The following is a 57,671-nucleotide window of genomic DNA, read 5'->3' on the forward strand; positions in this document are numbered from 1 at the left end:
TTATTTTGGTTCCCTCTAAAGGTCTCTCATAATTTGTTTTTGAATTTACATTCTTTCGTATCTTATCAACTAATATATTTGAATAAACATCTATGAAATAGATTGTTTCAACTAGCCCTTTAGTAGTACATTTCTTTTCTGCTAAGTTAGAACATTCAATTATGTTTTCAATATCTTCTTTTTCGCATCCACCTTCTTTAGTAAAAAACTTCAATCCATTATAGTAATACGGAAGATGACTTGCTGTTATCATTACAGCCCCATCGCATGAATAATTCTCTAATATAGTTGTCATAAACATTGCAGGAGTCGTACATATTCCACAATCATAAACATTGCAACCAGAATCAACTAAAGCTTCTATTAATGATTTTTTCAATTCTGGTCCAGATAACCTTGAATCCATGCCAACTGCTATTTTTATATTTTTATTACTGAATCCTTTAGTTTTTTTAAGCCACTCTACAAAACCAAATCCCACATTATTCACTAAATTAGGTGTAAGATTTTTAGCTCCTTCATATTCTATAGCTATTCCCCTTATATCAGTTCCACTTTGCAGTTTTTTAAGTTCTTGTAGCATAATAATAACTCCCCTCTAAAACAAAAATTCATGATAAGACACCTACTGCAATAAATTTAATATATTTAATAAACACTAATAAATACTTTTTCACTATTGAATGTTACTTACTTATTTTCAATTTCTTCCACTAAAGCAAGTCTTTCTGAATGACGTCCACCTTGAAATTTTGAATTTATCCAAGTGTCTACAATTGTAAGTGCTAATCCTTCTCCTGTTACTCTTTCACCTAAACATAAAACATTTGTATTATTATGCTCTCTTGTCATTTTAGCTGAGAAGCAATCTCCAACGACGGCTGCTCTTATTCCTTTATGTTTATTAGCTGCAATTGACATTCCAATTCCTGTCCCACAACATAATATTCCCAAATCGCATTCTTTAGATATCACTGCTTTAGAAACCTTAATTGCATATTCAGGATAATTTACACTTTCACTGCTATTAGTTCCAAAATCCTCAACCTCTATATTTTTAGATATAAGATGCTTTTTTATAGCTCCTTTTAAATTAATGCCACCATGATCGCAACCTAATGCAATTTTCATTCGCTTCATCTTCTTTCTATATTTATTAATTGAAACTTATGCTGACTAGTAGTATAATTGATGTTAAATTAACAGGAGAATACTCGCAATATTCTCCTGATATTTTAATTATTCTTAATGAGTTATGGGGTATTGTTGATGCCTATTATTTTTTGATTGAATGAATCAATATTGTCTGATAAGTTTTCTCTAAATAATGATGAACCTATAACAATATCTCTAGCTCCTGACTTAATCACATCTTCTATATTATCTAAATTTATTCCTCCATCTACCTGAATAGTAAATCCATAATTGTTCTCGCTTTTAATATCATTAAGTTTCCTTATCTTCTCCAAACTAAACGGAATGAACGTTTGTCCCCCAAATCCTGGTTCTACAGACATTACTAAAACTCTATCTAGAAGAGAATAAACGTGTTCTAAACAACTTATTGGTGTGGCTGGATTTAAAGCTACTCCCGCTTTTATCCCAAAACTTTTTAGATAATGTATACTTTTATACAAGTGAGTTGCAACTTCTGAATGTATAGTAATACTATTCGCACCTGCTTCCACTAAAGCTTCAACAAATTCATCTGGATTTGTGACCATTAAATGAACATCAAACTCAGCATCGGTTAACTTTCTTAAAGAAGCCACTTGATCTAATCCTATGGATATATTAGGAACATAATGCCCATCCATAATGTCAATATGGATGACTTGAATATTTTTTTCGTTGAATACTTTAAAATCATCTGAATAATTACATACATTTGCTGATAATAGTGATGGCGAAATTATTGTTTCCATCTACAATCCCCCATTCTTACTTCATTTATTACTTTATTTTGACTTATAATAATGACTTAACTGTTTCAACTATATGTGCTGCTGTTAAATTATATTTTTCTAATAAAACTTCAGCATTTCCTGATCTTCCAAATTCGTCATTTATTCCAATTCTTTTAATCTTTACTGGATGTTCTTCAATCAATAACTCTGCGACTGTTGAACCCAATCCACCTATTATGCTATGTTCTTCTACAGTTACAATCTTTCCTATTCTTTTCGCAATATCAACAATTAATTCATTATCAAAAGGTTTTATAGTTGATATATTTACAACTGTTGCGTTTATTCCTTGCTCACTCAACTTTTTAGCTGCTTCTAATGCCTTTGCTACCATCAATCCTGTTGCAACTACAGCTATATCTTCACCGTTTAATAAGACTTCTCCTTTTCCAATTTTGAACTCATAGTCTTCACTGTGTATATCTGGAGTTGCTGATCTTCCTAATCTTATATATACTGGTCCATAGTATTCCTTCGCAGCAAATATTGCTTTTTCTGCCTCAATAGCATCTGCTGGATTCAATACAACCATATTAGGTATACTTCTCATTAAAGAAATATCTTCAATAGCTTGATGACTTCCTCCATCTTCACCAACTGTTATTCCTGCATGAGTTGCTACTATCTTAACATTTAAATTTGGATATGCCACTGAGTTTCTTATTTGCTCAAATGCCCTTCCTGCAGCAAACATAGCAAATGTACTTGCAAATGGTATTTTTCCACATGTAGCAAGGCCTGCTGCAGTTCCAATCATATCCCCTTCAGCTATTCCCATATCGAAATATCTTTCTGGTGCATGTTTTTTAAATTCTATACTTTTAGTTGCCTTTCCTAAATCAGCTTCTAATACTACAACATTTCTGTCTTCTGATAATTTCTTTAGAGCTTTTCCATAAGCTTCTCTTGTTGCTATTCCCATTATCTTACGCCTCCTTCTAATTCAGCTAACGCTTTCATAGTTTGTTCTTCATTTGGCGCTGATCCGTGCCATGCAACGTTATTTTCCATAAATGAAACGCCTTTTCCTTTTACCGTATTACAAACTATCATTGTTGGCTTACCTTTTGTAGCTGCTGCTTCATCTATTGCCTTAACTATTTCTTCAAAACAATGCCCATTTATAGTTAAAACATTCCATCCAAATGATCTAAACTTTTCGTCAACATGACCTATACTCATTACTTCATCATTAGAGCCATCTATTTGCAATCCATTAAGATCAAGAAAAGTAGTTAAATTATCAAGCTTATAGTGAGCTGAACTCATTGCCGCTTCCCATATTTGACCTTCTTGTACTTCCCCATCTCCAAGTATTGCATAAACTCTGTAAGAACTTTCATCTAACTTTCCTGCTAAAGCCATTCCATTTGCTGCTGAGAGCCCTTGTCCTAGTGAACCTGTAGACATATCAACACCTATTATTTTTTTCATGTCTGGATGTCCTTGTAATTTAGATTCGTACTTTCTTAATCCTAAAAGTTCTTCCTTAGAAAAATATCCTCTTTCTGCTAAAGTAGCATATAGCGCTGGTGCTGAATGTCCCTTTGATAATACAAATCTATCTCTATTTGGATTCTTAGGATTTTGAGGATCTATATTCATCTTTTCAAAATATAATACAGTAAGAATATCTGTAATTGATAAGGAACCACCTGGATGCCCCGATTTTGCTGCTGATACACTTTTAATAATGCTTATTCTTATATTGTTCGCTATCTTTTTTAAATTTTCGTTCACAAATAACACTTCCTTCTAAGTAATTAAGATCTTATTACTACTTTTAATTCTGTACCTTCCATAGCTGCCTCTATTCCAGATCTCCAATCCTTAAGATCTACAATTTTTGTTATCAATGCTTCTGGGTCAACTTTTTTTGCTTCCATTAACTCTAGTGATTTTATCCAAGAACTTGGTTTTTGTGATCTAGATCCAACGTATTTAATCTCTCTTTGAATAATAGCTTCTTGGTCTAATGGATTTTTAATATTTGCAAATAATCCTACTTGAACAAATTCACCTTTTTTCTTTATAAGTCTTAGTCCCTGATTTACAGCTGGAACTGCTCCAGAGCAATCAAACGCTCTATTAACACCATATCCATTAGTCTTTTCCATTACTATTTTTTCTAAATCTTCTTGTAATGAATCAACAATCACATCAACACCTAATTTTTTACCAAACTCTAATCTTTCTTTGTCCTTTGTAACTCCACTTAAAATTACTTTAGCACCTTGTGACTTAACTACTTGAGCTAGAAGTAATCCTATTGGTCCTGGTCCTAATATTAAAACTACATCATCTTTATCTATAGTCGTTTTCTCTAAAGCAGCATGTACACAACATGCAAGTGGTTCAGTTAATGAGGCTGCCAAAAAACTAACATTATCAGGTAATACATGTACACTTTCTTCTCGTGATAGCACATATTCTGCAAAACTACCATTTACTTGAGTTCCAATACCCTTTCTTGAAGGACATAAATTATAATCTTTACTCTTACAGTAATCACATGTTCCACAAGTTTCAAATGTAGTCTCACTTGTTACTCTATCTCCTATTTTAATTTCCTTAACTTCTTCCCCTACTTCAACTACTGTTCCCGAAAACTCATGTCCCAAAACTACAGGTGTCTTTATATTTCCATATTCACCTTTAAATGAATGTAAATCTGATCCGCATATTCCACTATACTCTACTTTTATTTTCACAAAGTTTTTAGTAGCTTTTGGCTCCTGCATATCTAATAGTTCCATTTGATCATATCCTGGATTTGTTTTTGTTAATGCTTTCATTATTGCTAACCTCCTGCTTTAAATAAATCTACAATTATTTATTCTATTAAATTTTTTATTACTTCGTTGTTATCCAAATAAAGGTTGAACTAATTGTGATAATTTTAGTACTAACCAGTTAAGCAAATTACCACCTGTATCTATGTTAGATACTAATGCCACACCTTCTGGCATCTTAAATTGAGCTGAAGCCAACATTTGTGTAAATACTGGTGCAAAATCTGTAGCCATATATAATGAAATGGCCATTACTATTGTTCCTGTTATAACTGAGTGCACGATATTTCCTTTTCTTGATCCTACTATAAATGCTACACAGAAAGGAATTGTTGCTAAATCAGCAAATGGTAATACTTTATTTCCTGGCAATATTACAGCTAAAAAGATTGTAATTGGTACTAAAATTAGTGCTGTTGATATAACTGCTGGATGCCCAACTGCAACTGCAGCATCTAATCCAATATAAAGTTCTCTATCTCCGTATTTCTTTTGTAAAAACTCTCTTGCTGCTTCTGAAACTGGTATTAGACCTTCCATTATTATCTTAACCATTCTTGGCATTAGAAGCATAACTGCTCCCATTGTTATTCCCATATTAAATGTCTTACCAATGTCATATCCTGCTAAAATTCCTAGTACCCAACCTATAACTATTCCCATCATCATAGGTTCACCAAATATACCAAATTTCTTTTGAATAGTGTCAGGATCAGCTTTTATTTTGTTTAATCCCGGAATTTTTTCAACTAAGTAACCCACTAAAAATCCTAAAGGTGCGAAAGATGCTGTTGAGGCTGTAGGTAGTGATACACCTTCTAAGTCATAAAAATTTCCTATCATTGGGGCAGTTTTATCTGCTATAAATAAAGTTACTACTTCTAAGAGAACTGCACAGAAGATTGCGAAAAACCAATTGTTAGTTAATATATACCCTGTTGCTCCAGCTGCTATAAAGTGCCAATAATTCCAAATGTCTATATTCAAAGTCTTTGTTGTTTTAGTTAATATCATTAATATATTAACGCCCATGATTATAGGTATTAAAATTGCTGCTACTGGAGAAGCCCAAGCCCCTGCAGCTGCAGACGGCCATCCTGTATCTAGTACTGTTAATTTTAATCCAAATCTTTCAACCATTTGTTGTGCCGCTGGCCCTAGACTTCCAGTAAGTAAATTAATTACTAAATTTATGCCAACAAACCCAATTCCAATTGTAAAACCAGCTTTTAATGCTTTCTTCAATCCTATACCAAAAACTAATCCTATTATCAGAATAGCAATTGGTAAAATTACAGTTGGTCCAAGACCTAGGACATATTGTATAACTCCCATTAAATTATTCATGACATTTTTCCTCCCTTTATTTTATTTATTTAAATTACCTTCTTAACATCATTAAAAAGGTAATTTATAGCTTTGTTATCTTAAATAGCTTAATATTTTTTCGTCTAACTTATCAGTACCTATTCCACTAATATAAGCTGTAGCCTTTATAGCTGGAATTTTAAATTCTCTTGGCAAAATAGTTGTTGAAATTATTAAATCCGCATGATCTTCTAATGACCCCACTTCTGCAATCTTGCATTGAGTTACAGTTGCATCAATATTATTTTCCTTTACTAATCTTTCCACTCTGTCACAAACCACTGTTGATGTTGCTATTCCAGCCCCACATGCCACTAAAATACGTTTTTTCATAATTAATTCCTCCCTTATACACTTTGTAACTTATTCAAAATATTTTCAATGTCTTCTTGACTAGTTGCTCTTATAATTTGTTTTACTAGATCCTCTCTTTGTATAAGATCCATTAGCTCTCTTAACACTTCTAATTGACTATGAGGTTTGTTCAGTCCTAACATAAATACTAAATTTACTTTTTCCTCCTGTTTCTCATCTTCCATTAGTTTAAATTGTATTGGATTTTCTGGTACAACTATTGCAATAAATTCCTTTTTGACATGAACTGCATCAGTATGAGGTATTGCAACACTATAATTATTTAGTTTTATTCCTGTTGGAAAAATGCTTTCCCTTGATATTAAGCCATCTAAAAAACTTGATTCTACATATCCATATTTAAAGGCTTCATCATGCATCATCTTGAACAATTCATTTCTGTCTTTGCATGGTAAATTTACTTTTATTAATTTTTCATTAATAAACTTAACTAGTTCCATTATTACTTCTCCTTTCACTACACTATTTTTTACTTAACCTTTATGGCTATTTATATCGCAAGACTCATGCCAAACTTTTGGAATATTTTGATTTTATGAAAACAATTTCTTTACCTCTTTTTCAGATTGAGCTATACGCACGTTGTTTACTAAGTTTTTTTCTCTAACCATATAAAACAATTTTTTTATCTCTTCTCTATTGTCTTCTTTAAGTGCCAACATAAAAACTATATCTACCGCTGTTTCGTTATCCCATTGGATTGGTTTATTTAGTTTTGCTATAACTATAGCTGGTCTAATTATATTTTCAGGAAGTCCATGGGGAATAGCTACCTCTTTATTAAACACACTATTTCCCATTGCTTCTCTTTTATATAGATTTAACATAAACTTATTATTTACAAATCCCTTTTCTTCAAGTAACTCTGCCATTTTATCTATGACTTCTTCTTTAAATACACAGTCTAAGTTTAATAAAATAAATTCTTCATATATTAGCTTGTTTAGCCTCTCATAAACTAACATTTCCTTATTATCAAACTGTATCTCCATAAGCTTGATTAATCTATTAATTCCACTTCCATTTAATATACTGTCATAATCTATAAATGGTATGTTTGCAATATTTACTTTTATTGTTCCGCATACTGCCACAATATCGTATTCACTTGACATCTTAGTAATTTCAGCCTCCACATCTTTTTCACGAATAAGCCCCATTGCAAAAATTTCTATACTATGGTTAGCTGTTTTCAGATGGCTTTCAAGGTATTTCTTTATACTTAGCGAGTTTCCTTCCCCAGTCAAACAAACAGTTATTATTGCTTTTTTCTTATTCTTTTTACCTGCTATTTCTGACTTAAACGTACCATTATATTCTTTAACTTCCTTTAGCATTTCAACTATATCTTCCAAGCTTGCTCCCTCTATAGAGGCTTTTCTAACGGCTTCTAATGCCAATAACGTGTCAACTCTAGCTAGACTCATAGTTTTGATTCCAGTCCTCTCTTCCACTATTGTTGAGAACATTCCCAATGACCCCATATCTACAAGTAGTAAACATCCCCGTCCTTCATCTATTTCCTGAACTAACTCAATAGTTCTTTCTATACCGCTTTCTGGAGATTCATCTAAAGCTATTTCTATCCCAACTGTATCTTCCACCCCCAACAATTGATTAACAATGTCTGCAATTCCACAGGCTACATGTCCATGAGTTATTATGATTACTCTAACCTTTGGTTTTACATTAAACACATCTGAACAGAATTTCTTTATATAAATTGCTATATACGTTGTTTCTTCCTTTGGAATTTTTAACTTTGTGGATTTTTCTATCATTATTCTGATTTTCTCTGCAATTTTCATTTCTTGTACCATGGTTGCCTTTTCCATATGAATATTTGATTTTGTTATAACTTTTCCATTCATTACTCTTTCAATTGTAAAATTAATATGGATTGCTAAGGCAATAAAAAAACTATTATTTATAAATTTGTATTTTTCCCTCACTAATTCAAGAATTCCTTCTGTTATGTTTATAACTTCTGGTCTTACTATTGTTTTTAACTCATTAATATTTAAAAGTTTAGTTATCTTTTTATTATCAATAATTTTACCTAACTTATTCTCAACTTTTTCTAAAAGAATTTCATCCATCTCTTCATTTTTTACTCCTTCTAATTCAAGCTTCTTAAATTGTTCCTCTATATAGTGATATATCTCGTTTTCGTTTACATATTTGTATATTTCATCTTTATTTTTTTGTTCATTCTTTATATCTATATATAAGTCATCTATTCCAAGATTTTTAACTTGCTTCTTCTCTTTCTGGCCTTCTGAAAGTGCACTCTTGATTGAAAGACTCAAATCTTCTATATCTATAACAACTTCATCTGTATTCTTAAACATATATTTTACATAACTCTTCGCACATATAACTTGAATATCGCTCTTTAATTGACCTATATTAGCTTTACAGTTATACATCATCAAGCACGTTAATACATCCTTTTTAACCAAGAGATTTCTATTAATTCTTCTGGCCTCTCTTGTTAAAAACATTACTATGACCTCTAATCTTTCAGATAACGGTCTTTCCGTTAATTTAGGTAATTCAATAAGTACAGGTATTCTTCTTCTAAAAGTCAATAGTAGATTAGATTCTGGGTTTTCTGTAGTCGCCGCCAGTATAAGAACGTTTACTTTTCGTTCAACATTAGTTTCACCTAACCTTCTATACTTTCCTTTATCTATAAGATAAAACAATATCTCTTGCCCTTCCGATGGAAGTCTATGAATTTCATCTAAAAATAAAATTCCCCCATTTGCTTTTTCAACTAATCCTTCTTTATCTGAATTAGCCCCAGTATATGCGCCTTTAATTACTCCAAACAACTGGGCTATGAGCAAATTTGGATTTTCTGTATAGTCTGCGCAATTAAATACTATGAAAGGGGCATCTTTAGACTTTACTCCACTTAATACAGAAAACTCATACATACATTCCGCCAACTCACTTTTCCCAACTCCAGAGCCCCCATAAATTAAGGTGTGAAGTCCATTCGGTGGATATAATATAGCCGCTTTTGCTAGGTCTATCTTATTTCTAAGACTCCCTCTATATCCTATAAGTTTTTGAAAGCTTTCCTCATTTTTATTATTATCTTTTTCTTTAATCACTAGAGTTTCATTTGGAAGTGTAGACTCATTTCCCCCTTTGATCTCTTGAATAACGTCTTTAATATTTTTACTTATAATACTACGTGAAATATTATAGCCTCTCTCCATCATTAGTTCTGTTACTTTTCGTTCCGATAAATTTATATTTTTTTTCAATATTTCTCTTAGATCTGCTAATAGCAGTTCTTTTCTTCTATCCCTAGAATCTGGAATATTTAGTTCATTTCTTTTTTGTATTACTTTTAGCCTTGGTATAGATAAGAATTCTGCAAGTTCTTGATCGGTATAAGGATTCTTTTTATCCTCACTATTAATAAGTTCTATTAATCTTTGCATGTAATCCCTCCACGATATACTATAATTATTTTGCACCTTAGTGATTATGATGTGTTTATTTTCATACTTTTTATTCCATAATATCTTATAGTAGCAATATCTATGCCACGGTACAATTTGTGCCAAATAGAAATGTCCTTTTTTCTATTCTCCCCCTTTATAATTCAATTTCCTAAAAATACAAAAAATCGCGCAACCGAAAACATTGTAGACTACGCGATTTTTTATACTGATATGGTACACTATTTTACTTTTCTTGTATATCATTTTTACTTCATTTTTGGATGTAATATATTCTCATTTTTATTAATTCTATAGCATATAAGTTTATTGTATATACTTTTTAAACATTTAGTTGATCATAATACCACTTAAATTACTTTTCTCATATAAAATATTTCTGAGTTAATAACATGTTCTAATTCGTGGCCCCTGCATTTCTATTACTTTCAATAGTTATGCACAGATTCTGCTAAACTATAAATTCATAAAAAAAGAAAGTAGCAGATTTAAAATCTGCTACCCTAATACATATAATTAAATATTAGTCTACTTTAGCCGTATCAATCCAGCTCATCATTCCTCTTAATTCCTTACCAACTTTTTCAATTGGATGCTCTGCTTCCATTCTTCTTCTTGCATTAAATCCTGGTCTATTAGTTTGGTTTTCTAATAACCAATTCTTAGCAAATGTACCATCTTGAATTTCAGTAAGAACTTTCTTCATTTCTTTCTTAGTTTCATCTGTGATGATTCTTCTACCAATTTGGTAATCTCCATATTCAGCAGTATCTGAAATTGAATATCTCATCATGCTTAATCCACCTTGATATAATAAATCAACAATTAATTTCATTTCATGCATACATTCAAAGTAAGCATTTTCTGGAGCATAACCTGCTTCTACTAAAGTTTCAAAGCCAGCTTTGATAAGTTCTGAAACTCCGCCACAAAGAACTGCTTGTTCTCCGAATAAATCTGTTTCTGTTTCATCTTTAAATGTAGTTTCAAGAACTCCTGCTCTTGCTCCTCCAATTCCATTAGCATATGCTAATGCATATTGTTTAGCTTTTCCTGTTGCATCCTGATGTACAGCTATTAAACAAGGTACTCCAGCACCTTCAGTATATGTTCTTCTTACTAAATGCCCTGGACCTTTAGGCGCAACCATAAATACATCAACGTATGAAGGTGGAACCACTTGACCGAAGTGTATATTAAATCCATGAGCAAAAACTAATGCATTTCCTTCTTCTAAGTTTGGAGCAATTTCTTCATTATATATTTTTGCTTGCTTTTCATCTGGTAATAAAATCATGATTAAATCTGCTGCTTTTGCCGCATCTGCAACAGTTGCAACTTGCAATCCTGCTGCTTCTGCTTTAGCCCAAGATTTACTTCCGTTATACAATCCAACAACAACATCTACTCCACTTTCATGAAGATTTAACGCATGTGCATGCCCTTGGCTACCATATCCTATTATAGCAACTTTCTTTCCTCTTAATAAATTTAAATCTGTGTCTTTTTCATAATACATTTTTGGCATTTTAATGACCTCCTAGTTAATATTAATATCTTCTTCACTTATTATTTGGTTAATTGGCGCACCAGGTGCAACCATAGGAAAAACTTTTTTATCACTGTTTATTAGATAATCTATAAGAACTGGACCTTCTGAATCCAGAGCTTTTCTAAGTATATCGTCTATTTCATCTACTTGAGTTATTCTAAATGCTTTAGCTCCAAAAGCTTCAGCAAGCTTAACATAATCTGTAGGTCTATCTAAAGTTGTCTCAGAATATCTTCCTTCGTAGAAGAAGTCTTGCCATTGCCTTACCATTCCTAAACAATTGTTATTCATAATAACTTGAATTAATGGAAGATTGTTTTTAACAGCAGTAACTAATTCATTGCAGTTCATTCCAAAACTTCCATCTCCTGCAATATTAAATACTCTTTTATCAAATCTGCCTATCTGAGCTCCAATTGCTGCTCCAAGACCATATCCCATAGTTCCAAGTCCACCTGATGTTATAAATGTTCTTTCACTTTTAAAATTGAAATATTGAGCAGTCCACATTTGATGTTGCCCAACTTCAGTAGAAATTATAAAACTTCCGTCATTTAATTTATTCAACCTATCAAAGAACAATTCCGGAGTCAAGTCACAGTATGGCACTAATTTATTATTCTCTTTTAAATTATTTATAGTATCCAACCATTCGTCATTTTTCTTTTCATCAATTATTGGTATTAATTGATTCAGTGCCACCTTTAAATCTCCTACTATACATGTATCGACTTTTATATTTTTATTTATTTCTGCTGGATCAACATCTATTTGTAATATCTTTGCATTTTTTATATGATTTTGATTACTTATAACTCTATCACTAAATCTAGCTCCCAGAGTTATTAATAAATCACATTTAGTTGCAGCAATATTTGATGCTTTTGTTCCATGCATTCCTATCATACCAGTATATAATTCATGATCATTTGGAAACTCAGACATACACATAAGCGATGTTGATACAGGACAATTTATCTTTTCCGCAAATTTTATTAATTCAGATGTTGCTCCAGATATACCTATACCTCCGCCTGCATATATAAGAGGTCTCTTGCTTTGATTTATTAACCCAACAGCTTCCTGTAATGATTTTTCTGTAATATGCTCTGATTTTCTAATTACCTCTTTAGGAATTATTTTATTATATTGAGTTTTTTCAGCAGTAATATCTTTTGGAATATCTATTAATACCGGACCCGGTCTACCTTCCTGAGCTATATAAAAGGCTTCCCTTATTACGTCCTGAAGTTCATTAATATCCCTTACAATATAATTATGTTTTGTTATAGGCATTGTAATTCCAGTTATATCAACCTCTTGAAAACTATCCTTTCCAAGTAATGGCTTTGCCACATTTCCCGTAATAGCAACCATTGGAATTGAATCCATATATGCAGTAGCAATACCTGTTACTAAGTTGGTAGCTCCAGGTCCTGAAGTTGCAAGACAAACTCCAACTTTTCCAGTGGCCCTTGCATATCCATCAGCCGCATGTGATGCTCCCTGCTCATGACAAGTAAGAACATGACGAATTTTATCCTTATATTTGTATAACTCATCATATATATTTAATACCGCCCCACCTGGATATCCAAATATAGTCTCTACCCCTTCATCAAGCAATGACCTTATTAATATTTCAGCCCCCGTCAATAACATTTTATTCACTCCTTTGCTTATAAAATGATCTCTGTTTGATAACTAGCAATGTATAAATTGATTTAGATTCTATTTTGTTGCCTCTAATTTCTCGCGAACTAGATTTCCCATTTCAATTGTTCCAACTTTCTTCTTACCTTCAGTCATTATATCTCCAGTTCTATATCCATCTTCAAGAACTGCTAAAACTGCATTTTCAATAGATTTTGCTTCTTCCTCCAATGAAAAACTATACCTAAGCATCATTGCTGCTGAAAGAATAGTTGCTAACGGATTAGCAATTCCTTGTCCTGCGATATCAGGAGCACTTCCATGAATTGGTTCATACATTCCAAGAGTTCCTTCCCCAAGCGATGCTGAAGGTAACATACCTATTGAACCTGTAACCATACTTGCTTCATCTGATAATATATCTCCAAATATATTTGAAGTTACAATTACATCAAATTGATTTGGATCTTTTACTAACTGCATAGCAGTATTATCAACATACAAATGATTTACTTCAACTTCTGGATAATCCTTAGCCATCTCGTTAACTACACTTCTCCAAAGTCTAGAACTTTCTAATATGTTAGCTTTATCTACACTTGTAAGTTTCTTATTTCTTTTCATTGCTGTTTCAAATCCTATTTTAGCAATTCTAGTTATTTCATTTACATTATATCTTTCAGTGTCATAAGCACTCTTTACTCCATCTACTTCTTCCAATCCTCTTTCTCCAAAGTAAATTCCACCTGTTAATTCTCTAACTATGCAGATATCTATCCCATCTTTAACAATGCTATCTTTAAGTGGTGATTCATTTTTTAGTGGAGCATATAGTACTGCTGGTCTTAAATTACAATAAAGATTTAATGCACCCCTTAATCCTAGTAGCGCTTGCTCTGGTCTTATTTTAGCAGTAGGATCATCCCACTTAGGGCCTCCAACAGCTCCGAGTAGAACTGCATCACTTTTTTTACATGCTTCTAAAGTTGCTTCTGGAAGCGGAGTTCCTTCTTTATCAATAGCGCATCCACCTGCTAATACATATTCATATTCAAATCTATGCCCAAATTTATCTCCAATAACTTTTAAAACCTTTATTGTTTCATCTATCACTTCTGGGCCAATTCCATCCCCTGGTATTACAGCTATATTACATTTCATTATGATAATCCCCCTCTTATAATTGCCTATTTCTTATTGCTTTTTAATCAAAATTTAATTATTAATTCTAGTTATTAGTATCCTTCTCTTAAGAAAATATATTAGTTTAATTTGATTCTTCTTTTAATAATCAGTTTTTCTATCTATTTCTTATATATCCAATCAATCCATCATTATCGATGATTTTTTGCATAAATTCAGGGAATGCTTCCCCTTGATACTCTTGGCTCTTAGTTAAATTTTTAATAAGACCTGTTGAGAAATCAACTTCTAATTCATCTCCTGCATCAATATTTTTTACAGCTTCATCACATTCTAAAATTGGTAACCCAATATTGATTGCATTTCTATAAAATATTCTTGCGAAAGTTGATGCAATAACGCAGCTAACCCCTGCTGTTTTAATTGCTAAAGGTGCATGTTCTCTTGAAGAACCACATCCAAAATTCTTATTTGCAACAATTATATCTCCACTCTTTACATTTTTAACGAAATCCACATCTATATCTTCCATACAATGTGCAGCAAGTTCGTTAGCATCCGAAGTGTTTAAATATCTTGCTGGAATTATTACGTCTGTATCTACATTATCACCATATTTGAATACTTTACCTTTTACGCTCATTACTAAATACCTCCTACACTAATTCAGGATCAGTTATTTTTCCGGTTAAAGCAGACGCTGCTGCCACTGCTGGACTTGCTAGATATACTTCTGACTCAACATGCCCCATTCTTCCTACAAAATTTCTATTTGTTGTCGATACACATCTTTCACCTTTAGCTAAGATTCCCATATGTCCACCTAAACATGGTCCACAAGTCGGTGTTGAAAATGCAGTTCCAGCCTCTACCAAGTCAGTAACTATTCCTTCTTTTATTGCTTGTAAATAAATTTTTTGAGTTCCAGGGATAACTATACATCTGATGCCCTTTTTAACTTTCTTTCCTTTTAAGATATCTCTAGCTATTCTTAAATCTGAAATCCTACCATTTGTGCATGATCCAATTACAACCTGATCAATAGCTACATCCCCAGTATTATCAATTGTTCTTGTATTGTCTGGTAAGTGAGGAAATGAAACTGTTGGTCTTAATTCACTTAAATCAATTTCAAATACTTTATCATATTCTGCATCTTCGTCAGCTTCATAAACCTTCCATTCTCTAGAAGCATGATCTTTTAAATATTCTTCTGTTTTATCATCAACTGGGAAAATTCCATTCTTTCCACCAGCCTCTATTGCCATATTTGCCATTGTAAATCTATCATCCATTGAAAGATATTGTAAGCCATCACCTACAAATTCCATTGATTTATATAGAGCACCGTCAACACCAATCATTCCGATTATGTGTAAGATTATATCCTTACCACTTATCCATTTTGCTGGTTTATTCTTAAGTACGAATTTTAAAGCAGATGGAACCTTAAACCAACACTTTCCTGTAGCCATACCAGCTGCCATATCAGTTGATCCTATTCCTGTTGAAAAAGCCCCAAGTGCTCCATAAGTACATGTGTGTGAATCAGCTCCTATAACAACATCTCCAGCAACTACTAGACCTTTTTCAGGAAGTAAGCAATGTTCAATTCCCATTTCTCCTACTTCAAAGAAATTTTCTATCTCCATATTTTGAGCAAATTCTCTAATATATTTAACTTGTTCTGCTGCCTTTATGTCTTTGTTAGGGGTAAAGTGATCTGGTACTATAGCAATTTGGCTTTTGCTAAATACTTTATCTGTTCCAAACTTCTTAAATTCATTTACAGCAACTGGCGTTGTAATATCATTTCCTAATACTAAATCAAGATTTGCTTCAATTAATTGTCCAGCTTTTACAGCTTCCAATCCCGCATGAGCTGCTAAGATTTTTTGAGTCATTGTCATTCCCATGTTTTAATCCCCCTTAAAAATATGCTTTTACTTTTCTTTCAATATCTTTTATTAATTTATATTCTATTGAATCTACTAGAGCTATCCAACTAGCTTGAATTACATCCCGAGATACCCCAACAGTACTCCAACTTTCAATCCCATCTGTTGATTCAATTAATACTCTTACCTTTGCCTCAGTTGCACTTTCTGAATCCAAAACTCTAACTTTATAATCCACTAATCTTGCCTGTTTTAATTCTGGATAAAAAACTTCTAGTGCTTTCCTAATAGCCTTATCTAAAGCATTCACTGGTCCTTCGCCTTCTGCTGCTGTCATCTCATTTTGTCCATCAACTGTAATGTTTATTACTGCTGTTGATGAGAACTCCTCTGATCCATAGGGTTGTTCACCAATGATCTTAAAATGATTCAATTTAAAGAACGGTTTGTACTTTCCAATAATTTTTCTTATAACTAATTCAACTGTTCCTTCTGCTCCTTCAAACTGATACCCATCATATTCTAGTTCTTTCAATCTATCTGTAATCTTTTGAACTGATTTATCATCCTTAGATATATTAGGAAATATCTTTTGTATTTCCTGTAAAATTGTACTTTTGCCACTTACCTCAGATACTAAAAAGCGCCTCTTATTCCCTACCAATTCTGGCTCTATATGTTCATATGACTTTGGTGATTTAGTTACTGCATCTATATGCATTCCGCCTTTATGAGCAAACGCTGAATTTCCTACAAATGGATCTTCATCTGATAAAGTGATATTACAAATTTCAGCAATATACCTAGATGTTTTTGTTAGATTTACTAGCTCGTTATCATTTAAAACTTTATATCCAAGCTTTAGTTTTAATGTAGGTATTATTGTGCTTAAATTAGCATTCCCGCATCTTTCTCCTATTCCAATAAAAGTTCCTTGAATCTGACTCGCTCCTGCCTCCACTGCCATGATCGAATTTGCAACTGCCATCCCCATATCGTCATGACTATGAATTCCAAGCTCAACCTTCACTGTTTCTTTTATGGTTTTAGTTATGCTATATATCTCTTGAGGTAAAGCCCCTCCGTTAGTGTCACATAGTACAACTACTTTTGCCCCTGCTTCTTCTGCTGCCTTTAAAGTTGCCATCGCATACTCTTTGTTGGCTTTATATCCATCATAAAAATGTTCTGCATCAAATATTACTTCTTTCCCCTTAACACACAAATACTCAATTGTGTCTTTTATCATATTTACATTTTCACTTAAAGAAGTTTTTATAATATCTGTTACTTGAAAGTCCCATGACTTCCCAAATACCACAATTGTGTCTGCCCCTGATGACAGTAAGTCTTTTAGATTTTTATCATCTTCTACGTTAATTTTAGGTCTTCGTGTAGATCCAAATGCTACGACCTTTGCGTTCTTAAGTTCCACATCCTTAAGCCTTTTAAAGAATTCCATATCTTTTGGATTTGATCCTGGATTACCAGCTTCAATGTAATCAACTTTCATCTCATCCAAAACTTTTACTATTTTAATTTTATCTTCTAATGAAAATGAAATTCCTTGACCTTGGGCTCCATCTCTTAGAGTAGAATCAAATATTTTCACCTGATTCTGAGCCATATATGATTATCCCCCTTTTCATTTTATTGCCTTATTGCTTTTAGATTATCTTTATTTAATGTACATTAATAAGATTCAATGGAATTTCTTATAGTTTTTTCCCCTCTTTGTAGTGCTGTCACACCTGTTCTAACCAATTCTTCTATTCCATACTCCTCCATCAGGTTTATTAATGCTGATATTTTATTTTCATCCCCGGTTAATTCTATCGTTAAAGTGTCTGTAGACAGGTCAATTATCTTGCTTCTAAAAATATTTACAGTTTCATTTATTGCGGCTCTGTTTTCTGCACTTGCCTTTACCTTAATTAGCACCAATTCCCTATAAACAGAGTCATCAGCTTTAAAGTTTATAACCCTTATAACATCTTCTAATTTATTTAGCTGCTTCTTAACCTGTTCTAATACATTCTCGTCTCCCATAAGTGTAATTGTCATTCTCGAAATTGAAGGATCTTCAGTTCTACCAACAGTTAAACTATCGATATTGTATCCTCTTCTTGAAAACAATCCACTGACTCTACTCAAAACACCAGATGAATTCTTTACTAAGACAGATAATACATGCTTCTCCATTGCCTTCCCCCCTTAAAAATGGTTAAAAAAATCCACCCTTAATGATATAAATCATAAGAAGTGGGATAATATTCCGCCTTACATAATATCACTAGGTTCTAACAAACCCTTGCATATAACGGATGCACACCGGATATCTTTTACTCAAGAAACGTTGTTCCTCTTTCTGGATTCTGCTCAGGAGTGATAATTATAGAGCTAAAGTATCGATTCTCACCAGCCATCGACTCTCTGCAACTTATCTACTAAATAATTTTCTCCATCTCAGCATTTTATAGCTTAAGGACCTATTTGATTTTCCTGTTAGACTAAATTGTACTCTCGGTTTTTATTGTTGTCAACATTTTAATTATATATTTTTCATTATCATTTTTTTATATATTTACAATATATGAAAATTAACTATTTATCATTTTTTTATGCACTTTTTTAACTATATATCAATACACTAAGACTTAATTTAATTATATTAATCTTTATAGTAGCTTAAATTAACAATTTAAATAAGCTCACTTTTATTGTTTTTTTAATTTGGAGTACTACATCCTGCTAACATTTGTTCCATAATCATCCATATATTCAACTTCTTGAATGTTTGCTAAAACTGTATCTAAACTATAATCATATATGTTAAAATTTATTTTTGCTTCACATAACTTTGAAATTATCTCTTCCTTCTCATCTTCAAAAACTAACTCTTTATTAATTTCTTCAATGAATGACGCTGTTTTATATATTTCGCATTTCGCTCCCTCTTCGGCACCTAACTGTGTAAATACGTTGTACCTATATTCATCTCCACCTATTTCAGTAGCATCATTATAACCATCCTTATGAAAAACATCATCAAGACGCAATTCATAATACATATTAATATATGCTTTTACTCCTTCTATATCATTAAATCCCTTGCAATTACCGGTTGGCATCACTACTAGATATTCATTATAAGGTTCTTTGTCCATATAAATGCCTCCTTTATCAACGTATTATTATTTTATGTATTAATCTATTTATCCCCTTATTGTTCATTTGTTATTCATAAAAAATTATATGTAAAAAGACAAACTTTCAAGCAACTTTATAAACTTATAGCAATTTTAAATTAGTTTTATCTATTTTGGGTAAATAAATAAAAAAGGAACTCATTTAATAGAGTTCCTCTTAACAAAATTATATATACTTTATTTAATTAATTATATTTCTTCTCGATTAAGTTTGCTAAATTATGAGCCATTTCATCTATCTCAGCTTGATTTTCTCCTTCAAGCATTACTCTTACTAGCGGTTCAGTTCCAGATGGTCTTATAAGTACTCTTCCAACACCATTTAAAGCTTCTTCTATTTTTCTTATTTCGTTTTGTATTTCATCATCTGTCAAATATAAATCTTTTTTATCGTTTGGTATTGTTGCATTAGCTAAAACTTGTGGTAATTCCTTCATTATTGAACATAATTCAGATAATGCTTTTTCCTTTTTCTTAACTATCCCTGCAATTTGAAGCGCTGTTACTAATCCATCTCCAGTCGAATTATAATCTAAGAATATAACATGACCTGATTGTTCTCCACCTAAGACATATTTGTTTTTAACCATTTCTTCTAAAACATATCTATCTCCAACAGCAGTCTTAACAATGTTTATTTTTTCATTTTTGCATGCAATATCTAATCCAAGATTGCTCATTACAGTTACAACTAATGTATCATCTTTTAACTTACCAAGTTCCTTTAAATATTTTGCACATAACATTAGTATAAAATCACCATTTATTAAATTACCTTTTTCATCAACAGCTAAACATCTATCTGCATCTCCATCAAAGGCAAAACCTAAATCGCATTTCTTTTTAATTACATATTCCATTAATTCTTCTGGATGCGTAGATCCACAATTTTCATTTATGTTTGTTCCGTCTGGATTGTCATTAATTACAAATACATCAGCGCCTAGTTCTCTAAACGCTTTTACTGATGATTTATATGCAGCTCCATTGGCACAATCTAATGCTATCTTTAATCCCTTCAAGCTATAAGGTATAGTGTTTTTAGCAAATTCTATATAATCATCTAATGCTGACACTTCAATTGTCTCTCTGCCCAAATCTGTGCCTGTTGGACTTGGAACTCCTTCAAAATCACTTTCAATGACTCTTTGAATCTCATCTTCCAATTCATCCGAAAGCTTGTATCCTTTATCGTTAAAGAACTTAATCCCATTATATTCTACTGGATTATGTGATGCAGAAATCATAACACCCGCATCTGCTCCATATTTCCTTGTTAAGTATGCAACAGCTGGTGTAGGTACTACTCCAAGCACTATTGCTTCAGCTCCAACTGATAATATTCCTGCTATTAATGCTGATTCTAACATATCTCCTGATATTCTTGTATCTTTTGCCACTAATATTTTAGGCTTATGAGCTCCTTCTGTTAATACATATGCTCCTGCTCTTCCAAGATCATACGCAATTCTTGCTGTTAATTCTGTATTTGCAACTCCTCTAACTCCATCAGTTCCAAACATTCTACCCATAATTTTACCTCACTTTTTCATTCTGTTATAGTCACTCAATTACTATAATATACTTAATCACTTACAATGGATAATATTATTTGCAATTTCTTCAGTGCCTACCTTAAATAGTATAATATTTTTAACACGTATTTACAATCTTCTCTTTCTGTTATAATATTACTATTTTACAATCAATTACACATAAGAATAATATTTTTAGAATCAGCATCTATTTAGTCTATATTTTCATCTTTTAATCTTTCTAAAACTAAATTATATCCATCACTGCCATAATTCAAACATCTATTAACTCTACTAATTGTTGCAGTGCTAGCTCCAGTTATTTCAGCTATTTCTGAATAAGTCTTTTTACATTTAAGCAGCTTTGCTACATGTAATCTTTGTGCTAATGATTTAACTTCATTTATTGTCGCTACATCTTCAAAGAATTTATAACATTCATCTATATTTTTAAGTTCTAAAATTGATTTAAAAAATAAATCTAATTCTTTACTTTTTAGCTTTGACTCTAAAGAACCCACTTTATCACCTCTTGTAATACTTATTTTCTCTTTAATTATAACCATCTAAAGCTTACTTTACAACTTTAATATACGAAAGCATATATTAATATGAATTACATAAAATTCATAAAACAAAGAAGAAGCTTATTATAAAATAAAATTTATAATACACTTCTTCTTTAATTAAATTTATAATATTCTAATTATAGATCTTCAACATTACTTTCTGGATTTATGCCACTTATCGCGTCCAATCCCTTAATATTTAAATCCTTGTATATACTTTTTGTAGGTACTAGCCAAACTTCTCCAGTACCTCTATATACATTGACCATACCTTCTCCACTAACTGCAGTTCCTATAATTGATTTAGATGATTTCTCCACTGAGAATTCAATGTTTCCTGTCCTTAAGATAGCAAAGTTTCCATCTACCTTTAAAGTATCGTTAATTAATATACATTTAAATATTTCACTTTCTGGAACTGGAACCTTAAGAACAACTATTCCGCTACCTTCTATCCTAGTTTGATACAGTCCCTCATTCCCTAGAAAAGCTGACGATACATTTTTTTGCATTGTTGCATCAATTTCTATACCTTCTTCACATGCATAAAACATATTATCTCCCACAACTATTTCATCATCCTCTAGTTCTATTAATGCAAAATGACCAAAAGAAGGCTCTAAAAATATTTCTCCAGTCCCACTATAAGTAGGCCTAAATATACTTTCTCCTATTAATTTACTTGATATTATCTTTTTGCCAAGTCCCAACAACCCACCTGATTTATTTGTTATTTGAATCTTCCCTTTCATATAGCTCAAAGAACCTGGTTCAAGTGTTACCGAACTATCTTCTAGCAATATTCTCACTTGTTTTAATTTTATACCACTCTTTTTCATTATGTTAAGTCCAAAAGCAGTTTGAACATCAGTCGCTCCGTCTAAATTCTCATATTCCAATATTTGAAACTTTGATTCACATTCCATTTCAGATAACATATTTAATTTGTTAGTAAACTTTAGTGAACTTCTCATAAAATTACCCCTACCTTATAATAAGCTGTTTCATGTTTTTAATTGTCCTTTTTCTCTAACTCCTCTAAAAGAGTGAATACTCTCTTATTGAGCACAGGATGCATAAGATATGGTGCTATTTCACTTAATGGTTTTAATACAAATTCTCTCTCATGCATTCTTGGATGTGGAAGAATCACCTTTTCATTTGAAGAAACCACTGAATCATATATAATAATATCCAGATCAATAGTTCTAGGTCCCCATTTTATAGTCCTCTTTCTATCTAGATTTGCTTCGATTCCAAGTAGTACATCCATAAGTTCTTCTGCTTCTAATATAGTTTCTATTTCCACAACACCATTTAAAAAATCTTCCTGTTCTAAGTATCCCCATGGTTTTGTTTTAATAAACGATGACTTTCTTATTATTTCAATATTTTTTTCTGCAGATATTTTATTTATTGCGTCCTCTAAATATTGTTCTTTATTCCCAATATTAGATCCTAAACTTATATATGCTTTGTGCCTTCTTCTTTCAATCATTATTTCTACAGTATCTAAATGTTTTTTTATAGGGGCCCAAGGCTTTTTTAGGAACACCTTAACACCTTCTATTATCTTATATTCATTAAGAATAAAATCAGCTAAATTTAAAGTTGCTGTTTCTATAAGCTCATAGTTCTTTCTTTTAAATTCATCTTCTATTTTTTCACACAATTCACCATAATGAACTGTTTTAGTTAAATCTCCAGTTTTTCCTGCTAATTTTAGATCTATATCTAGCTCAAAAGATAAAATGAACTTTTGACCTAATCTTTTTTCCTCTTCGAAAACTCCATGAAAGCCAAATAACTCTAATTCTCTTATATACATCTTATCCAAAACTCATCCATCCTATCTTCTTACGATTATATCAGTCATCTTTGCTGCTCTTGAATTTTCAAGCACATCATGAACTCTTACAAAATCACAAGCATCTTTCATTATTCCAATAACCGTTGTTGCAACTGTCCCCTCTATTCTTTCCTCTACAGGCAAATTAAGAGCTAATCCTATCATAGACTTTCTGGAAGTGCCAAGCAATATCGGATATCCCAACTCTTTGATTCTTTCTAAGTTATTCATAGCTTCTAAATTTTCTTCATAGGTCTTTCCGAAACCTATACCTGGATCTAGTATTATATTTTCATCTTTTACTCCAGCATCCTTAGCAATATTAATACATTCTTTCAAATCATTTAATATATCTTCCATTAAATTTTTATACTCTGTATTATCTCTATTATGCATTAGACAACAAGGTACATTATATTTTGCCGCAACTTTTGCCATATCGTTATCTTTTTTAAATCCCCATATATCATTAATAAGGTTCGCACCAGCTTCTATTGCTTGCTCTGCAACTTTAGCTTTGTATGTATCTATTGATACTGGTATATCAAAATTTTCTTTTATAGCTTTTATTATAGGTACAACTCTTGAAATTTCTTCTTCTTCACTTACTATCTCATATCCCGGTCTTGTAGATTCCCCTCCTACATCTATTATGTCAGCTCCGTTATCTATCATTTCTTTCACATGTTTTACAGCAACATCAATGTCATTAAATTTTCCTCCATCTGAGAAAGAATCTGGCGTAAAATTTAATATTCCCATAATATATGTTCTTTCCCCTATATTAAATTCCTTACTTCCTATTTTCATTGATTTATAGCTCCTTTTAATAATATATTTTAAAATTTTTCTTTTCATCTCCCCAATTACATTCATCAATAGACTTACAGCTAATGCATAGCCGTGAGAGTTTATCTGCTCTATACATGAGCTGTGCAAAGTTTTCACTCTTTTTATCTCTGTGTCCTAGTATTCCTTGTTTTATAATTTCAATTTCTTCCTCATTATATCTGTAATTATGTAAAATTTCTTTTGAAATCTCCCATGATGATATTTCATGAGGTGTTCCATTTTCATACTGAAGCGACTTTCCTATATCATGGAGAATTGCAGTAGTATATATAATTTCTTTGTTAAATCCTAGACTTTCTTCGAGATTTATTAATTGTGCTATTCGTGCTACATCTAAAAAGTGTTTTAAATTATGCTTGCAAAATTTTCTATCTTTTTCAAACTTTTTATTTCTTTTTAAATAATATATATATTCTGTGTCATTCAAAATACAATTAAATCTATCCATATCATACCCCAATTAAACTTATTCTTTACTAAATATCATTACGATTATTTTATTATATCATTTGGCCACAGTTTAGCGATATATATATGCGAATTTTATGTAAAAAAATACACCTAGAAAATATCTCTAGGTGCATCTTTACGTCTAGTAAACCTTAGCTTGTTCTTCTCCATCAAGTACTCTTATAGCACCTTGAGCTAGAGCAAGTAATTCATCTTCTCCAGGATAAACTGTAACTGGGGCTATCCATTCAACTTTTGCTTTAAGGTCTGGAACAAGTGTTGGTGAGTATGCAATTCCTCCGGTAAAAATAATTTGATCAACTTTACCTTCTAATACAACTGACATTTCTCCGATTGCTTTTGAAATTTGATAAACAAATGCTTTGTATATTGATTCACATTCTTTATCTCCTTCTTCCATCTTATCAATAACACCTTTTACATCATTTGTGTTTAGATAACCAACAAATCCACCTTTTCCTACAGCCTTGCCATATACTTCTGCTTCACTATATTTTCCACTAAAACACATTTTAACTAAATCACCAATTGGAACTGATCCAGCTCTTTCTGGTGAGAATGGGCCATCTCCATCTAATGCATTATTTACATCGACAACTTTCCCATGATTGTGAGCACCAACTGAAACGCCTCCACCCATATGTACAACTACAAGATTTAGGTTTTCATATCCTTGTCCACTTTCTTTTCCATATCTTTTAGCTACCGCTTTTTGATTTAAAGCATGGAATTTACTTTTTCTTGGTAGTTCTGGTACTCCAGATAGTCTTGCTACATCTGCTAACTCATCTGTAACAACTGGATCTACTATAAATGATGGAATATTTAATTCATCTCCAATTGACTTGGCAATTATTCCGCCAAGGTTAGAAGCATGAGGTCCTTGAACTCCAACTTTTAAATCTTCAACCATTGCATCATTTACTGCATATGTTCCACCTTCAACTGGTCTAAGCATTCCACCTCTACCAACAATAGCACTTAGAGTCTTTATATCAGAATTCTTTTCTTTAAGAACATTTAATATAACTTCTTTTCTAAATTCAAATTGATCATATATTGTATCATATCTCTTTATTTCTTCATTTGTGTGTCTCAAAGTTTCTTCAAATAGTTCCTTTTCTCCTTCGTAAACACCAATCTTTGTTGATGTTGAACCTGGATTGATTATTAATAGCTTATATGACATTCTGAATCCCCCTTAAATTTAATGCATTCTATACAGTCATAATGCATAATTTTCAGAAGAAATTATTATAGAATCTAATAGTGCATTGCAAATTCCATATAAATCTCTCCATTAATTATGCATTAATTATTATGGATTGATTTATTACTTATTTCTTGCTGCAACTAATGCTGCAAGAGCAATTGAATTAACTTTAGTTTCGAATGAATCTGCTCTTGAAGTTAAAATTACTGGTGCTGATGTACCTACTAAAAGTCCACCATTTCTTGATTTAGAGAAATATGTTAATGTTTTATACATTACATTTGCTGCTTCTATATTTGGTAATAATAATATATCAGCTTTACCTGCTACTGATCCTGTAACACCTTTATGATGAGCTGCTTCTTCTGATATTGCATTATCTAAGGCAAAAGGTCCATCAATTACGCATCCTTTAATTTGCCCCCTGTCACTCATTTTAGCTAACAATGCTGCATCAACTGTTGATTGCATACTTGTATTTACAACTTCAACTGGGCATATAGGTGCTACTCTTGGAACATCTATTCCACATGCATGAGCAACTACAACTGCATTATTTATCATTCCAACTTTATCCTTAAATTCTGGATATGTATTAAATGCTGCATCAGTTAAAAATAATAGTCTATCCCAACCTTCCACATCAAACACAGCTACATGGGACATTAATTTTCCTGTTCTAAGACCAACCTCTTTGTTTAATACGCTTCTTAGGAATGTTGCAGTATCAACTAGACCTTTCATTAACATATCTGCATGACCACTAGAAACTAATTTTACTGCTTCTAATGTTGCTTTCTTTGGATCTTTAATATCCATTATTTCATAATCAGATAAGTCCAAGTTTATTTTCTTTGCGATTTCATGGATTTGTTGTTTATCACCAACCAATATTGCTTGTGCGATGTTATTTTCTGTAGCTTCTTTTATAGCCTCTAATACTGGTTCATCTTGTGCTACGGCTACAGCCACTTTTTTTGTTGGAACTTCCTTTAATCTTGATAATAACTCATCAAAGTTTTTACTCATTTTTTGCACCTCTACTTTAATAATTTTTAACTTTTATATATAATTAATTTAATTGTTTGTTAAATTTATATCAATCAATGCTATGAATATTTCTTTATACCTTATTGTAACAAAAAAATATTGGAAATGTTGAATTTTCAGAATATTATTTTTATTATATTATTAATTTTATATATTCATTTTTATAAGATTTCACAACATGAACGTAATATAATATATCTTCCTCATCTTCTGAAAAGATTATACTAATTCCATTCATGTTACTTATAATCTTATTTTGGTAAATCGAATTTTTCAATTATATGTTCGGCAACCTTTATCCCGTCAACAGCCGCTGATATTATACCACCTGCAAATCCTGCTCCTTCTCCAGTTGGATAAAGTCCGCATACATTTATACTTTCAAGTGAAGCATTTCTATTCAATCTAACTGGTGCTGATGTTCTTGTCTCTATTCCAGTTAAAATTGCATCTTCTCTTGCATACCCTTTTATCTTTTTATCAAAATTTATAATTCCTTCTTTAAGAGCCTCTACAACATAATCAGGTAGACATTCTTTTAATTCCCTGAATTCATACCCTGCAGTATAACTCGGGATGACCTCACCCAACTTAGTTGACACTCTATCTTTCATGAAGTCTCCTACTAATTGAACAGGTGCTTTATAATTTCCACCACCTAGCTTAAATGCTAAACTTTCATAATGCCTTTGAAATTCCATTCCTCTAAGGGGTGAACTTCCTTTAAAATCTTCTGGAGAGACAGTCACCACTAGTGCTGAATTCGCATTATCTAAATCCCTTGCGTGATAACTCATACCATTAGACACAAGTCTTCCTTCTTCTGATGCTGCCGCAACCACTACTCCACCAGGGCACATGCAAAATGAATATACACCTCTTTTTAGCTTTTCACTTTGATATGTAAGTCTATAATCTGCCGCATGTAATTTAGGATGATTATGATTGTTGCCATATTGGTTAACATTTATTAATTCTTGTGGATGTTCAATCCTTACCCCTATTGCAAATGCCTTTGCATCCATTGATACATTTTCTCTATATAACATTTCATATGTATCTCTTGAACTATGTCCGATAGCTAGCACTAAAGCCTCACATGTAATATTCTTTCCATTGACAACTATGCTCTCTAACTTTCCATCTTTATATGTTATTTTCTCTAACTTAGAATTAAAGTTAACCTCTCCTCCAAGTCTCTTTATTTCTTCTCTGATATTCTTAACCACACCTTTTAAAAGATCTGTTCCAACATGAGCTTTGCTCTCATATTTAATTTCTGCTGGCGCCCCCGCCTTTATTAGTTCATCAAGAACAAATGAACACCTGTGATCTTTAATTCTTGTAGTTAATTTTCCATCAGAAAATGCACCTGCTCCTCCTTCTCCAAATTGAACATTTGATTCTAAATTAAGACGTCCATCCTTCCAAAACTTTTCCACAGTTTCAGTTCTTTTATCTACATCTTCCCCACGTTCATACACAATTGGTTTATATCCATACCTTGCTAATGTTAATGCTGCAAAAATTCCTGCTGGCCCAAATCCTACAACTACTGGTCTTGCTTTAATTTCTTCGGTACCACTTTTTATTGACTCAATTTCTCTAATTTCTTCAAAACTTATATCCTTATCATGTATTCTTGATAGTAACATTTTCTCCTTTTTACAAAATACATTAACGCTAAAGCTTACTTTTATATCATTCTTTTTTCTTGCATCTATACTTCTCTTGATTATATCTAATCTGCTAATATCTTCTTTTGACATATTAAGCTTTTTACATATTTTTTTCTCTAAAACATTTAAATCATCGTCTAAACTCAGATTTATATTATTTATTCTTATAGCCACAGACTTATCACCATATCCTTTCAACAAACAATCTATAATTATATATCTATTCAATCAAACTTCATATTTTATTTATTATTTCCCATCCTACCTTACTGCAAACTAATTCAAAGAAATTATATCATAAAAAATCACAGTATTAACAAATTAATTAATACTGTGATTTTATTATTATCCTTTTTTCTTTATTGTTACACTAACAGTTCCAACATCTGATACTGTTACATTATTAGCATTAACAAGTGTTGCCTGAGGTGTGTAATCAAAAGTACCTTCTTCTTTTACATTAGCTAAATCTAGTATTACACTTATATTTTGTGAACTTATCTTATCTAATGCTTCTTGTGTACCTGATAATTTTACATTGGATACTAAACTTTGATTTGTAACCAAAAATATATCACTTAAATTCTTGTACTGAACATTACATTCTATATTTTTAGTTGTATTCTCTTCCTTCTTTAATTTAAATTTAGCCTTAATTGATGCTTCTCCATCACTTATCGAAATACCTTCTGGCAAGTTAAGTTTGACATCGACTTCACTATCAGGCTGCAATGACGACATGTCCACGGCCTCTGTATCTATTGACTCCAACTTATTTAAAACCTGACTATCGCCTAATACAGTTACATTATTTTTACTTAATTCATACCCATCTAAAACAAATCCTTGAGGTACATTTCCCGTAGTCTTTACATTAACTGGCACTGTCTTCCCATTCGTAACCGTAATTGATAGCTTTGCAGTTTTTATATTAGATTCAATATTGCTAACTGCATTTCCAAATGAGTCTATAAATTGTATATTATAATCACCTTGCTTATTTTTATCTACATCTTTTTCTTCGCCAGTCAGAATAGCTTCAGTAACCTTATCTACGGAACTTTTCCCCCCTGTTATTGTTACGGTCTTAGGATTTATATTTTGCTCTTTTTCATAAATATTCTCTTTATAAGTTACTTTTACTTTTGAGCTTATCGTAAGTTCCTTTTGAGTCAATTCCTCTAGGTTAACTTTTATACCTAACATCCCATTATTCTTTATAGTTATATTTTCAGGATAACTCGTTATTTGGACTGGTATTGTATTTTCCCCTACTTTAAGTGCATAAGCCGACATATCAGCTACAATCTTAAAATCTTCTTTCTTCACCTTTAATATTTCACTTGATGGCCCCTCTAATTTTAAATCCACCGTAAATGGCTGTTTATTTACAATTGCGAATTTTGAATCTACTAAGGAATCCTCATTAGTTAATTCTACTGGTATTCCTTTTAATTCATAAGTCCTAAGTGGGTTCTCAACATTCGAGATATATAGCCACAGAACCACTGATAACAGTAAACAAATAATTTTAACAATTAACGTTCCGTTTTCACTTTTATCCATGACCTCACCTTCTCTCCCGCCGTTTTAACTCTTTTCTGGTTTCTATTTTCTACTACCTTCGTTAGTATAAGCTTTAATCTATCTTTATCATAACCTCTTGTAATTTTTCCATTGATCGCTAGCGATACTACACCAGTTTCTTCAGATACGATTATAACTAGCGCATCTGATACTTCTGATAAACCTATCGCTGCCCTATGCCTTGTTCCTAATTTCTTATTTATAGAATTATTACTAGTAAGCGGTAAAACGCATCCAGATGCCAAAATTCTATTATTTCTTATTATTGTTGCTCCATCATGTAGAGGAGTATTAACAACAAATATATTTTCCAAAAGATTCGAGGTGATTTTGGCATCTAATACTGTTCCTGCACCAATTAATTCATTTAAACCTGTACTTTGCTCCATTACAATTAGAGCTCCTGTTTTGCTTTCCGCTAAGTTTTGTACAGCAATTGTAATTTCATTAATCATAGTATTAAAATCTTCTCTATTATTAAGATAATGATCATCGAAAGCACTTCTTCCCAAATGTTCTAAAGCCCTTCTAATCTCCGGTTGAAAAATTATAACTACAGATAATACCCCGATGGTTAATGTCTTATTTAATATAAAATATAACATATCTAACTTTAATAAATAACTGATTGGAATAAGTGCTATAATTAATACTATTCCCTTTAATAATTGTTCTGCCCTTGTTTCCTTTATTAACATATATCCTTTATAAAATATATAGGACACTACTAGTATATCTAATATGGACCATATCGATATATTAGAAAAGCTTTTTATTAACATTGTTAAAAGTTCTTGCAAATTTCTTCTCACCTCTTTTTCTCTCACAATAAAATTATACAACAAATACTATGATATTAGATATAAAGAGAATTATTATTTTCTTACTTTTTAATTATTTTTATAGTAATTTTTTATTACTATTAATTAATTATAGTTTATATCGTTATAAAATCCTATAAATGATTATACGAATAAATAGTGTATATAATTACTTTCTTTGGCAATAATATTATTTGTTGCATTATACCGAAGGAGGTTTTTTATGAAAAAGACATATAGTATTTTTGTAACTGCGTTAATACTATATCTTTCCGTTATTAATATGAATCCAGCATTCGCATCTAATTTAGCTGGATCTCATGGTGAAATTAAGACTACTTATGAAAATCCAAAAATGAAAGTAAACTACTTAAGTGCTAATATAAACAATTCTCAGTCTGATGAGAAAAACAACGAAGTTTTAGAAGTTTTCAAACATGATACTCAACAATTATATATAACGGGTGAAGATATAGATCTAATGGCAAAACTTGTATCTGCTGAAAGTGGTGGTGAACCATATGCTGGAAAGGTTGCTGTAGCTTCTGTAGTATTAAATCGTACTATTGATCCTCATTTTCCAAATACTATTAGAGAAGTTATATTCCAAAAAAATGCCTTTTCATGCGTTAAGAATGGTAAAATAACTGCTAATCCAGATCAAGATTGCTATAATGCAGTATACGATGCGATTAGGGGCGCTGATCCAACAAATGATGCCTTATTTTTCTATAATCCGGCTACCGCAACATGTCATTGGATGAAAGAAACACAAAAAGTAAACGAAAAAATTATAGGGCATCACACTTTTTTCAAAGTAAAAGTGTAGCCTCTATATATTGATTTAAAAATAATGGGTTATATCAAATAAAAATGATATAACCCATCTCTTATTGCAATTACTTTTCAAAAAATCCTTTTACAATCACTTCTCCATTCTCCATCATTTTCTTTCCATTTGCAAAAACCATTTCTATATCTAAAGATTTTTCGTCCACTATCAATAAATCCGCATCTTTTCCTGACTCAATTGCGCCCTTATTAGCTAATTTCATGATTGCTGCAACGTTCGATGTTACTACTTTAATAGCGTCTTCAATTGGCACATTTTGTTCAGTAATTGCATATTTAATTTCCCTATATAATGTTGAAACTGAGCAAATTTCATATCCTTCTAACTTTCCGTCCTTATCAAATTTCTCCATGCTTCCATTTCCATCTGAAGTGAAAGTTATATGATCTATAGGTAATTTTTCATCTAAGTATTTTTTTAATCCTTCACCAGCTCTAAGTTCACCTTCTCCTAAATTCTCTAGGTCACAGCTAGTTGTTAAATCAATGAAACCACCTCTTTTAACATACTCTAAACCTTCCTTAAATAGCTTACCGTTTCTATTGATATGAGTCGGCAATAACTGAGTCTCAGGAATTTCTGTCTTATCTAGCAATTCAAATAAATAATTTAATTTCCTGTTTCCTTCACCTAAATGTATATTAACAATTCCACATTTATTTGATAGAAGACCTCCAACTCTACTTTCTGCTACTGCATTTGCAAATACTTCAAAGGTTTGCTGAGAACTTCTATGATCTGAAATAGCTATTTCCCCTATTCCGATTATTTCTTCAATCAACATTAAATCGCTCTTAATTGAGTCTGTTACAGTCTTAACAGGCAGCTCATATGAACCAGTAAAACAGTATGCAGACATGCCATCTTGTTTTAGTGCTTTCACCTTTGCTATCAATGATTTCATGCTTCTGCATGTTCCATCTGTTCCTATACATCCTACAACCGTGGTTATTCCTGCCTTAACCAAGCTAGATAATGACATTTCAGGAGTTCTTGTGTTATATCCACCTTCGCCTCCAGCACCTATAATGTGAACATGACCGTCTATAAACCCTGGAAAAAGTAATTTATTTCTTCCATCAATAACCTCAACATCTATCGGAGCAATTTTAATATTAAGATTTTCATATATCCCTTCTATTTTGCCCCCGACTATCACAACATCTTTTATTCCAAGGTGTTTAGGTGCATACACGTTACATCCTTTAATTATTGAAATCATATTCTCACCTATCCTTTATTTTAAATAAATACTCTAAATCATCACATCTAATAATAAAATGCCGATTATGTGATTATCTTTTCCTAATAGATATATTAATATGACAGTAATTTGCTTTTAAATTAAGAAGAATAAGTAATTTTAAATTTGAAACTTATTTCTTATTCCTTAATTATATTTTTCATATTATTATTAGCATACATTGAATCTGGATAATTATTTATTAGTATACTTGCATACTGCTTACTCTTATCCTTATTTATAGAACTGTTTAATAATGCCAGATCATAGAGTGCTTCTTCTACATATACACCATTAGGATACTGACTATAATATTCCTCATATTGCTTTACAGCTGCAGAGTTGTCAGATAGCTTTGAAGAGCTGCTGGCTCTATAAAATAATATATGTTCTTTTAAACTATTCCCTTCGCAGTATGCATACGCTTTATCTAAAAAAACTTTAGCATCTGAATATTTATTTTCATTAAAACTCTTTAATCCATTTTCATAAAATCTTGAAACTCCTTGATCTTTTATTAAATCAATAGCTTGCTTATATACTCCTTGATCATCACTACTTATAGATTCCTGTTTAATATCCTTTATTTGTTCATATATACCATCTAAATCATTATTATTTATTAATGCTATCATCTTATCCTTATTAAATTTAATATTATCATGTTCCTCTTTTACTTCTTCCTTTAATGTCTCTGGAGTGGATTCTTTATTATCCTTTTCCTCATATGTATCAGCTTCTTTATTAATATCGCTTTTATCTTTCGTTGTTTCTTCAACAGTATTATTTAAACTCTTATATTTTGATACAGCTGTATATCCACCCACTACAATAGCGGCCACTATAACCATAATTATTATTCCAAATAACCCCTTTGAGGAGTTTCTTTCCTCTATAAATGTTCCACTGCCTTTCAATTCTTTCTCGATTTTTTTTGCTGTAATTGCATTCTTATCGATATTTAGTACTTTCTCTGCATATTCTCTTGCTCTGTAGAAATCACCTTTCCTTTGATAGCACATAGCAATTCCAGTATTCACCTTAATAGCATTAAAATCACTCTCCGCACATCTCATAAATATATTTAATGCTTTATCAACCTTTAACTGCTTTAATGCTTGTTCTCCCTGCCTATATAACTCTAATCTCTTTCTATCTAAAATAGAATCATTTATGTAACTTTTTGCAATATCATCATTATTTAAATCACTATTCATCTTCCATACTGTAACTGCTTCTTCTAAATTACCCTTTTGATATAATAAGAGCCCTTTAAAGTTCAATACATTTGGGTTATCCAAACCTTCTAGTAATATATCTTCACATATTTCTAAAGCTTTATCTATTTGTCCCATCTCATAGTAACTCATAGCTTTATCATGAGCCCTTTTAACCTTTTTATTCATAAAATTCCCCTTTGTAATTTTTAATGCAATATGTTTTACCGATTCATAATATATATTATATCGCACTCAATTATAATAATTAAATATAAAAATTAAAGCTACCTCAATTAATTTTGAGATAGCCTTAATTATATAAACGATATATTATTCTTGTTCTAACATTATCTTTTTAGCATTTAAGATTGATGTAGCACTCATTGAGAATTCATCTAATCCATATTCAACTAATGTTGGGATAGCTGCTTCATCTCCAGCCATTTCTCCACACATTCCAACCCATTTACCATGTTTATGAGCTCCATCAATAGTCATCTTTATTAATCTTAATACTGCTGGATGCATTGGATTATAAAGATATGAAACTTTTTCGCTCATTCTATCAGCTGCTAATGTGTATTGAATTAAGTCATTAGTTCCTATTGAGAAGAAATCAACATGTTTAGCTAATTCATCTGCATAAACTGCTGCTGCTGGAATTTCAACCATTATACCCCATTGGATCTTTTCTGAGTATTCTTTTCCTTCAGCTTTTAATTCTGCCTTACATTCTTCAACAACTTCTCTTGCTTGCTCAAATTCTTCTAATCCAGAAATCATTGGGAACATAACTGCAAGATTTCCATATATAGAAGCTCTAAGCAATGCTCTTAACTGAACTTTAAATATATCTTTTCTATCTAAACAAAGTCTTATTGCTCTATATCCTAAGAATGGATTCATTTCTTCTGGTAATGGTAAATATGGAAGCGTTTTATCTCCTCCGATATCTAAAGTTCTTATAACAACTTGCTTACCTTCCATTTTTTCAAGAACAAATTTATATGATTCATATTGTTCGTCTTCTGTTGGAGCACTATCTCTATCCATGTATAAAAACTCTGTTCTGAATAATCCAACACCGTCTCCACCATTTGCTAAAACACCTAGTACATCTTCTGGTTTACCAATGTTTCCGCAAACTTCTATTCTTCTACCTGATTTAGTAGTTGTTTTAACATCTATTAATTTCTTTAATTCTTCTTGTTCTGCTTGGAATCTTGCTTTTTTCTCTCTATATTCTGCTAAAACTTCTTCTGATGGATTTATAATAACATCTCCTGTTATTCCATCAACTATAACTGCATCTCCTGTTTTAACAGCTGTAGTTATATCACCTAATCCAAGTACTGCTGGAATTTCTAAAGTTCTAGCCATTATAGCTGCATGTGAAGTTCTTCCACCTATATTAGTTATAAATCCAACAACCTTAGTTCTATCTAATCCTGCTGTATCAGATGGAGTTAAATCATGAGCTACAACTACTGTATTTTCTTCAGTAATTGCAAAAGAATCTCCGCCCTTACCTGCAAAATTTGATAATATTCTCTTAGATACATCTTTAATATCAGCAGCTCTTTCTCTCATATATTCATTATCCATAGATTCAAATATAGCAACAAAAGTATTTGCAACACTCTCAATAGCCTTTAATCCATTTATACTATTATTTTCAATTTCCATCATCATTGCTCCAGTAAATTCTGGGTCATCTAATAATGTAATGTGTGCTTCAAATACAGCTGCCTTCTCTGCACCCATTTCTTTTTCTGCCTTATCTTTAATAGCTTCTAATTGTACTTTAGAATCATCTAATGCTTTTTGCATTTTTGCTTTTTCTGCATCTATATCTGCAATTTTACTGTCATTTATAATGATTTCCTCATGCTCTTGTAAAAATACTTTTCCTATTGCATATCCTTTAGAAGCAGCAATACCTTTTTTCATAATATGGAACTCCTCCTTGATTGTAAATTTCATTTATTAAGTAAGTATTTCTTACATTAATTCGTGTATTTGCAAGTTTTATTTTAAGTATAAACCTTTTCTATTATAACATAATTCACAAAAAAATTAACTTAAATTTAATCGTTTTTTATGATTTTTACTAAAAAAAGTATCTCTCCATTTATCTATTACCATCTATTCCCTATTATTTTTATATTTTATAAATCTATTTATAAATCATCAATCAAAGTTGTCACTTTTGCATACGCAGTAGATCTTGCTTCGAAGAAATCAGTTTTAACAGAATTTGCATTTGATAGAGTATCTACCCATGAAGCTGGGTTCTTATCTTGCTCTTTGAATAATGGAGATAAATTTATTTCTCTCAATCTTTTATTTCCTAAATATTTTATATAATCTTCAATTAATTGCTTATTTATTCCTTGTATCTTATCTCCTATAACATAATGCCCCCATAAAATTTCTTGTTCTACACCAATCTTCATCATATTTCTTAATTCATTTTTTACTTCTTCAGTAAATAGCTCCGGATTTTCATTTTGTAGCTCTTTTATAATATTTCTAAAAAGCCACAGATGAGTATTTTCATCCCTATTTATATACCTAATTTCTTGTGCTGATCCTGGCATCTTACCATTTCTCTCCAGGTTATAGAAGAACATAAATCCAGAATAAAAATATATACCTTCTAATATGTAATTAGCCATAAGTGTTCTTAATAAATTGTATTCCGTTGGATTCTCTATAAATTCATTGTATAAGTCTCCTATGAATTTATTTCTTTTCAAGAGTATATCATCATCTTTCCATTGATATAATATTTCATTCCTTTTTTCAGGAGAACATATGCTATCAAGCATGTAGCTATAGCTTTGCGAATGTACTGCTTCTTGAAAACTTTGAATTGTTAAACACAGATTTATCTCACTTGCTGTAATATAATTATTTATATTACTTAAGTTTGCTGTTTGTATAGAATCTAGAAATATTAAGAATGACAATATCTTATCATATGCAATTCTTTCTTCTTCTAATAGGTTTTGATAATCCTTTAAATCTTGTGAAAGATTTACTTCCTCCGGTATCCAGAAATTATTCATTCCTTGCCTATACCAGTCTGAAACCCAGCTATATTTCATATTATTAAAATCATTTAAATTTGTAGTATTACCGTTTATAATTCTCTTTTTACTGATTTCTCTATCTCCCAACTCATTAAAAAGAGGTTTTTTATTTATAGTCATATCTGCACTCCTATTCTCTAAGCATTATATAGCTAACATGTGTTAGTTATATAGCAATTAATTCTAAAAATTTTATATCTAAATATATCATAATTATTCATATATTTTATTTTTCATAAGTTCAAATAACCAAGTAGTATCAAAGAACTAAATTAATTTGAGTTCTCGTTTATCAATCTCACTATGTATAACCCCTAATACTAAGTATTGATACATAGATTATAAAGTACACTTACGCTGAACAAGTTTCACATTCTGTCACTTCTAATGATTTTGATCTGACATAATATATAGATTTAACACCACATTTACATGCCTCTATATATAAGTTCATTATTTGCCTCATTGTATAGCTACTCGTTATATAAAGATTAAAGGATTGACCTTGATCTATATGCCTTTGACGTATTCCATTCATTTTAACACACCACATTTGTTCTATATTATAAGCCGAATTATAATACCAATAATTATCTTCTGAAAGATTTGGTGCAGTCTTAGGAATTATACTTCCCTTTTTTTCTTCTAAATAGAATCTTGCCATAATAGGATCAATTCCTTCTGTTGTTCCTGCAATTGTTGCCGTCGAGCCATTTGGTGCTACTGCAATTAAATATCCATTTCTAGTTCCAAATTCATGAACTAGCTCCTTTAGTTCATTCCATTTAGCGCTATTGTAGTTTCTTAATCTGAAATACTCTCCAGTATCCCAATCAGATCCCTTAAACAATTCATAGAATCCCTTTTCTTTTGATATGTTCATACTGGCTTTTATAGCATAGTAGTTTATCTTCTCATAAATTTTATCCACAAAACTTTTATGTTCTTCTTCCGTCCAATGTATCTTATTGTTAACAAGCATATGATGATATCCACTAGTTCCAAGACCTATTGCCCTATACTTTTTGTTCGTAATCTCAGCAAAAGGAACTGAATAATAGTTTAAGTCAATTACATTATCCATTGCTCTAATCTGAGTTTCAACAACATATTCTACTTCTTCATCATTACATACATCTATATTTCCAAGTACTACTGATGAAAGATTACATACAACAAAATCTCCTGGTATTATTTTTTCAACCACAGCATATTCATCTTTATCACTAAGAATTTGACTTTTTTGTATCTTCATCGGACTCATATTCTGCATAATTTCAGTACATAAATTTGATGAATATATCATTCCGTTATGCTTATTAGGATTCATTTTATTTGTCATATCTCTATAAAATGCGAATGGTGCTCCTGTTTCAACTGCACTCTTTATGATTAATCTCACTAAATCTTTTACTGACATTACTCTTTTCTCTATTCGCTCATCGCTTACACATTCATAATACTTTTCTTCCCATTGCTCTCCATAAAAGTCTTCTAATGCATATCCTTTAATGTTCTTAATCTCATGTGGACACATCATATACCAATTGGCATCTATATCATTTTCAGCAAGCCTCCAAAATAGATCTGGATAGCATATACCTGGAAATACGTCATGTGCCTTTTTCCTATCATCCCCATTATTAGTCCTTATTTGAAGAAACTCAGGAATATCCTTATGCCATGCATCTAACCATATTGCCACCGAGCCATTTCTCACACCTAACTGATCTACAGCTATTGCTGTATCATTAAATAATTTAACCCACGGTATTACCCCTCCAGATGCTCCTTTAAATCCTCTGATTGGTGAACCTAATGCTCTAATTTTTCCCATATATATACCCATTCCACCACCAAATTTAGATACTTTAGCGAAATTATCAAGGGATTTATAGATTCCCTCTAAACTATCTTCCACTGAATCTATAAAGCATGAACTTAATTGATAAAATGGCTTTCGTGCATTAGACATTGTTGGAGTTGCCATAGTGGCTTTTAACGAACTAAGTACATCATAGAATCTCTTTGCCCAATATACTCTATTTTCCTCTTTCTCTGGAATTGCAAGATGCATAGCTATTCCCATAAACATTTGCTGAGGAAGCTCTATAGGGCTTCTATTATAATCTTGAACTAAATATCTACTTGCTAAAAGATTGATTCCACTATAATTAAATAGAAAATCCCTTTCCGGCTTTATATCCTTCTCCAGTTCTAAAATATCTTCTCTTGAGTAATTCTTTAAAATATATTCTCCATAAAGACCTCTTTCAGTTAGAGATTCAATAAATTCGTAATAATCCTGGTATAAATTCTTATCATCCTCTAAATTTCTAGAACTTCTAACTCTATTATAAAGTTCATATGTATACGCCCTAGCTGCTACATATTGCCAATTAGGCTCCATATCTGTAGTTAATTCCAGCGCTACTTGTATCAATGAATTTCTTATTTCTCTTTTATTCATATCTTTTCTTACAATTGGATTTAAAGCATCTAATAATTTATCTTCTGTATAAAGTCCCTCATTATCTTTAATTGTATTAATAGCATCTTTGCATAATTCACTCAAAAGCGACATTCAATTATCTCTCCCTACTACATATTGTGTTTTTTGTATGTAATTTAATTCTTCTATACAACATATCGTATATTATAATTGTTAGCATCATAATTGTAAAACCTTAAAATTTATAGATATATATGAAAAAAGTAGCTAATCTTTAGTTTTCTATAGATTAACTACCTAATTGATAAAATTTATTTATTAATATTTTTTATCCCTTATTTATTGGAAGCATAAGATAAATTTTAAACATATCTCCTTCTTTTTTTATTTTAACTTCTCCACCATGAAGTTCAACTATACTCTTTGTGATTGCTAGACCTAATCCCGAACCTTCTACTTTAGAATTTCTAGACTTATCTCCTCTTGCAAATCTTTCAAACATTTCGTCTTCATTAAAATCCATTTCGTAATTAGCAATATTTTTCACGCCGACATTAACATAATCACCATCTATTTTTACATTAATATAAACCCTAGTATTACTCATTGAATACTTTAGTGCATTAATTATTATATTTTCTAAGGCTCTTGACATCATCTTTCCATCAAGTTCCATATATACAGCATCTTCTTCACTTGTTACTTTAAAGGAAATATTTTTTTCCTCATATAAAGTACTGTATTCACCTATACCTTGATGTATTAATGATAGTATGTCTATTAACTCTCTATTTAACTTAATTTTCCCACTATTGATTTTTGACATTTCAAATAAATCTTCAATTAATACTTTTAATTTTAGCGACTTTCTCTCTAATATTAATAAGTATTCTTCTCTTTCTTCCTCCGTTATATCACTATTCTTTAGTATGTTAACATAATTTATAATTGATGTTAAAGGCGTCTTTAAGTCATGCGATACATTCGATATTAATTCTGTTTTCAGTTTCTCATTGTGGACACCATCTTCTAATATTTCCTTATATCCCGCTTTTATTAAGTTAATATTTTTTGCAAGCTCTTTTATCGCAGGCGATCCATCCAATTTAATATCATCTTGCAAATTTCCTTCACTAACTCTTCTGAGTGCATCATTTACGACTATTATGTCTAGAGTCTTCTTTAATGCATACATCATAGTGAAAAATAATATTATAATAACAAATACACTTCCTTTAAACGGATACGTTTGAAAAAACTTCACAAATATATTATTTTCATATCCTCCAGTAGCCAGAAAATATAAATATGCAATTAACAATATCAATGCTAATGCAATGGATATTATTAATTTGCTCCTTGTTTCTTTATAATGAAATCCATTTTTAATTACAAAAATCACATTATTAACAAAATCAGATTGTATTCTAGGTGAATTTTGATTCTTTTTCAATATGAAAATAATCTTTGTAATAAACGCCACATACATAACAGCTAAGAAAAGTAGTCCTCTTAAATCACTTTTAATTCTATTAACTGCTAAACTGTGTTGCGACCTATTAATCTGTATATAATCACCCAATGCTGAAAGTAAAAATAATGTTATCAATGCTACAATTATTATATCTACTAAATAGATGCTACTAAAATATAGCTTAATCTTCCTTTTCAATCTTGTATCCAATCCCCCACACCACCTTGATATATTCAGGCTCTTTTGTGTTTATTTCAATTTTTTCTCTTATTCTCCTAATATGTACGGTTACTGTATTTTCACTTTTGTAAAATATCTCTTCCCACACGTTTTCGTATATCTCTTTAATAGAAAATACTTTTCCTAAATTTGATGCTAGCAAATATAATATTTTGTATTCTGTAGCTGTTACCTTAACATCTTCCCCTCGCAAAGTAATCTTTTTTGCAACGGTATCTATTACTAAATCTTTAACTTTAATTATATCCTTACCCTCTTCTACATTTAGAGGTTTCTCATACCTTCTTAATTGAGATTTAACTCTTGCTACCAATTCTAAGTGGTTAAATGGTTTAGTTATATAATCATCCGCCCCTACATTTAATCCTAATATTTTATCTGAATCTTCGCCTTTTGCAGATAACATTATTATAGGTAAGTTTTGACTTTCTCTTATCTTTAAACAAGTACGTATCCCATCAAATCTAGGCATCATTATATCTAGTATAATTAAATGTATTTTTTCTTTTTCAAGAATATCTAGAGCTTCCAATCCATCCTCAGCCTTAAATACTTTTAAATTTTCGCCTCTTAAATATATTTCAATTGCATCTCGTATTTCCTTTTCGTCATCAACTACTAATACATTGAACATACAAATTCCTCCTAAAGTTCACGTCTCACATAATATTGTTTTACAATGAACTTATCTTCTAAATATTAATTATACACTGCTTTTTTAAATTCTTCTGAATTTTTAACTGGATCAAAATCATGTTCTTCTTTTGCTATTTCCTTTATTGATGCATCCATTTGTATTGCTTTATTCAAATACAGCATTGTATTTTTTATGTCTCCTCTTCTTCCATAAATAGATGCTATACCATAATAACTCCATTCATAATCTTCAACATCTAAAGCCTTATTATACCATTCAAGTGCGTCATCCATTTTTCCATATAATTCATATGTAAGTGCCTTATTAAACCTTGCATATCCATAGTTATTATCAATACTTAATGCCTTATCTATATCATCTATACCACTATTAAAATCTCCATTATAAGACTTCGCAATTCCTCTTATATTATATCCCATTGCATTACTTGGAAATTCACTTATAAGCAAATCTGCTTTGCTTATTGACTCAATGTACTTATGTGAAAAAAATAAATTATATGCTTCGTCGTATAATTCATTTTCCCTTTCAGAATAACTAGACTTTTCATTTGTTTTATCATCAACAGCCTTTTTAGAATCATTCTTCATATCTATACTTTCTAGTTCTTTATTGGCTACATTATTATCTGATTGCTGAGTTCCCTCAGGCATTACTATTTCTTTTTCTTCTTTATATTTATTATCCTTGCTATTTCTATTTTCTATAAATTCATGAGCTATTATCCCCAATGCTATTAACACTAGTACAAATAATAGTATTCTTTTATTTTTCTCTTTTCCTGGTAACTTAATTCTACTCATATATTTCTCCTTTTAATACGGCTTAATATATAACTCCAATTTATTTTACCGAATCTAAATATTCTCTTTGACCAATTTCATATAAGTTATTTCCTTGAGCATCGATAATAACAACTAGAGGCATATCCTTAACCTCCATTTTTCTTATAGCTTCAGCTCCTAAATCTTCATAAGCGATTATTTCAGACTTAATAATACTTTTTCCTATTAATGCAGCTGCTCCTCCAATTGCTCCAAAGTATACTGCCTCATTCCTTTTGATTGAACTAATTACTTCATCGTTTCTTGCACCTTTACCTATCATTCCTTTTAGTCCAATGTCCATTAATTTAGGTGCATAAGCATCCATTCTGTAGCTAGTTGTTGGACCAGCAGACCCTATAACAGTCCCTGGCTTAGCTGGTGATGGTCCTACATAGTATATAACCTGATCTTTTATATTAAAAGGCAGCTCCTTCCCTTCATCAAGCAATTCTATTAATCTTTTATGTGCGGCATCTCTAGCAGAATATATTATCCCACTTAACAAAATACTATCTCCTGCTTTTAATTGTCTTATCTTTTCTTCATTAAGAGGTGTCTCTAATTTAATTTCCATAGCTTTTCTCCAATCATACATATAATTTCAATTTTTATTTCTAATACATTCTTACCAATTAGACTTTTAATAAAATATATAACTCTAAAAAGTTTAATTCATCAAAGCTTCATCTTAAATAGTCAAATAATGAAAGTTAGGTAATTCATAAAGAATTAGCTGTGTTATTTATAACTTATATATCTCATTTAAATCATAGTTTTTTATAGTATTACCTCTTTATGTCTAGTAGCATGACAATTTATATTTACCGCAACAGGTAACCCCGCAATATGAGTTGAATAAGTCTCTATATTTAACCCTAATGCAGTTGTTTTACCTCCGAATCCTTGTGGTCCAATTCCCAATTTATTTACTTCTTGTAATAGTTCCAATTCTAATTCCTTATAAAATTCATCTTCATTCCTTATATTGATGGGTCTTAATAATGCTTTCTTAGCTAAGTATGCTGCCTTATCAAAAGTCCCTCCAATTCCAACACCTATTACCATAGGAGGACATGGGTTAGGTCCTGCCGCTTTAACTGTATCTATTATGAACTTCTTCACTCCATCCAGTCCATCTGATGGCTTTAACATACCTATTTTACTCATATTTTCAGAACCAAATCCCTTTGGTGCTAATATGATCTTAACCTTATCACCATCCACTATGTCATAATATATTATAGCTGGAGTGTTGTCCTTTGTATTAACTCTTCTTATCGGATCTTTTACTACCGATTTTCTTAGAAATCCTTCCTCATATCCCCTACGTACGCCTTCATTAATAGCATCTTCAATCCTTCCACCAACTAAATGAACATCTTGTCCTATTTCAATAAATACACATGCCATTCCCGTATCTTGGCACATAGGCATTTTTTCATTTCTTGCAATTTCTGAATTTATTAATATCTTATCTAAAACATCGGATGCTAATTTCCATGGTTCTTCTTTCTTAGCATTTAATAATGCATCATTAATATCTGATCCTAAGAAATAATTAGCTTCAATTGATAAATTTTTAATAGCTTCTGTTATAAGTTCAACATTTATTTCTCTCATTCTTACAGCTCCTTTATTATCGCTTATAAACTATACATTTATACTTATTACTACATATAAGTTTAAAAGTATTTCTTACTATTTACAACCCCAAATAAATTTTATTTAATCCAATAATTCTCAGACCCCCATGCAAGCAATTGCGGCATATACTGTACATCATAATCATAAGCGAAGAATTCTATATGATGATTTTTAGTATTTTCCTTCTTAATGTTACTAAATACTTTCTCTATTTTTTAATTTATCGCTCATAATTATAGTTCATTACTACTATAATTATATATATATGTTGCAATAGCTGGCTTACATTTAAAATACTTGTAAGCCAAGTATTGAATTTTAAAAATGCAGGAATTCAATTGCAACATATATAATTATTTTATATATTTGAGAGGTTAATTTATGAACCCTAAAAATTTAGATAAATTTCTAACTATACTAATTTACTTTTTAATTGTTCTTTTAACCTGTTTACTATTGTATAATCTGTTTTTATTAGTAAACAAATTATATTATTCTTATGAATATCCTCAAAATAGCATAAAAGTTGGCCCCATTTTCATGAAATTAAATAACTAACTATCTTTATTCTCAAAATAGTTATTGACACCAGTTGTTATTCCTTTTGCTATTTTGTCTTGATGTTCATCGCTTTTTAGTTTTTGCTCTTCTTCATAATTAGATAAGAAGCCACATTCTACGAGAACACATGCACCCTCATATCCATCTCTAAGTATTCTATATTGTTCCTTTGCAGCCTTAGGAACTCTCTTATTGTTATCATTTATTGTTTCTTTGAGTGATACTTGAATATTTTCTGCTAAAGACTTGCTGATCTCATTAGATGAATACCAAACTTGAGACCCAAAGCAACTGGACTGTGGAAACATATTCTGATGTATAGATATAAATGCATCACATTTAACATCCTTCTTCATTTGACATCTGGCATTAAGATCTTTAACTTTCTTCGCATCTAATTGTGAATCCCCTTCTCTTGTCATATACACAGCATATCCAGAGTCCTCCAACTCCTTTTTTAACTTTAAAGATATAGATAGATTTATATCCTTCTCTATAGTTCCACTCTTTGATTTTGCTCCACCGTCAATTCCTCCATGTCCAGGATCTATTAATATTATCCTTTTATCTTTATTTTCTTCGGAATTTGTCCTTACCGGAATCCCAGAAATTAAGCAAAATATGCAGAACAATGCTATCCATTTTTTCATTCTCATAAAACTGTTCCTCCAAATCATTTAGACTTACATACTGTATTGTTTGCTATACAATCTTAATTATTCAAATTCATTTATATTAATAAACTTTTATTTTTTATTAAACATATTTTATAGAACACCCAATAGATGCATCACCACAATTTTTAATATAATATCTAAAATATTTAATCAATTGAAATCCATCTGTAATTACCATATATAGAAATGTTAATAATTTTATAAAAAATGAATTATACCACTTAGAACTTATATATACATGAATATATATTGTATATAATAGAGCTATATTTAGACTTGTAATAGCTAAAGAATTCATTTAAGGCAAAATATATATAGGCTTAGCTTGAACATATATATATAATAGAAGAGTTTATAACTATATTAGGAAGTGGCACCAGAACCGCATTACTAGAAATGTAATAACTATTATTTATATTTGTTCTTTAAGATTACATATTTTTATATAAAATAAAAATCCCACAAACACCGCGTTTGTGGGATTTTTGATCTCCAAATATTATCTCTTTGAGAATTGTGGAGCTCTTCTTGCTGCTTTAAGACCGTATTTCTTTCTTTCTTTCATTCTTGGGTCTCTTGTTAAGAATCCAGCCTTCTTTAATTCTGGCTTTAAAGCTTCATCAGATTTAACTAATGCTCTAGCTATACCATGTCTAATAGCTCCTGCTTGACCTGTAAATCCACCACCGTGAACATTTACTAAAACGTCAAATCTATCCTTAGTTCCAGTTAAAACTAATGGTTGGTTTACGATAACTCTTAATGTTTCTAAACCAAAAAAGTTTTCTATTTCTCTTTTATTTACAAGAACCTTACCACTTCCTGGTACAAGTCTTACTCTTGCAACTGATTTCTTTCTTCTTCCAGTTCCCATGTATTGAACTTTTGCCATTTCTTTTTCCTCCTCCCGAGATCGTATTAGTATCTTAATTCTAGTACTTCTGGTTTTTGAGCTGCATGATTATGTTCTGCACCTCTATATACATTTAATTTCTTTAACATTTGTCTTCCTAAAACACCGTTTGGAAGCATTCTTCTTACTGCTTCTTCAAAAGCAAATTCAGGCTTTTTATCTAATACTACTCTATAAGGAGTTTCTTTTAATCCGCCTGGGTAAAGACTATGCTTTCTCATTAATTTTTGATCTAATTTCTTACCAGTTAAAACTACCTTTTCTGCATTAATTACAATAACAAAATCTCCGCAGTCAACATTAGGTGTAAATGTTGGTTTATTTTTACCTCTTAAAATTGAAGCAACTTGGCTAGCAACTCTACCTAGTGGCTTACCAGCAGCATCAACTACATACCATTTTCTTTCAATTTCACTTGCTTTAGCAATGTATGATTTCATCTGTTTCCCTCCCTGAACTTACATTAATTCTTTACTTATTATTTTAAGTAAGATTTTTTATGTCAAGACCCGGGGCTAGTGGATCTTATATACATAAATGTTTTAACAAACAAACCTATTATAATACACGCACACGGGCGTGTCAACACATTTTTATCATTTAATAGAAAACTTTTTCTAATATTAATCCGTTTGGCGGTACGCACATTCCTGCTTTTTTTCTATTTCCTTCTTCTATTATATCTTTTATATTTTCCGCTTCTAGTTTTCCATTTCCAATCTTTATTAATGTACCTACTATTATTCTCACCATATTATACAAAAATCCATCAGCCGTAATAAATATTTTTATTTCATTTCCATTTTGATCTATATATAGATCATGAATAGTTCTTGTTGTAGTTTTTATTGAGCTTCCTGGAGACATAAACGCCCTAAAGTCATGCCTCCCTATAAAATATTCACATGCTCTTCTCATCTCATTTACATCCAATCTATACTTATAATGATACAGATATTGGTGACCTAAAGATAACCTTTCATATCTATTTATAATTGTATAAGAGTATGTCTTTCCCTTTGATGAATATCTTGCATGAAAATCTTCACTTACTTCTTCTGATTTAATTATAGATACATCTTCTGGCAGTCTTGTATTAATAGCTTCTCTAAACTTATCTCCAGGTATTGAAGAATTAGTCAAAAAGTTTGCAACCATTTCTCTTGCGTGAACACCCGCATCAGTCCTGGAACTTCCATTAATCATAATTTCCTCTCCAGTAGCCTTAAATATTGCTGTCTCTATTACTTTTTGAATAGTTCTGCCTTTGGGTTGCCTTTGCCACCCGCAAAAGTTACTTCCATCAAACTCAATAATTAATTTTATATTTCTCATTTAAGTTATCTTACTCCTATAGCATAATAAATCTTACAGCTATGCACCATAAAACTAAAATACAAAATACAATAAAAGCAACCAAGTCCCTATACGAAAATTCAAGTATTTTCATTCTAGTTCGCCCAGCACCACCTCTATAGCCTCTTGCTTCCATTGCCATTGCTAATTCATCTGCTCTTCTAAATGAACTGATAAATAAAGGCACTAATAATGGTACTAAGCTCTTAGCCTTTTTTATTATTCCGCCTGACTCAAAATCAGCCCCTCTAGCCTTCTGAGCTTTCATTATTTTATCCGTTTCATCTATTAAGGTAGGTATAAATCGTAAGGCTATTGTCATCATCATAGCAAGTTCATGAGCCATTTCTTTTCCAATCGGCCGTAATAATTTTTCGATTCCATCAGTTAACTCAATTGGAGATGTTGTTAATGTTAACAGTGATGTTCCTACTATTAATAGAATTAGTCTTATTGCCATAAATGCTGCAATACTTAACCCCTCCGGATATGCCTTTAAAAATCCAATACTAAAAACTTCTGTCCCTTCAGCGCCCCTAACCATAAATATATTTAGAGCAGCTGTTAAGACTATCAATAGGAAAATTGGCTTCAATCCATTAAAAATAAATCTAAATGGCACCTTTGCGATCAATATTATAGCTAGTAAAAAAACAACAACAAAAGTATAACCTATAAATTTATTTATGATAAATAAACATGCAATAAAAAGTATTGATATAAGGATCTTTGTTCTAGGATCTAACTTATGAACAAATGACTCTCCAGGTAAATATTGTCCTATTGTAATATTCTTCAACATAATTTTGTCTATTCCCCTTTCACTTTATTTATCCTCAAAGTAGACAAAAGTTGCTTTTTTGCTTCCTCTATCGTAAATATATTATCTGGAATGTCAAATCCTTTTTTTCTTAGTTCTCTTATTAGATATGTTACCTGAGGGACACCAAGTCCTATCTTCTCTAGCACATCAACTTCTTTAAATACTTCTGCTGGAGTTCCTTGTAATGCTACTTTCCCACCATTCATAACAATGATTCTTTCTGCAATCTTTGCAACATCCTCCATACTATGACTAACTATAATTATAGTCATATTATAATCCTCATGTAGCTTTCTTATCTGATCTAATATATCATCTCTACCCTTTGGATCTAACCCTGCCGTAGGCTCATCCAATATTAGTGTTGTAGGTTGCATTGCTATAACTCCTGCAATTGCAACTCTTCTCTTCTGACCACCGCTTAAGTCAAATGGCGATCTATCTTTATAAGTCTCATAGTCTAGACCAACCATTTCCATCGCCCTAATTACCCTATTATTAATTTCGCTATCGGAAAGTCCTAAATTTCTAGGCCCAAATTCAATATCCTTAGCTATAGTTTCCTCAAAAAGTTGATATTCCGGATACTGAAATACCAAGCCAACCTTTTTTCTTATATCCGTAAGCTTTGCTTTTTTATCAGTAATATTTGTTCCATCAACAATTATTTCTCCACTAGTTGCTTCTAGTAAACCATTAAAATGTTGTATTAAAGTAGATTTACCAGAGCCAGTATGCCCAATTAGTGCTACAAATTCTCCATCTTTTATTTCTAAAGACACATTGTCCAATGCAGTCTTTTCAAATGGACTCTTAGGCATATATATGTGTGTTAAATTTTCTACTTTAATTGACATAATTCATTCACCATCTCATCCACATTTAATATTTTTTCATTTATATCTATTCCTGCCTTTTTTAGCTCATAAGCTAATTCAGTAACCTGTGGAACATCTAAACCTATTTTTTTCATTCGCTCTACCTGAGGAAAAATTTCTCTAGGAGTCCCTTCCATTTTTACACTTCCACCATCCATTACTACAATTCTATCAGCTTGAGCTGCCTCATCCATGTAATGTGTTATTAATACAATAGTAATACCATGAATTTTATTTAATTCATTTATGGTTTTTAGAACTTCCCTTCTTCCTGATGGATCTAACATTGCTGTAGGTTCATCAAAAATTATGCATTCAGGTTGTATTGCAAGTATTCCTGCTATAGCAATTCTTTGCTTTTGTCCACCAGATAAAAGATGTGGCGCATGCCTTTTATATTTGCTCATTCCAACCTTCTCCAGGCTTTCATCAACTCTTTTTCTTATCTCTGATGGTTCTACTCCTAAATTCTCTGGTCCAAAAGCAACATCTTCTTCCACTATGGTAGCAACTAACTGGTTATCAGGATTTTGAAACACCATTCCTGCTCTAGATCTAATCTCCCAAACATTCTCCATTTTACTAGTATCCAAGCCATCTACAATCACTGTTCCCTCTGATGGTACAACCAATGCATTCATATGCTTAGCTATCGTTGATTTACCTGATCCATTATGCCCTAAAACTACTAAAAACTCCCCCTTTTTCACCTCCAAATCTACATCTTTTATTGCATATTTTTCTTGCTTAACTCCTTCTGTATCCTTTACATATTTAAAAGATACTTTTGCACACTTTATCATCGCATCACTCATAGTGTACCTCCCCATGATGTTTTATAGTTTTAATATATTATACAAATGTTTTTCAAAGACAACATTGTTATCTTTGATATTAAATTATTATTTTCATTATATCTCAAAATCCAACATATTCAATAAAAAAATATATATCTTGAGTAAGAAAACATCTCTATAATAAATTAAGTTCCAATTTTATTTTCTATGTCAAAATGGGGATTAAGTTTAAACTTAATCCCCCATTAGTATTATACTAATTCAAGTATTACTATCTCAGCTCCGTCCCCTCTTCTAGGACCTTTTTTAATTATTCTTGTATATCCGCCATTTCTTTCAGTATACTTTGGAGCTACATTATCAAATAAATTCTTAACAACTAATTCTTCTTGAACATAAGATAATACTTGTCTTCTAGCATGAAGATCTCCTCTTTTTCCAAGAGTAATCATTTTTTCTGCTATTGATCTAGTTTCTTTAGCTCTTGTTTCAGTTGTCTCGATTTTACCATGTTTTAATAGACTAGTAACAAGATTTCTTAGCATAGCTCTTCTTTGGTCTGTAGGAAGACCTAATTTACGATGACCTGCCATGGATTTACCTCCTTACTCCTCGGTTAGTTTTAGGGCTAAACCTAATTCTTTAAGCTTTCTTTCAACTTCTTCTAAAGATTTCTTTCCTAGATTCCTTACTTTCATCATATCATCCATAGATTTTGTAGCAAGTTCTTGGACTGTATTAATTCCGGCTCTCTTTAAACAGTTATATGATCTAACTGATAAATCAAGTTCTTCTACAGTCATTTCTAGGACTTTTTCTTTCTTATCGTCTTCTTTTTCTATCATTATTTCAACATCATTAGTATTATCTGTTAATGACATGAATAATTTAAAGTGTTCAATAAGTATTTTTGCTGATAAACTAATAGCTTCATCTATTTTTATAGTACCATTAGTCCAAATTTCTAAAGTTAATTTATCATAATCAGTAATTTGACCAACTCTTGTATTATCAACAGTAAAATTAACTCTTTTTACTGGTGTATAAATAGAATCAACTGCTATAGCTGAAATAGGCAATTCATCACTCTTATTTTTATTTTGAGTAACATATCCTCTTCCCTTATTAACTGTCAATTCCATATAAAGTCTTCCATCGTTATCTAAAGTTGCAATATGTAAATTCTTATTAACAACTTCAACATCACCATCAGTCTTTATATCTGCTCCAGTAACTTCTCCTGGTCCTTTAGCATCAATATAAATAACTTTTGGACCTTCACCATTCATTCTTAGAGCTAATGATTTGATATTAAGAATTAACTCAGTAACATCTTCTTTAACTCCTTGAACAGTAGAAAACTCATGAAGCACACCATCAATTTTGACAGAGGTTGTTGCAACTCCTGGAAGAGATGATAATAGTATTCTTCTTAGGGCATTTCCTAATGTAATACCATAGCCTCTTTCAAGTGGTTCAACAACGTACTTACCATAAGTACCATCTTCATTAGCTTCTATACATTCTATTATTGGCTTTTCGATTTCTAACATTGACAAACCCTCCTTATTTTAAAAATGGCAACCTTATTATGAGGGCAACTGATTCTATATTTGCATATATTGTGATAAATTTCTCTAACAAATATAAATATATTATTTACTGTATAACTCAACAATAAGTGTTTCGTTAACAGGCACATCTATATCTTCTCTTGATGGCTCTGCAACTACTTTTCCTTCATAGTTATCAACATTAGCTTCTAACCATTTTGGTAAAGTTTTTGGATTTTCAACAAAAGTTTTAAACTTTTCACTTGATCTGCTCTTTTCGCATACAGTAATTACATCATTAACTGAAACATGATATGAACAAATGTCAACCTTTTTACCATTTACTAAGAAATGTCCGTGAGTCACTAATTGTCTTGCCTCGTTTCTTGATGAACCATAACCTAATCTATAAACTATGTTATCAAGTCTCATTTCTAGTAATTTAAGTAAGTTTTCACCTGTTATACCTTTAATATGCTCAGCTTTTTCATAATATGTTCTAAATTGGCCTTCTAATATGCCATAAATTCTTCTTGCTTTTTGCTTTTCTCTTAATTGAACACCATAGTTTGATACTTTCTTTTTGTTAGCTCCATGTTGTCCTGGTGCATAGCTTCTTCTAACGAAAGCACACTTATCTGTAAAACATCTATCACCTTTAAGGAAAAGTTTCATACCTTCTCTTCTACATAATCTACATGTAGCGCCAGTATATCTTGCCATTAAATTACACCTCCTATTACTACATTTATATTAGACTCTTCTTCTCTTTGGTGGTCTACAACCATTATGTGGTATTGGAGTAACATCTTTAATCAAAGTTACTTCTAGTCCTGCTGCTTGTAAGGATCTTATAGCTGCTTCTCTTCCTGAACCAGGTCCTTTAACATAAACCTCTATACTTTTTAAGCCGTGTTCCATTGCTACTTTAGCTGCAGTTTCTGCTGCCATTTGAGCTGCAAATGGTGTGCTCTTTCTTGATCCTCTGAAACCTAGTGCTCCTGCACTTGACCATGATAAAGCATTTCCTACTGCATCTGTTAAAGTAACTATTGAATTATTAAAAGTTGACTTAATGTGTGCAGCACCATGCTCAACATTTTTTCTTTCTTTTCTTCTTCTAGTTTTCTTTACTGTTTTAGCTGCCATTATCTTCCCTCCTTACTATTTCTTCTTATTTGCTATTGTCTTCTTAGGACCTTTTCTAGTTCTTGCATTAGTCTTAGTTTTTTGTCCTCTTACTGGAAGACCTCTTCTATGTCTAATTCCTCTATATGATCCTATTTCTACTAATCTCTTGATATTTAAAGCGACATCTCTTCTTAAGTCACCTTCAACCATTAAATTCTTGTTGATATAAGTTCTGATTTCATTAACTTCTTCTTCTGATAAATCCTTAACTCTTGTATCTGGATTAATTCCTGTTACAGCTAAGATTTTTTGTGAAGTTGATAATCCTATTCCATATATATATGTTAAACCTATTTCAACTCTTTTTTCTCTTGGTAGATCAATACCTGATATTCTTGCCATTAAAATTTACACCTCCTGATAATTGAAATGTATAAAAGTTGATTTTATAATTTATGATTTATAATTTATAATAAAATTTTAGGTCAATAGACGATTCTATTGCCAGCCGCCCTAAAATTTATTTTTGATTAATTAAACGACTATATAATCATATTTGACTTTTGCTGAAATGTCAATATTATTTACATTTATTTTAATGTAAATAATATTGTAAACTTGATCATTAGCCTTGCTTTTGCTTGTGCTTAGGATTTTCACAGATTACCATTACTTTTCCTTTTCTTCTGATTACTTTGCACTTTTCACAAATAGGCTTAACTGATGGTCTTACTTTCATAGCTAACCCTCCTCATATTACTTTTGTAGTAGATCAATGTAAGTTATATCTACTTTATTTTGCTCTCCATGTAATTCTACCTCTGGTTAAATCATAAGGAGAAAGTTCTACTGTAACTTTATCTCCTGGTAAAATTCTTATGAAGTTCATTCTTAATTTACCTGATATGTGTGCTAGAATCTTATGGCCACTTTCAAGTTCAACTTGAAACATAGCGTTTGGTAAAGATTCTAATACCGTACCTTGCATTTCTATAACATCATCTTTTGACATAAGGTAATCAACCCTCCTTAACAATGCCTCTAAGCTTTAGGAATCTCTTAATCTTTAAATTAGTACTCTTATCGCATGAGTTTATTAATGATAATAATTCATCATCTACATCTTCTAAAATACTTAAGTGTTTAATTTTTTTCTTCTTAGGCATCTCAATTAATTTTGTATCTCCATTAGCTAGTAATACATAATCATCATCTATCTGCCTAACAACAACATATAAGTGATCTTTATCTCTTCCTGCTTTTGAAAGTACTACTTTTCCAATCAAGTCATTGTTTTGCAAATTTTTCACCTCTATGATTACCTTAGTATAAATTAACACTACCACAACGGTATTATGCAAATTTATAACTAAGCAACACTCTTTATTCTACTTAATCAGTGTTAATATTTCAGGTCCATCTGATAAAATTGCAACTGTATTTTCATAATGTGCCGATAAAGAAGAATCCGCTGTTACAACTGTCCATCCATCTTTTAATGTCTTAACCTTATAAGTACCAGCGTTAACCATAGGTTCTATCGCTAACACCATACCCTCCAGTAATTTCGGACCTCTACCAGACTTTCCGAAATTAGGTACATTAGGATCCTCGTGAACTTTTCGCCCAATCCCATGACCTACAAAATCTCTTACAACTGAGAAACCTGCTGCTTCTACGTAGCTTTGTATCTCATGTGATATATCAGTTAATTTATTTCCTTGTTTTGCAAACTTTATACCTTGGAAAAAACTTTCTCTTGTTATATCAATTAATCTTTGAGCTTCTACTGAAACTTCCCCTACAGAGAAAGTTCTTGCAGCATCTCCATGGAATCCATCAAAAAACGCCCCACAGTCAATACTAACTATATCGCCTTCTTTAAGAACATATTCTCCTGGGAATCCATGTATTACTTGCTCATTTACTGAAATACATAGTGACGAAGGAAAACCATATAAGCCTTTAAATGAAGGTTTTGCTCCATGCTTAGTTATAAATTCTTCTGCTATTCTATCCAAATTTGCAGTTGTTACTCCGGGTTTTACCTCTTTTTCAAGCAATAGCAATGTTTCTCCTACTATTCTACCTGCTTTTCTCATTATGGCTATTTCATCATGATTCTTTACAGTAATCATTATTTGTTGTTCCCTAACAATTCACATATTCCTCTGAAAACTTCATTAATAGCTTTTGTGCCATCCACTTCTGAAAGCAAGCCTTTTTCACCGTAAAATTCAATTAGCGGTTGTGTTTCCTTTTGATATACATCAAGTCTTTCTTTTACAGTCTCAACTGTATCATCTTTTCTCTGTATAACTTCACTTCCACACAAATCACATTTTCCTTCATTTGTTGGAGGATTAAATTTAACATGATAACTTGCTCCGCATGATGGACATACTCTTCTACCAGTCATTCTTTCTAGAATAAATTCATTAGGTACCTTTATAAGCAATGCGGTATCTAATTGTTCATTCTTATCTACAAGAAAGTTGTTAAGAGCATCAGCTTGAGCCACAGTTCTAGGAAAACCATCTAATAAATATCCGACCTTACAATCGTCCTGTTGCAGTCTATCCTTAACCATATTAATTGTTACTTCATCAGGAACTAATTGTCCGTTATCAATATAACCCTTTGCTTCTATTCCTAAGGGAGTGTTTTCAGAAATATTCTTTCTGAAAATATCACCTGTAGAAATATGTGGTATTGAATATTTATTGCTAATTGATTTAGCCTGTGTTCCCTTTCCAGCTCCAGGAGGACCTAGTAATACTATCTTCACTGGCTTCATCTCCATTTATTCTAATCTATTTAAGAAATCCTTTATAGTGCCTAACTACCATTTGTGATTCTACTTTTCTAGTAAAATCTAACGCAACATTTATAACAATTAATAATCCAGTTCCTGAAAAAGCTATATTTTGAAATTGTGTATAGTTTTGTATTATAACTGGAGTTACAGCCAATACCGCTGCTAATATACCTCCAATAAAAGATAGTCTGTTTAAAACTCTTTCAAAATATGTTGTGGTTTCTTCACCTGGCCTTACTCCAGGCACAAATCCTGCCGATTTATGCAAATTCTCAGACATTTCATCTGGTTTAAATGTAATCTGAGTATAAAACCAATTAAAGAATATTGTCAGTACTGCATATAGTACCATATACATCCAACTCTTTTGATTAAAGACAGATGTAGGATTATTTAATACCCACTTTGCCCACTCTTTTTGACTTTCACCTACTCCACCAAATAATGTGGCAATAGTTTTTGGAAAATCCATTACGGACATAGAAAATATAATAGCAAGAACCGCTGATCCAATTATACTTAATGGTATATGTGTTGATTGTGATTTAACCATATTACTATTGCCTGATGCAAATTTACCAGCATACTGCACAGGTATCCTTCTTTCTGATAAAGAAAAATATAGTATAGTAGCAAGTAGAAATACGGTAAATACTCCAAATAGTACAATTTCCACAACACTTGCACTTCCTGCTTGCTGAAGTGTCATCATTGAAGCAATTGTTGCTGGAACTCTCGAAATTATATTAACGAATATTAGTATTGAAGTACCATTTCCAATGCCCTTAACTGTAAGTTGATCACCTAACCACATACAAAATGTTGTTCCAACCACTAGTGCAAAAACAACAATAGTCTTTTGGATTGCAGTTAATCCAACTGTAGCTCCACTACTTGAAATTGTTGCAAAAATTCCATAAGCTAAGATAAAAGCTATTCCAAGAGATACATAACGTGTTGCATTTTGTATCTTTTTTCTGCCAGTATCTCCTTCTTTTGATAGTTGCTCCAATTGTGGGATAGCAACAGTTAATAATTGAATTATTATTGATGCATTAATGTATGGCATAACTCCTAATGCTAATATACTGGATCTGCTAAAAGCTCCTCCAGAAAGCATATCATAAAATCCTAATAGTCCACCAGACTGAGATAGATTTTTTAAAAAATCAGAGTTAATTCCAGGAAGAGGAATATGACTTCCCATCCTGAAAACTGCAACTAATAATACTGTCCATAAAATCTTTTTTCTAAGTTCAGGAACTTTGAATGCATTGCTTAAAGTTTGAAGCACTTTACATCACCTCAACTTTTCCCCCAGCTGCTTCAATCTTTTCTATAGCAGACTTAGAGAACTTACATCCTTTAACCGTTAAGCTTTTTTCTAATGTTCCGT

Annotated in this window: 58 protein-coding genes and 1 pseudogene (1 of these 59 running past the window's edge); 1 reads left to right on the plus strand and 58 read right to left on the minus strand. The window is 31.3% G+C overall.

Going from position 1 to position 57,671, the window contains the following annotated elements; all coding sequences use genetic code 11:
* From L1S46_RS20335 to cdaA, 29 genes and pseudogenes are all read right to left on the minus strand, one after another.
* Window positions 1-583 (minus strand): annotated as a pseudogene (locus tag L1S46_RS20335) (phosphomannomutase/phosphoglucomutase); the annotation flags it as partial.
* A gap of 107 nt (window positions 584-690) precedes the next feature.
* The gene (rpiB, locus tag L1S46_RS20340; RefSeq protein WP_038457044.1) at window positions 691-1,131 is read right to left on the minus strand and encodes a ribose 5-phosphate isomerase B; all 441 of its coding nucleotides are present in this window, start codon (window positions 1,129-1,131) and stop codon (window positions 691-693) included.
* A 122-nt stretch (window positions 1,132-1,253) separates the two neighbouring features.
* Window positions 1,254-1,925 carry a ribulose-phosphate 3-epimerase gene (rpe, locus tag L1S46_RS20345; protein ID WP_017209662.1) on the minus strand — a complete coding sequence of 224 codons (672 nt, stop codon included), beginning with the start codon at window positions 1,923-1,925 and terminating at the stop codon, window positions 1,254-1,256.
* A 43-nt stretch (window positions 1,926-1,968) separates the two neighbouring features.
* Window positions 1,969-2,889, minus strand: coding sequence for a transketolase family protein (locus L1S46_RS20350; RefSeq protein ID WP_011967577.1), 921 nt, complete (start codon window positions 2,887-2,889; stop codon window positions 1,969-1,971).
* Window positions 2,889-3,707: a transketolase gene (locus L1S46_RS20355; protein WP_238900820.1), complete on the minus strand. Its 819-nt coding sequence runs from the start codon at window positions 3,705-3,707 to the stop codon at window positions 2,889-2,891. The genes L1S46_RS20350 and L1S46_RS20355 overlap by 1 nt, the downstream gene beginning before the upstream one ends.
* Before the next feature lie 23 nt (window positions 3,708-3,730).
* Complete coding sequence (locus tag L1S46_RS20360) at window positions 3,731-4,762, minus strand: zinc-binding dehydrogenase (protein WP_011967575.1); 1,032 nt, start codon at window positions 4,760-4,762, stop codon at window positions 3,731-3,733.
* A gap of 69 nt (window positions 4,763-4,831) precedes the next feature.
* Complete coding sequence (locus L1S46_RS20365) at window positions 4,832-6,106, minus strand: PTS galactitol transporter subunit IIC (RefSeq protein ID WP_017209664.1); 1,275 nt, start codon at window positions 6,104-6,106, stop codon at window positions 4,832-4,834.
* Window positions 6,107-6,181: 75 nt separating this feature from the next.
* Complete coding sequence (locus L1S46_RS20370; protein ID WP_011967573.1) at window positions 6,182-6,460, minus strand: PTS sugar transporter subunit IIB; 279 nt, start codon at window positions 6,458-6,460, stop codon at window positions 6,182-6,184.
* Between the two features lie 14 nt (window positions 6,461-6,474).
* Window positions 6,475-6,942, minus strand: a complete 468-nt coding sequence (locus tag L1S46_RS20375) for a PTS sugar transporter subunit IIA (RefSeq protein WP_017209665.1) — start codon at window positions 6,940-6,942, stop codon at window positions 6,475-6,477.
* A 93-nt stretch (window positions 6,943-7,035) separates the two neighbouring features.
* Complete coding sequence (locus L1S46_RS20380; RefSeq protein WP_238900821.1) at window positions 7,036-9,960, minus strand: sigma 54-interacting transcriptional regulator; 2,925 nt, start codon at window positions 9,958-9,960, stop codon at window positions 7,036-7,038.
* A 544-nt stretch (window positions 9,961-10,504) separates the two neighbouring features.
* The gene (gene ilvC, locus L1S46_RS20385) at window positions 10,505-11,509 is read right to left on the minus strand and encodes a ketol-acid reductoisomerase (protein ID WP_011967570.1); all 1,005 of its coding nucleotides are present in this window, start codon (window positions 11,507-11,509) and stop codon (window positions 10,505-10,507) included.
* Window positions 11,510-11,521: 12 nt separating this feature from the next.
* Window positions 11,522-13,195 carry a biosynthetic-type acetolactate synthase large subunit gene (ilvB, locus tag L1S46_RS20390; RefSeq protein ID WP_238900822.1) on the minus strand — a complete coding sequence of 558 codons (1,674 nt, stop codon included), beginning with the start codon at window positions 13,193-13,195 and terminating at the stop codon, window positions 11,522-11,524.
* Window positions 13,196-13,264: 69 nt separating this feature from the next.
* Entirely contained in the window at window positions 13,265-14,347 is a 1,083-nt protein-coding gene (leuB, locus tag L1S46_RS20395) for a 3-isopropylmalate dehydrogenase (RefSeq protein ID WP_011967568.1), read from the minus strand.
* A gap of 139 nt (window positions 14,348-14,486) precedes the next feature.
* The gene (gene leuD, locus L1S46_RS20400; RefSeq protein ID WP_011967567.1) at window positions 14,487-14,972 is read right to left on the minus strand and encodes a 3-isopropylmalate dehydratase small subunit; all 486 of its coding nucleotides are present in this window, start codon (window positions 14,970-14,972) and stop codon (window positions 14,487-14,489) included.
* Window positions 14,973-14,985: 13 nt separating this feature from the next.
* Window positions 14,986-16,245 carry a 3-isopropylmalate dehydratase large subunit gene (gene leuC / locus L1S46_RS20405; RefSeq protein ID WP_238900823.1) on the minus strand — a complete coding sequence of 420 codons (1,260 nt, stop codon included), beginning with the start codon at window positions 16,243-16,245 and terminating at the stop codon, window positions 14,986-14,988.
* Window positions 16,246-16,258: 13 nt separating this feature from the next.
* The gene (gene cimA / locus L1S46_RS20410) at window positions 16,259-17,854 is read right to left on the minus strand and encodes a citramalate synthase (protein WP_011967565.1); all 1,596 of its coding nucleotides are present in this window, start codon (window positions 17,852-17,854) and stop codon (window positions 16,259-16,261) included.
* 65 nt (window positions 17,855-17,919) lie between these two features.
* Window positions 17,920-18,429 carry an acetolactate synthase small subunit gene (gene ilvN / locus L1S46_RS20415; RefSeq protein ID WP_011967564.1) on the minus strand — a complete coding sequence of 170 codons (510 nt, stop codon included), beginning with the start codon at window positions 18,427-18,429 and terminating at the stop codon, window positions 17,920-17,922.
* Between the two features lie 539 nt (window positions 18,430-18,968).
* Complete coding sequence (locus L1S46_RS20420) at window positions 18,969-19,394, minus strand: hypothetical protein (protein WP_011967563.1); 426 nt, start codon at window positions 19,392-19,394, stop codon at window positions 18,969-18,971.
* 227 nt (window positions 19,395-19,621) lie between these two features.
* A complete protein-coding gene (glmM, locus tag L1S46_RS20425; RefSeq protein WP_011967562.1) occupies window positions 19,622-20,968 on the minus strand; it encodes a phosphoglucosamine mutase in 1,347 nt (448 codons plus the stop codon).
* A gap of 215 nt (window positions 20,969-21,183) precedes the next feature.
* Complete coding sequence (locus tag L1S46_RS20430; RefSeq protein ID WP_038458148.1) at window positions 21,184-21,492, minus strand: YerC/YecD family TrpR-related protein; 309 nt, start codon at window positions 21,490-21,492, stop codon at window positions 21,184-21,186.
* 185 nt (window positions 21,493-21,677) lie between these two features.
* A complete protein-coding gene (locus L1S46_RS20435) occupies window positions 21,678-22,514 on the minus strand; it encodes an AIM24 family protein (RefSeq protein WP_011967560.1) in 837 nt (278 codons plus the stop codon).
* Between the two features lie 38 nt (window positions 22,515-22,552).
* Window positions 22,553-23,377, minus strand: coding sequence for a 2-amino-4-hydroxy-6-hydroxymethyldihydropteridine diphosphokinase (gene folK, locus L1S46_RS20440; protein WP_011967559.1), 825 nt, complete (start codon window positions 23,375-23,377; stop codon window positions 22,553-22,555).
* Window positions 23,378-23,389: 12 nt separating this feature from the next.
* On the minus strand, window positions 23,390-24,199 hold the full coding sequence (folP, locus tag L1S46_RS20445; RefSeq protein WP_238900824.1) for a dihydropteroate synthase: 810 nt from the start codon (window positions 24,197-24,199) through the stop codon (window positions 23,390-23,392).
* A gap of 16 nt (window positions 24,200-24,215) precedes the next feature.
* A complete protein-coding gene (locus L1S46_RS20450; protein ID WP_011967557.1) occupies window positions 24,216-24,689 on the minus strand; it encodes an HD domain-containing protein in 474 nt (157 codons plus the stop codon).
* A gap of 144 nt (window positions 24,690-24,833) precedes the next feature.
* Window positions 24,834-25,901, minus strand: coding sequence for a butyrate kinase (buk, locus tag L1S46_RS20455; RefSeq protein WP_238900825.1), 1,068 nt, complete (start codon window positions 25,899-25,901; stop codon window positions 24,834-24,836).
* Window positions 25,902-26,045: 144 nt separating this feature from the next.
* Window positions 26,046-26,963, minus strand: a complete 918-nt coding sequence (gene ptb, locus L1S46_RS20460; RefSeq protein WP_257788281.1) for a phosphate butyryltransferase — start codon at window positions 26,961-26,963, stop codon at window positions 26,046-26,048.
* A gap of 263 nt (window positions 26,964-27,226) precedes the next feature.
* Window positions 27,227-28,828, minus strand: coding sequence for an FAD-dependent protein (locus L1S46_RS20465; RefSeq protein ID WP_011967554.1), 1,602 nt, complete (start codon window positions 28,826-28,828; stop codon window positions 27,227-27,229).
* 171 nt (window positions 28,829-28,999) lie between these two features.
* Complete coding sequence (locus L1S46_RS20470) at window positions 29,000-30,220, minus strand: CdaR family protein (protein ID WP_238900826.1); 1,221 nt, start codon at window positions 30,218-30,220, stop codon at window positions 29,000-29,002.
* Window positions 30,193-31,041 (minus strand): diadenylate cyclase CdaA, encoded by an 849-nt coding sequence (gene cdaA, locus L1S46_RS20475; RefSeq protein ID WP_011967552.1) that lies wholly within the window; start codon window positions 31,039-31,041, stop codon window positions 30,193-30,195. The genes L1S46_RS20470 and cdaA overlap by 28 nt, the downstream gene beginning before the upstream one ends.
* Window positions 31,042-31,285: 244 nt before the next feature.
* Between cdaA and L1S46_RS20480 the strand changes: the two genes are divergently transcribed.
* Entirely contained in the window at window positions 31,286-31,891 is a 606-nt protein-coding gene (locus L1S46_RS20480; protein ID WP_011967551.1) for a cell wall hydrolase, read from the plus strand.
* A 70-nt stretch (window positions 31,892-31,961) separates the two neighbouring features.
* Here L1S46_RS20480 and iadA read toward each other — a convergent pair whose 3' ends face one another.
* The 29 genes from iadA to rplO form a co-directional block, all read right to left on the minus strand.
* On the minus strand, window positions 31,962-33,137 hold the full coding sequence (iadA, locus tag L1S46_RS20485) for a beta-aspartyl-peptidase (protein WP_238900827.1): 1,176 nt from the start codon (window positions 33,135-33,137) through the stop codon (window positions 31,962-31,964).
* 161 nt (window positions 33,138-33,298) lie between these two features.
* A complete protein-coding gene (locus L1S46_RS20490) occupies window positions 33,299-34,564 on the minus strand; it encodes a tetratricopeptide repeat protein (RefSeq protein ID WP_238900828.1) in 1,266 nt (421 codons plus the stop codon).
* Window positions 34,565-34,708: 144 nt separating this feature from the next.
* The gene (gene ptsP / locus L1S46_RS20495) at window positions 34,709-36,328 is read right to left on the minus strand and encodes a phosphoenolpyruvate--protein phosphotransferase (protein ID WP_238900829.1); all 1,620 of its coding nucleotides are present in this window, start codon (window positions 36,326-36,328) and stop codon (window positions 34,709-34,711) included.
* Window positions 36,329-36,558: 230 nt separating this feature from the next.
* Window positions 36,559-37,593 (minus strand): ribonucleotide-diphosphate reductase subunit beta, encoded by a 1,035-nt coding sequence (locus tag L1S46_RS20500; protein WP_238900830.1) that lies wholly within the window; start codon window positions 37,591-37,593, stop codon window positions 36,559-36,561.
* Window positions 37,594-37,825: 232 nt separating this feature from the next.
* Window positions 37,826-40,057 (minus strand): ribonucleoside-diphosphate reductase subunit alpha, encoded by a 2,232-nt coding sequence (locus L1S46_RS20505; protein ID WP_238900831.1) that lies wholly within the window; start codon window positions 40,055-40,057, stop codon window positions 37,826-37,828.
* Window positions 40,058-40,253: 196 nt separating this feature from the next.
* Complete coding sequence (locus L1S46_RS20510) at window positions 40,254-41,609, minus strand: HAMP domain-containing sensor histidine kinase (protein WP_238900832.1); 1,356 nt, start codon at window positions 41,607-41,609, stop codon at window positions 40,254-40,256.
* Complete coding sequence (locus L1S46_RS20515; RefSeq protein ID WP_023974808.1) at window positions 41,581-42,273, minus strand: response regulator transcription factor; 693 nt, start codon at window positions 42,271-42,273, stop codon at window positions 41,581-41,583. Before L1S46_RS20515 ends, L1S46_RS20510 begins: the two co-directional genes overlap by 29 nt.
* 65 nt (window positions 42,274-42,338) lie before the next feature.
* Window positions 42,339-43,100 carry a hypothetical protein gene (locus L1S46_RS20520; RefSeq protein WP_077303764.1) on the minus strand — a complete coding sequence of 254 codons (762 nt, stop codon included), beginning with the start codon at window positions 43,098-43,100 and terminating at the stop codon, window positions 42,339-42,341.
* A gap of 40 nt (window positions 43,101-43,140) precedes the next feature.
* Window positions 43,141-43,698, minus strand: coding sequence for a Fe-S-containing hydro-lyase (locus L1S46_RS20525; protein ID WP_011967542.1), 558 nt, complete (start codon window positions 43,696-43,698; stop codon window positions 43,141-43,143).
* Window positions 43,699-43,901: 203 nt separating this feature from the next.
* Complete coding sequence (locus L1S46_RS20530; protein ID WP_023974811.1) at window positions 43,902-44,744, minus strand: fumarate hydratase; 843 nt, start codon at window positions 44,742-44,744, stop codon at window positions 43,902-43,904.
* A 578-nt stretch (window positions 44,745-45,322) separates the two neighbouring features.
* Window positions 45,323-45,985, minus strand: a complete 663-nt coding sequence (gene cwlD, locus L1S46_RS20535; protein WP_238900833.1) for an N-acetylmuramoyl-L-alanine amidase CwlD — start codon at window positions 45,983-45,985, stop codon at window positions 45,323-45,325.
* A 520-nt stretch (window positions 45,986-46,505) separates the two neighbouring features.
* Window positions 46,506-46,898, minus strand: a complete 393-nt coding sequence (rpsI, locus tag L1S46_RS20540) for a 30S ribosomal protein S9 (protein WP_008426638.1) — start codon at window positions 46,896-46,898, stop codon at window positions 46,506-46,508.
* Window positions 46,899-46,924: 26 nt separating this feature from the next.
* Complete coding sequence (gene rplM / locus L1S46_RS20545; RefSeq protein ID WP_011967539.1) at window positions 46,925-47,359, minus strand: 50S ribosomal protein L13; 435 nt, start codon at window positions 47,357-47,359, stop codon at window positions 46,925-46,927.
* Between the two features lie 160 nt (window positions 47,360-47,519).
* Entirely contained in the window at window positions 47,520-48,254 is a 735-nt protein-coding gene (truA, locus tag L1S46_RS20550; protein WP_077829708.1) for a tRNA pseudouridine(38-40) synthase TruA, read from the minus strand.
* 16 nt (window positions 48,255-48,270) lie between these two features.
* Window positions 48,271-49,077 (minus strand): energy-coupling factor transporter transmembrane component T, encoded by an 807-nt coding sequence (locus tag L1S46_RS20555; protein WP_017209692.1) that lies wholly within the window; start codon window positions 49,075-49,077, stop codon window positions 48,271-48,273.
* 8 nt (window positions 49,078-49,085) lie between these two features.
* Entirely contained in the window at window positions 49,086-49,955 is an 870-nt protein-coding gene (locus L1S46_RS20560; RefSeq protein ID WP_238900834.1) for an energy-coupling factor transporter ATPase, read from the minus strand.
* Window positions 49,940-50,791, minus strand: a complete 852-nt coding sequence (locus L1S46_RS20565) for an energy-coupling factor transporter ATPase (RefSeq protein WP_238900835.1) — start codon at window positions 50,789-50,791, stop codon at window positions 49,940-49,942. Before L1S46_RS20565 ends, L1S46_RS20560 begins: the two co-directional genes overlap by 16 nt.
* A gap of 233 nt (window positions 50,792-51,024) precedes the next feature.
* Window positions 51,025-51,366, minus strand: a complete 342-nt coding sequence (rplQ, locus tag L1S46_RS20570; RefSeq protein ID WP_011967534.1) for a 50S ribosomal protein L17 — start codon at window positions 51,364-51,366, stop codon at window positions 51,025-51,027.
* 12 nt (window positions 51,367-51,378) lie between these two features.
* Window positions 51,379-52,326 carry a DNA-directed RNA polymerase subunit alpha gene (locus L1S46_RS20575; protein WP_011967533.1) on the minus strand — a complete coding sequence of 316 codons (948 nt, stop codon included), beginning with the start codon at window positions 52,324-52,326 and terminating at the stop codon, window positions 51,379-51,381.
* Between the two features lie 102 nt (window positions 52,327-52,428).
* Window positions 52,429-53,049 carry a 30S ribosomal protein S4 gene (gene rpsD, locus L1S46_RS20580; protein WP_011967532.1) on the minus strand — a complete coding sequence of 207 codons (621 nt, stop codon included), beginning with the start codon at window positions 53,047-53,049 and terminating at the stop codon, window positions 52,429-52,431.
* A gap of 30 nt (window positions 53,050-53,079) precedes the next feature.
* The gene (rpsK, locus tag L1S46_RS20585; RefSeq protein WP_011967531.1) at window positions 53,080-53,475 is read right to left on the minus strand and encodes a 30S ribosomal protein S11; all 396 of its coding nucleotides are present in this window, start codon (window positions 53,473-53,475) and stop codon (window positions 53,080-53,082) included.
* Between the two features lie 15 nt (window positions 53,476-53,490).
* Complete coding sequence (rpsM, locus tag L1S46_RS20590; protein WP_011967530.1) at window positions 53,491-53,859, minus strand: 30S ribosomal protein S13; 369 nt, start codon at window positions 53,857-53,859, stop codon at window positions 53,491-53,493.
* Between the two features lie 223 nt (window positions 53,860-54,082).
* Window positions 54,083-54,196, minus strand: a complete 114-nt coding sequence (gene rpmJ, locus L1S46_RS20595) for a 50S ribosomal protein L36 (protein ID WP_003156543.1) — start codon at window positions 54,194-54,196, stop codon at window positions 54,083-54,085.
* A 54-nt stretch (window positions 54,197-54,250) separates the two neighbouring features.
* The gene (infA, locus tag L1S46_RS20600; protein ID WP_002582630.1) at window positions 54,251-54,469 is read right to left on the minus strand and encodes a translation initiation factor IF-1; all 219 of its coding nucleotides are present in this window, start codon (window positions 54,467-54,469) and stop codon (window positions 54,251-54,253) included.
* Between the two features lie 7 nt (window positions 54,470-54,476).
* Entirely contained in the window at window positions 54,477-54,758 is a 282-nt protein-coding gene (locus L1S46_RS20605; RefSeq protein WP_011967529.1) for a KOW domain-containing RNA-binding protein, read from the minus strand.
* A gap of 87 nt (window positions 54,759-54,845) precedes the next feature.
* Window positions 54,846-55,595, minus strand: coding sequence for a type I methionyl aminopeptidase (gene map, locus L1S46_RS20610; protein WP_023974816.1), 750 nt, complete (start codon window positions 55,593-55,595; stop codon window positions 54,846-54,848).
* On the minus strand, window positions 55,595-56,245 hold the full coding sequence (locus L1S46_RS20615) for an adenylate kinase (RefSeq protein ID WP_011967527.1): 651 nt from the start codon (window positions 56,243-56,245) through the stop codon (window positions 55,595-55,597). Before L1S46_RS20615 ends, map begins: the two co-directional genes overlap by 1 nt.
* A 25-nt stretch (window positions 56,246-56,270) precedes the next feature.
* Window positions 56,271-57,569 (minus strand): preprotein translocase subunit SecY, encoded by a 1,299-nt coding sequence (secY, locus tag L1S46_RS20620; RefSeq protein ID WP_238900836.1) that lies wholly within the window; start codon window positions 57,567-57,569, stop codon window positions 56,271-56,273.
* A 1-nt stretch (window position 57,570) separates the two neighbouring features.
* A protein-coding gene (gene rplO / locus L1S46_RS20625) for a 50S ribosomal protein L15 (RefSeq protein ID WP_238900837.1) crosses the window boundary here: on the minus strand, window positions 57,571-57,671 show its final stretch. Its footprint extends 340 nt past the window's final position; 101 of the gene's 441 nt are visible here — the last part of the coding sequence; its start codon lies off the right edge, out of view — the gene reads right to left on this strand; its stop codon occupies window positions 57,571-57,573.

The sequence above is a fragment of the Clostridium sp. YIM B02500 genome (assembly GCF_022324665.1).
In the GTDB taxonomy this organism is placed as follows: Bacteria; Bacillota; Clostridia; order Clostridiales; family Clostridiaceae; genus Clostridium; species Clostridium beijerinckii.

Bases quoted from the DNA above. Each gene is read 5' to 3' on its own strand.
- rpiB (WP_038457044.1), bottom strand. From the start codon at position 1,131: ATGAAAATTGCATTAGGTTGCGATCATGGTGGCATTAATTTAAAAGGA.
- rpe (WP_017209662.1), bottom strand. From the start codon at position 1,925: ATGGAAACAATAATTTCGCCATCACTATTATCAGCAAATGTATGTAAT.
- L1S46_RS20350 (WP_011967577.1), bottom strand. From the start codon at position 2,889: ATGGGAATAGCAACAAGAGAAGCTTATGGAAAAGCTCTAAAGAAATTA.
- L1S46_RS20360 (WP_011967575.1), bottom strand. From the start codon at position 4,762: ATGAAAGCATTAACAAAAACAAATCCAGGATATGATCAAATGGAACTA.
- L1S46_RS20365 (WP_017209664.1), bottom strand. From the start codon at position 6,106: ATGAATAATTTAATGGGAGTTATACAATATGTCCTAGGTCTTGGACCA.
- L1S46_RS20370 (WP_011967573.1), bottom strand. From the start codon at position 6,460: ATGAAAAAACGTATTTTAGTGGCATGTGGGGCTGGAATAGCAACATCA.
- L1S46_RS20375 (WP_017209665.1), bottom strand. From the start codon at position 6,942: ATGGAACTAGTTAAGTTTATTAATGAAAAATTAATAAAAGTAAATTTA.
- L1S46_RS20380 (WP_238900821.1), bottom strand. From the start codon at position 9,960: ATGCAAAGATTAATAGAACTTATTAATAGTGAGGATAAAAAGAATCCT.
- ilvC (WP_011967570.1), bottom strand. From the start codon at position 11,509: ATGCCAAAAATGTATTATGAAAAAGACACAGATTTAAATTTATTAAGA.
- ilvB (WP_238900822.1), bottom strand. From the start codon at position 13,195: ATGTTATTGACGGGGGCTGAAATATTAATAAGGTCATTGCTTGATGAA.
- leuB (WP_011967568.1), bottom strand. From the start codon at position 14,347: ATGAAATGTAATATAGCTGTAATACCAGGGGATGGAATTGGCCCAGAA.
- leuD (WP_011967567.1), bottom strand. From the start codon at position 14,972: ATGAGCGTAAAAGGTAAAGTATTCAAATATGGTGATAATGTAGATACA.
- leuC (WP_238900823.1), bottom strand. From the start codon at position 16,245: ATGGGAATGACAATGACTCAAAAAATCTTAGCAGCTCATGCGGGATTG.
- cimA (WP_011967565.1), bottom strand. From the start codon at position 17,854: ATGGCTCAGAATCAGGTGAAAATATTTGATTCTACTCTAAGAGATGGA.
- ilvN (WP_011967564.1), bottom strand. From the start codon at position 18,429: ATGGAGAAGCATGTATTATCTGTCTTAGTAAAGAATTCATCTGGTGTT.
- L1S46_RS20420 (WP_011967563.1), bottom strand. From the start codon at position 19,394: ATGGACAAAGAACCTTATAATGAATATCTAGTAGTGATGCCAACCGGT.
- glmM (WP_011967562.1), bottom strand. From the start codon at position 20,968: ATGGGTAGAATGTTTGGAACTGATGGAGTTAGAGGAGTTGCAAATACA.
- L1S46_RS20435 (WP_011967560.1), bottom strand. From the start codon at position 22,514: ATGAGAAGTTCACTAAAGTTTACTAACAAATTAAATATGTTATCTGAA.
- folP (WP_238900824.1), bottom strand. From the start codon at position 24,199: ATGAAAATAGGAAGTAAGGAATTTAATATAGGGGAAAGAACATATATT.
- L1S46_RS20450 (WP_011967557.1), bottom strand. From the start codon at position 24,689: ATGGATAGATTTAATTGTATTTTGAATGACACAGAATATATATATTAT.
- buk (WP_238900825.1), bottom strand. From the start codon at position 25,901: ATGTCATATAAGCTATTAATAATCAATCCAGGTTCAACATCAACAAAG.
- L1S46_RS20470 (WP_238900826.1), bottom strand. From the start codon at position 30,220: ATGGATAAAAGTGAAAACGGAACGTTAATTGTTAAAATTATTTGTTTA.
- L1S46_RS20480 (WP_011967551.1), top strand. From the start codon at position 31,286: ATGAAAAAGACATATAGTATTTTTGTAACTGCGTTAATACTATATCTT.
- iadA (WP_238900827.1), bottom strand. From the start codon at position 33,137: ATGATTTCAATAATTAAAGGATGTAACGTGTATGCACCTAAACACCTT.
- L1S46_RS20490 (WP_238900828.1), bottom strand. From the start codon at position 34,564: ATGAATAAAAAGGTTAAAAGGGCTCATGATAAAGCTATGAGTTACTAT.
- ptsP (WP_238900829.1), bottom strand. From the start codon at position 36,328: ATGAAAAAAGGTATTGCTGCTTCTAAAGGATATGCAATAGGAAAAGTA.
- L1S46_RS20500 (WP_238900830.1), bottom strand. From the start codon at position 37,593: ATGACTATAAATAAAAAACCTCTTTTTAATGAGTTGGGAGATAGAGAA.
- L1S46_RS20505 (WP_238900831.1), bottom strand. From the start codon at position 40,057: ATGTCGCTTTTGAGTGAATTATGCAAAGATGCTATTAATACAATTAAA.
- L1S46_RS20515 (WP_023974808.1), bottom strand. From the start codon at position 42,273: ATGTTCAATGTATTAGTAGTTGATGACGAAAAGGAAATACGAGATGCA.
- L1S46_RS20520 (WP_077303764.1), bottom strand. From the start codon at position 43,100: ATGAGTAGAATTAAGTTACCAGGAAAAGAGAAAAATAAAAGAATACTA.
- L1S46_RS20525 (WP_011967542.1), bottom strand. From the start codon at position 43,698: ATGGAAATTAAATTAGAGACACCTCTTAATGAAGAAAAGATAAGACAA.
- L1S46_RS20530 (WP_023974811.1), bottom strand. From the start codon at position 44,744: ATGAGAGAAATAAATGTTGAACTTATAACAGAAGCTATTAAAAATTTA.
- cwlD (WP_238900833.1), bottom strand. From the start codon at position 45,985: ATGAGAATGAAAAAATGGATAGCATTGTTCTGCATATTTTGCTTAATT.
- rpsI (WP_008426638.1), bottom strand. From the start codon at position 46,898: ATGGCAAAAGTTCAATACATGGGAACTGGAAGAAGAAAGAAATCAGTT.
- rplM (WP_011967539.1), bottom strand. From the start codon at position 47,359: ATGAAATCATACATTGCTAAAGCAAGTGAAATTGAAAGAAAATGGTAT.
- truA (WP_077829708.1), bottom strand. From the start codon at position 48,254: ATGAGAAATATAAAATTAATTATTGAGTTTGATGGAAGTAACTTTTGC.
- L1S46_RS20555 (WP_017209692.1), bottom strand. From the start codon at position 49,077: ATGTTGAAGAATATTACAATAGGACAATATTTACCTGGAGAGTCATTT.
- L1S46_RS20560 (WP_238900834.1), bottom strand. From the start codon at position 49,955: ATGTCAATTAAAGTAGAAAATTTAACACACATATATATGCCTAAGAGT.
- L1S46_RS20565 (WP_238900835.1), bottom strand. From the start codon at position 50,791: ATGAGTGATGCGATGATAAAGTGTGCAAAAGTATCTTTTAAATATGTA.
- rplQ (WP_011967534.1), bottom strand. From the start codon at position 51,366: ATGGCAGGTCATCGTAAATTAGGTCTTCCTACAGACCAAAGAAGAGCT.
- L1S46_RS20575 (WP_011967533.1), bottom strand. From the start codon at position 52,326: ATGTTAGAAATCGAAAAGCCAATAATAGAATGTATAGAAGCTAATGAA.
- rpsD (WP_011967532.1), bottom strand. From the start codon at position 53,049: ATGGCAAGATATACTGGCGCTACATGTAGATTATGTAGAAGAGAAGGT.
- rpsK (WP_011967531.1), bottom strand. From the start codon at position 53,475: ATGGCAGCTAAAACAGTAAAGAAAACTAGAAGAAGAAAAGAAAGAAAA.
- rpsM (WP_011967530.1), bottom strand. From the start codon at position 53,859: ATGGCAAGAATATCAGGTATTGATCTACCAAGAGAAAAAAGAGTTGAA.
- rpmJ (WP_003156543.1), bottom strand. From the start codon at position 54,196: ATGAAAGTAAGACCATCAGTTAAGCCTATTTGTGAAAAGTGCAAAGTA.
- infA (WP_002582630.1), bottom strand. From the start codon at position 54,469: ATGTCAAAAGATGATGTTATAGAAATGCAAGGTACGGTATTAGAATCT.
- map (WP_023974816.1), bottom strand. From the start codon at position 55,595: ATGATTACTGTAAAGAATCATGATGAAATAGCCATAATGAGAAAAGCA.